Origin of the sequence: Pseudomonas asiatica (assembly GCF_040214835.1) — a bacterium.
In the GTDB taxonomy this organism is placed as follows: domain Bacteria; phylum Pseudomonadota; class Gammaproteobacteria; order Pseudomonadales; family Pseudomonadaceae; genus Aquipseudomonas; species Aquipseudomonas putida_Z.
Map to the genome: position 1 here is coordinate 5,062,365 of NZ_CP157874.1, position 57,671 is coordinate 5,120,035.

Here is a 57,671-nt window from a genome sequence, read left to right on the forward strand (position 1 = left end):
CACGCTGCAGCACATCGCTGCCGGCATCGGCCGTGGCCAACGGGACTTTGCCGCGCTGGTTGCCGAAGGCAAGGCGCAGTTGACCGCCGCTGGTTTCCGGCCGGATTACCTGGAAGTGCGTCATGCCGTGAGCCTGCGCCCCGCAGTGATCGATGATCGAGACCTGGTGGTAATCGCGGCGGCTTACCTGGGTAACACACGGTTGATCGACAACCTGTACCTGCATCTGGAAGAGAAGACCGCGTAACGGCCTGGGGCTGCCTTGCAGCCCATTCGCCGGCAAGCCAGCTCCCACCTCGACCGCATCGGCCTCGAGCCATGCGCTATCCCTGTGGGAGCTGGCTTGCCGGCGATGAGGCCAGTACAGGCAATACAAGACAGTTGCCTCCCCCAAATTCCCCGCCATACCCATTCCCTGCAAGTGGCCTTTGCCTATAATGGTGCCAGCCTGAACCCGGCAATGAGTGCCGTGTCCAAGGTCTCACCACGCACCAAGGGAACCCCGCGCAATGGCGTATTACCGTACACCCCACGATGTCACGGCCCTGCCCGCCTGGCAGGCGCTCCAGCAACACCGCGACGCCATGCAAGGTTTCAGCATGCGCGAAGCCTTCGCCGCCGATGCCAAGCGCTTCGACCAGTTCTCCCTGAGCTCCTGCGGCCTGTTCCTCGACTACTCGAAAAACCTGATCACCGAACAAAGCCGCGACCTGCTGGTGAACCTGGCCAACGAAGTGGGCCTGCAGGACGCCATCAAGTCGATGTTCAGTGGCGAAATCATCAACGCCTCCGAAGGGCGCCCGGTGCTGCACACCGCCCTGCGCCGGCCGGTGGGCGACAAGCTCAGCGTCAACGGCGTGAACGTCATGCCGGAAGTGCACAAGGTGCTCAACCAGATCACCGAACTGGTCGGCCGCATCCACGACGGCCTGTGGCGCGGCTACAGCGAAAAACCGATCACCGACGTGGTCAACATCGGCATCGGTGGCTCGTTCCTCGGCCCCGAGCTGGTCTCCGAGGCGCTGCTGCCCTACGCCCAGCGCGGCGTGCGCTGCCACTACCTGGCGAACATCGACGGCAGTGAGTTCCACGAGCTGTCGGCCAACCTGCGCGCCGAAACCACCCTGTTCATCGTCTCATCGAAGTCGTTCAACACCCTCGAGACCTTGAAGAACGCCATGGCCGCGCGTACCTGGTACCTGGCCCAGGGCGGCTCGGAAGCCGAGCTGTACCGCCACTTCATCGCCGTTTCCAGCAACAAGGCCGCCGCCGTGGCCTTCGGCATCCGCGAAGAAAACATCTTCCCGATGTGGGACTGGGTGGGCGGGCGCTACTCGCTGTGGTCGGCCATCGGCCTGCCGATCGCCCTGGCCATCGGTACCGCCAACTTCAAGGAACTGCTGTCCGGTGCCTACACCATGGACCAGCACTTCCAGACCGCGCCGTTCGAAAAGAACATGCCGGTACTGCTGGCCCTGCTGGGCGTGTGGTACGGCAACTTCTGGGGCGCCCAGAGCCACGCGATCCTGCCGTACGACCACTACCTGCGCAACATCACCAAGCACCTGCAACAGCTGGACATGGAGTCCAACGGCAAGAGCGTGCTGCAGGACGGCACCCCGGTGAAAACCGACACCGGCCCGGTGATCTGGGGCGGCGTCGGCTGCAACGGCCAGCATGCCTACCACCAGTTGCTGCACCAGGGCACCCAGCTGATTCCGGCCGACTTCATCGTGCCAGTGGTGAGCTTCAACCCGGTGGCCGACCATCACCAGTGGCTGTACGCCAACTGCCTGTCGCAGAGCCAGGCGCTGATGCTGGGCAAGACCCGCGAGGAAGCCGAAGCCGAGCTGCGTGGTAAAGGCCTGAACGAAGCGGACATCGAAAAGCTGGCCCCGCACAAGGTCATCCCGGGCAACCGCCCGAGCAATACCCTGGTGGTGGAGCGCATCAGCCCACGCCGCCTGGGCGCGCTGGTGGCGATGTACGAGCACAAGGTCTTCGTACAGAGCGTGATCTGGGGCATCAACGCCTTCGACCAGTGGGGCGTGGAGCTGGGCAAGGAACTGGGCAAGGGCGTTTACCAACGCCTTGTCGGCAGCCTGGAAGACAGCGCTGAAGATGGCTCTACCCAAGGCCTGATCAACTACTTCCGCGGCCGTCACCGCGGTTGATCCCAAAGCCGTCACACGGTCGCTCCGTGTAGGAGCGGCCTTGTGTCGCGATGGGCCGCTCCTACAGGGACCGAGTCTACCCTCAAGGAACATCACCTCTGGCTACACTGTCCTATCGAATAGCCGTTGCAGTCCATCGCCCCTTACAAGAGCAGGACCACCCGCCATGTTCGATATCCGCAACTACCCCCAGGCCCTGGCCGTCAGCCAGTCCGCCGCCCTCACCCCCGACGAGTACCGCCGCCTCTACCGCCAGTCGGTGGATGACCCCGACACCTTCTGGGCCGAACAGGCCAAGCGCCTGGACTGGATAAAACCCTGGTCGAGCGTGCAGCAATGCGACCTGAAGACCGGCAGCGCCCGCTGGTTCGACGGCGCCCAGCTCAACGTCAGCTACAACTGCATCGACCGCCACCTGGCCCGACGCGGCGAACAGACCGCCCTGCTGTGGGAAGGCGATGACCCCAAGGATTCCAAGGCCATTACCTACCGCGAACTGCACCGCCAGGTCTGCCGCCTGGCCAATGCGCTGAAAGCACGCGGGGTGAAGAAAGGCGACCGGGTGTGCATCTACATGCCGATGATCCCCGAGGCCGCCTTCGCCATGCTTGCCTGCACCCGCATCGGTGCCATCCACTCGGTGGTGTTCGGCGGCTTCTCGCCCGATGCCCTGCGCGACCGTATCCTCGATGCCGACTGCCGTACGGTGATCACCGCCGATGAAGGCGTGCGCGGCGGTAAACGCATCCCGCTGAAACAGAACGTCGACAAGGCCCTGGCCAGCTGCCCCGCGGTCAGCAGCGTATTCGTGGTGCGCCGCACCGGCGGCGATGTCGCCTGGGCCGAAGGCCGTGACCTCTGGTACCACGAGGCAACGGAAAAGGCCGGCGACGACTGCGCTCCCGAGCCGATGGAGGCCGAGGACCCGCTGTTCATCCTCTACACCTCCGGCAGCACCGGCAAACCCAAAGGCGTGCTGCACACTACCGGCGGCTACCTGCTGCAGGCCACCCTCACCTTCAAGGTGGTGTTCGACTACCGAGACGGCGAGGTGTTCTGGTGCACCGCCGATGTCGGCTGGGTCACCGGCCACAGCTACATCGTCTATGGTCCACTGGCCAATGGCGCGATCTCGCTGATGTTCGAAGGCGTGCCCAACTACCCGGACACCTCGCGCTTCTGGCAAGTGGTGGACAAGCACCAGGTGAACATCTTCTACACCGCCCCGACTGCCCTGCGCGCGCTGATGCGCGAAGGCTCCGCGCCGCTGCAAAACACTTCACGCCAGAGCCTGCGCCTGCTGGGCAGCGTCGGCGAGCCGATCAACCCCGAAGCCTGGGAGTGGTATTTCGAGGAAGTCGGGCAAAAGCGCTGCCCCATCGTCGATACCTGGTGGCAGACCGAAACCGGCGGCATCATGCTCACCCCGTTGCCCGGCTCGCAGTCGCTCAAGCCCGGCTGTGCCACCCAGCCCATGTTCGGCGTACAACCAGTGCTGCTGGACGAAAAGGGCAAGCTCATCGAAGGCCCCGGTGCCGGCCTGCTGGTGATCAAGGCCAGCTGGCCCGGGCAGATCCGTAGCGTCTATGGCGACCATCAGCGCATGGTCGACACCTACTTCAAGCCGATGCCCGGCTATTACTTCACCGGCGACGGTGCCCGCCGCGATGCCGATGGTGACTACTGGATCACCGGGCGTATCGATGACGTGATCAACGTTTCCGGCCACCGTATCGGTACCGCCGAAGTGGAAAGCGCGCTGGTGCTGCATGACAGCGTCGCCGAAGCGGCGGTGGTCGGTTACCCCCACGACCTCAAGGGCCAGGGCGTTTATGCCTTCGTCACGCCCATGAATGGCGTAACGCCGGACGACGCGCTCAAGGCCGAGTTGCTGGCCCTGGTCAGCAAGGAAATCGGCAGTTTCGCCAAACCCGAGCTGATCCAGTGGGCCCCGGCGCTGCCCAAGACCCGCTCAGGCAAGATCATGCGGCGTATACTGCGCAAGATCGCCTGCAACGAACTCGACAACCTGGGCGATACCTCGACCCTGGCCGACCCAAGCGTGGTGCAGGGCCTGATCGACAAACGCCTCAACCAGTAACCGGCGGCCGCTGTTCATGGCCGCCCTGAACCACAGGTCGCCATGGAAGCCCTTCGCCGCCGCATCGAAACCCAGGTCATGAGCCTTACCGGGCTGGCCCTCGGCCAGCTCGATCTGGAATCGCCCAAGGGCGACCCCGGCCTGTTCGGCCCGCACAGCATCAGCTGGCGGGTACATGGCGACTTCCCGAGCATGCTGGTCGGTGGCATCAGCGCCCTCATGCTGCAATTGCTGCATCCGCTGGCCCTGGCCGGGGTGTGGGACCATTCCAACTTCCGTGAAGACCTGCTCGGCCGCCTGCGCCGCACCAGCCAATTCATTTCCGGCACCACCTTCGGCGCCACCCGCGATGCCGAGTGGCTGATCGACAAGGTGCGCACCATCCACCTGCAGGTGACCGGCACCGCGCCGGATGGCCGCCCATATGCGGCCAGCGACCCGGACCTGCTGACCTGGGTGCATGTGGCGGAAGTCAGCAGCTTCCTCGCCGCCCACCTGCGTTACCGCAACCCGCACCTTGCGCGCGCCGAGCAGGATGCCTACTACGCAGAGATCGCGCTGATTGCCGAGCGCCTTGGCGCCCGCGACGTGCCGCGCTCGTGCCAGCAGGTCGAGGACTACCTGCAGCGCATGCGGCCGCAGTTGCACTGCGACGCCCGCAGCCATGAGGTGGTCGGCATCCTGCTCGATGCCCCCGCCCCCAGCCGCCTGGCACAGCCAGTGGGCAAGCTGATGTTGCACGCCGGCATCGACCTGCTGCCGGGCTGGGCCCAGGCCATGCTCGGCCTGCAGCACGGCCCGTTGCAGCGGCGCATGATCCGCCTGGGGCTGCAACGCACCGCGCCAGTACTGCGCTGGGCGATGCGCGACGGCTCGGCGCATCGGGCCAAACGGCGCATGGGTATCGAATGAGGTCAGATGGTCGCCTCAGCGGAACTGATTTAACGTGCCATACTCCAAGCTCTCCTGCTTAGACAGACGAAGCGACACATGTACAAAGGATTGACTCGCGCCGCTGGCGCACTGCTGGCCCTCGTAGCCCTCTACAGCCTTCTCGGCTTTCTCGTTCTCCCCGGTGTCGCGCTGCGCATCGCCAACCAGCAGTTGGCCCAGTACGCGACCGTGCCTGCCCACCTCGAACGGATCGAGCTCAACCCCTTCAGCCTCGAGCTGACGCTGTGGGGCCTGCAGATCGGCGAGCCGGGCAAGGAGCAGGTCGGCTTCGAGCGGCTGTACGCCAACCTCTCGCTCGACAGCCTGTGGAGCGGTGCCCTGCACCTGGACGCCGTGGAACTGGTCAAACCACGCAACGAAGTACTGTTCGCCAAGGACGGTATCCTCAACCTGACCCGCCTGTTCAAGCTGCCAGCCAGCGAAGCCAAGCCCGACGAGCCGCCCAGCGACCCGTTCCCGCTACGCATCGGCAGCATCAAGCTCAGCGACGGCTACCTGCACTTCGAGGACCTGCGCCCGAGCGAGCCGATCGAGTTCCTCTACGACAACATGAACCTGGAGCTGAAAAACCTCAGCACCCTGCCCAACGACAATGCCGACATGACCCTGGTGGCCATCGGCCCCAACGGCGGGCGTATCGACTGGAAAGGTACCCTGAGTCTGGCGCCGATCGCCTCTGAAGGCACACTGAAGATCACCGAAGGCAAGATGAAGGCATTCTGGCCCTATGTGCGCGATGCCGTGCCACTGGTGCTGGAAGAGGGCGTGGTCAGCCTCGACACCCGCTACAAGCTCAACCTTGCCAAACAGACCGAACTGTTGCTGGACAACGCGTCGGTGCGCATCGCCCCGTTTGCCATCAAGGCCCCGGATGGCCGCCCGCTGGCACGCCTGGCCAGCCTGGAAGTAAGCGAAACCTCGGTCGACCTGGTCAAGCAGCTGGTCACCGTGGGCAAGATCCGCAGCGAAAAACTGGAAACCTGGGCTGCGCTGGAAAAGGACGGCCAGCTTGACTGGCAGAAGCTGTTCGCCAGCCAGCCGGCCAAGGCTACGCCGAAGGAAAAGGCCGAGCCGGCAGCCGCCGAACCCACGCCCGAACAGCAAGCCGCCAAGGAGCCGAGCAAACCCTGGCAGGTGCTGCTCAAGGATGTGCAACTGCGTAACTACCTGGTGCACCTGGCAGACCGTACCCAGAAGGAGCCGGTGGCCCTCGACGTCGGCCCGCTCAACGCCGACCTGCAAGGTTTCGACAGCCTCAACAAGTCGCCCTTCACCCTCAAGCTCGATACCGGCGTGGGCAAGCAAGGCAAACTGCAGGCGGCCGGCCAGGTCAACCTGGCGCCCATCTGGGCCAAGCTGGACGTGAGCACCCGCGACATCGACCTGCGAGTGGCCCAGGCCTATATCAGCCCGTTCATCCTGCTGGAGCTGCGCAGCGGCATGCTCGCCAGCGACCTCAAGGTCGACCTGAAGAACACCGCACCGCTGGCCTTCAGCGTTACCGGCAAGGCACAGGTCAGCCAGCTGCACACCCTTGACACCATCAAGAGCCGTGACTTCGTCAAATGGCAGCAGGTGAACGTCGACGGCCTGTCCTACGTGCACGGCGATGCGCTGTCGATCGACAAGGTGACTCTGCTGCAACCCTATGCGCGCTTCATCATCAACGAGGACCGCACCACCAACATCAACGACCTGCTGATCCCGCAGCCGGCCGGCGCCCCGGCGACCAGCCAGGCCAAGCCGGCCGCTGCCAGCAACGACAAGCCGCTGGGCATCCACATCGGCCAGATCGACATCAACGACGGCTCGGCCAACTTCGCTGACCTGTCCCTCACCCCCAACTTCGCCACGGCCATCCAGCAGCTCAACGGCCGGATCGGCACCATCGACAACCGCAAGCCGGTGCCGGCCAAGGTCGACGTCAAGGGCAAGGTCGACCGCTACGCGCCGGTCACCATCAAAGGCGCCCTCAACCCGTTCAACCCGCTGGCCAGCCTGGACATCGCCACCAGCTTCAAGCGGGTCGAGCTGACCACACTCACCCCCTACTCCGGCAAGTTCGCCGGCTTCCGCATCCGCAAGGGCCGGCTCAACCTCGACCTGCACTACCTGATCACCAATGGCCAGCTGAAGGCTGAAAACAAGGTGGTGGTAGAGCAGCTGCAGTTGGGCGAGAAGGTCGACAGCCCGGACGCCGTGGACCTGCCGATCCGCCTGGCGGTGGCGCTGCTGAAGGACACCGAAGGCAAGATCTCGATCGAGCTGCCGGTGTCCGGCGACCTCAACAACCCGCAGTTCAGCGTGATGCCGATCGTCTGGCAAACCCTGCGCAACCTGGTGTTGCGTGCGGCGCAGGCACCGTTCAAGTTCATTGGCGGGCTGGTTGCCGGCGGTGGCTCGGAAGACCTGGGCAACGTGGCCTTCGCCCCGGGCTCCAGCGAGCTCGGTAGCGACGCCCAGGCATCGCTGGACAAGCTGGCGTCGGCCCTGAAGGAACGCCCGGAACTGCGCCTGGAAATCGAAGGCACCAGCGCCCAGGCCAGCGATGGCCCGCTGATCGCCCAGCAGCGCCTGGAGCGCGAGTACCAGGCCACCTGGTACAAGATCCTGCAGCGTCGCGGTGACAAGGTGCCGGCCAATGCCTCGATGCTGGTGGTCGACGACAGTGACAAACCGGCGATGCTCGAAGGTATCTACCGTAACCGCCTGAAGCAGCAGCCGCCTGCCGAATGGGAGCAACTGGGCCGCGAAGAGCGCACCGCCAAGCTGCGCGAGGCGGTGATCAAGTCCTGGGCCGAGAGTACTGCGCTACTGCGCACGCTGGGCCAGGAGCGGGCCAGCAGCATCAAGGATTACCTGGTGGACAAGGGCCAGCTGGAAGATGACCGGGTGTACTTCATCGATACCAACCTGGGCCAGGCCGAGAGCGATGGGCGGGTGGTGACACCGATGCATCTGGATGCCGAGTAACTTCTACTAGCAGGTCTGGCCTCTTCGCGGGCTTGCCCGCTCCCACAGGGACCGCACACAGTTCAAGGCCTGTGCAGTACCTGTGGGAGCGGGCTCATCGGGGCGCCGAACCGCCGCGAAGAGGCCGGTACAGGCTTCACACCAAACGCTGCCCCGACACCGCCGGATGGTACAACGGCTGCACCTTGTTCCCTGCCGGGTCCAACAGGTGGAAGCTGCGCGCCCCGTCACCATGGTTGAACGGCCGGTCCAGCAAGGTCACGCCGTGCGCCTTGAAGTACTGGTACCAGGCTTCCAGCTCCTCCACGCTATCGACGATGAACCCATAGTGGTCCAGGGTCTGCAACCCATTGGCCGCCCCTGCCCCGCGCCCCAGCGACAGGTTGTCGTTACCACAAGTGAGGTACACCAGGTCTTCGTTGGCGCGGTTCAGCACTTCCATGCCCAGCACATCGACGTAGAAGCGTTCACACTCCTCCAGGTTGGGTACCAACAAGGCAATATGACGCAGGCCGTTCAGGCGGCCAGGGCGTGCAGGCAATTCGGACATTGGCGAGGCTCCATTTTTGTATACAATTCATAATAGAATTTAAAACAAAAGGAGAGCCTTGTGTATAGCCTGTTCATCAAGACCCGAGTGAAGCCCGGTTACGCCGATGAATTTCTGACTGCGATCAAGGTCAATGCCGCGGCTTCCGTTGCCAACGAACCTGGCTGCCTGGTGTTCGATGTGTCGCAGGACCGGGTCGACCCGGAGGTGATCTACCTGTACGAGATCTACCGCGATGATGCGGCGTATGACGCGCATACGCAGACTGCGCACTTTCGCGATAGCCGGCCGTTGGTCGAGCCGCTGATCGTCGAACAGGAATGCTTCGAGAGTGATGTGATTGCGCGTAATCCGGTGTACTAGCCACCAATGAAAAGCCCCGGCAAATAGCCGGGGCTCGGAGCGAAGGTGGCCAAATCCTTTTGGCCGACGGGACATTCCTTATTCGGCTTTCAGGCCGTCCGACATCACACTCTTGACGCCTTTGATGTTCTTGGTAATACGAACAGCTTCTTCTTTCTGGGACTGAGTCACCGCCACGTCAGACGACAGCGAGACGACACCTTGGCTGGTCTCGACTTTGATGTCGCTGCCTGGAATACCTTTTTCAGTCAGCAGGTCCGCTTTCACTTTGGTAGTGATCCAGGTGTCAGAACCTTCCTGCTTGGCGTTGTCCACGGTATTGGCGGCCAACATGACTGGAGCCTGGGTTGGCTCTGCAGCGAATGCGCCGTTAGCCATGGTCAGGGTCAGGGCGGTAGCAGTAGCGGCAGCAATGGCGAACTTCTTCATGTGAGTCACTCCTGTTTTTCGAAAGGTCTGCGCCGTATGTCCTGGCGTCAGGTATGAAGGTAGTTGCACGCGCTGTGCCAGCTTTTCCGCTTCGCTTGTTTCCTTACAAATCAATAAGTTAGCGAAAAACCAGCATTCCCGTCGTCGTGCATTTTGCAATCTGCACGGTAAACCTGCATGCAAGATGCAAGTCCGCAAAAGGTTCCCTTTCGCCCATGAAAAAAGGGCCCCGAAGGGCCCTTTTCCTGTTGCGTGGCAGTCGCTTAGACGCCCGAGGCCTTGGCCGCGGCAACGTCCTTGATCGACAGCTTGATACGGCCGCGGTTGTCCACGTCCAGTACCAGTACTTCGACTTCCTGGCCTTCTTTCAGGATGTCGGTGACTTTCTCGACGCGAGCATCGCTCAGCATGGAGATGTGCACCAGGCCGTCCTTGCCAGGCAGGATGTTGACGAAGGCACCGAAGTCGACGATGCGCTCGACCTTGCCGACGTAGATCTTGCCGATCTCGGCCTCGGCGGTGATGCCCAGGATGCGCTGCTTGGCAGCCTCTGCCGCTTCCTTGGTTTCGCCGAAGATCTTGATCGAGCCATCGTCTTCGATGTCGATCGAAGCCTTGGTCTCTTCGCAGATGGCGCGAATGGTGGCACCACCTTTACCGATGACGTCACGGATCTTGTCGGTGTCGATCTTCATCGCGATCATGGTCGGGGCGTTGGCCGACAGCTCGCTACGCGACTGGGCGATGATCTGGTTCATCTGGCCGAGGATGTTCAGGCGCGCTTCCAGGGCCTGGCCCAGGGCGATTTCCATGATCTCTTCGGTGATGCCGTTGATCTTGATGTCCATCTGCAGCGCAGTAACACCCTTGGCGGTACCGGCTACCTTGAAGTCCATGTCGCCCAGGTGGTCTTCGTCACCCAGGATGTCGGTCAGGACGGCGAACTTGTCACCTTCCTTGACCAGGCCCATGGCGATACCGGCAACCGGTGCCTTCATCGGTACACCGGCGTCCATCAGGGCCAGGGAAGCACCACAGACCGAAGCCATGGAGCTGGAACCGTTGGATTCGGTGATTTCCGATACCACGCGGATGGTGTAAGGGAAGTCGCTGTCGCTCGGCAGCATGGCCTGCACGCCACGACGGGCCAGGCGGCCGTGGCCGATTTCACGACGGCCGGCGCCGCCCATGCGACCGCACTCACCCACCGAGAATGGCGGGAAGTTGTAGTGCAGCATGAACGGGTCTTTCTTCTCGCCTTCCAGGGTGTCCAGCAGCTGGGCGTCACGGGCAGTACCCAGGGTCGCGACGACCAGGGCCTGGGTTTCGCCACGGGTGAACAGCGCCGAACCGTGGGTCTTCGGCAATACGCCGACTTCGATGTTCAGTGGGCGCACGGTGCGGGTGTCACGGCCGTCGATACGCGGTTTGCCGTTGACGATGTTCTCGCGGACGGTGCGGTATTCCAGCTCGCCGAAGATGTCCTTGATGGCGCCGGCGGACGGGCCGGTCTCTTCGTTGCTCAGACGGGCAACAGCCTCGTCGCGCAGCTGGCCCAGGCGGTTGTAACGGTCAGCCTTCTGGGTGATGGTGTAGGCCTGCGAAACGGCTTCGCCGAACTCGCCACGCACCAGGTTCATCAGCTCGACGTTGGCTGGGGCTGGCTGCCAGTCCCAGGTCGGCTTGCCGGCTTCGGCGGCCAGTTCCTTGACGGCCTGGATCACGGCCTGGAATTCGTCGTGGGCGAACAGTACGGCGCCCAGCATCTGGTCTTCGGTCAGCTCTTTGGCTTCCGATTCAACCATCAGTACAGCGTCGGAGGTACCGGCAACGACCATGTCCAGGCTCGAGGCAGCCAGTTGCTCGTAGGTCGGGTTCAGCAGGTAGCCGGTGCTTTCGTGGAAGGCAACGCGAGCGGCGCCGATCGGGCCTTCGAACGGAATGCCGGAAATGGCCAGGGCAGCCGAGGTACCGATCATCGCAGCGATGTCAGGGTCGGTCTTCTTGCTGGTGGAAACCACGGTGCAGACTACCTGCACTTCGTTCATGAAGCCTTCCGGGAACAGCGGACGGATCGGACGGTCGATCAGGCGCGAGGTCAGGGTCTCTTTCTCGGAAGGACGGCCTTCACGCTTGAAGAAGCCACCCGGGATCTTGCCGGCGGCGTAGGTCTTTTCCTGGTAGTGGACCGACAGCGGGAAGAAACCCTTGCCTGGATCGGCCTGTTTGGCGCCTACCACAGTCACCAGCACGGTGACGTCGTTGTCGACGGTCACCAGCACGGCGCCGGTTGCCTGACGGGCAATACGGCCCGTTTCGAGAGTAACGGTCGATTGACCGAACTGGAAAGTCTTGATTACCGGGTTCACGGTTTCCTACCTTTTTCAGTGGCTCTTGGGGGAACTGGTTTCTTGCGAATTCTTGGGCAGAACGGGGAATCGGCCCCATTGACCGTCCAGATACAACACGAGGCTGGGAGCCTGGCACCAAGCGGAAAATCCGCTCAGCATTGCCAGGCTGCCAACCTCGGAGATACGCGTGGCGTGTCCAACGGCAGCACTGCAAAACAGCCCTGCCGAAGCCTGCGACACGCCATGCACACCACTGGCCAGGCCGCTATTAGCGACGCAGACCCAGGCGACCGATCAGGGCGCTGTAACGAGTGGTGTCTTTGCCCTTCAGGTAGTCCAGCAGCTTACGACGCTGGTTGACCATACGAATCAGACCACGACGGGAGTGGTGGTCTTTGTCGTTGGCCTTGAAGTGGCCTTGCAGCTTGTTGATGTTGGCGGTCAGCAGAGCAACCTGCACTTCCGGGCTACCGGTATCGCCGGCGGCTTGCTGGTATTCGGCAACGATCTGAGCTTTTTCTTCAACGCTGAGGGCCATTTGGCTTCTCCTGATAACGGATCCCGCATGCGGGGTCCAATAGGCCAGGGACAAATCCCTGTATTAATAAAAAAGGTGTGACCGTGCCTACTGACAGCCACCCTTGGTGCCGTGGGGCCTGGCAACTGCCTGGCCTCACGGTTTCGGTCATTCCGACCGAATCAGCCGACGCGGCGCAATGCGCCCGTCTTCGCTCACTTCACCGATACCGATGAAGCGTGCATTGTGATCCTGTACCCGGACCATGCCAAATTGTGGCGCGTCCGGCGCGCGTACCGCCTGCCCATGCAGCCAGTAGAACGCACTGTGTTCGGACAGGCACACCAGCGGCCAGTCCTGCAGGCCGCTGTCCGAGGGCATGAGGAAGCGGTCGAGCGCTTCGTTGCCGCCTTCGGCGTGGGCCTGTTCGAGGTCCTCGAGGGTGACCGTCTGTGCCAGCGCGAAAGGCCCGGCCTGGGTCCTGCGCAGCTCGGCGACATAGGCGCCGCAACCAAGGGCCTCGCCGATATCCTCCACCAGGGTGCGGATATAGGTGCCTTTGCTGCATCCTACGCTCAACCGTGCACGGGTGCCTTCGCACTCGAGCAACTCCAAGCGGCCAATAGTAACAGAACGCGCCTCGCGCTCCACTACCTCTCCTGCACGTGCCAGCTTGTACAGCGGCTGGCCGTCACGCTTGAGCGCCGAGTACATCGGCGGTATCTGGCTGATCTGGCCACGAAAACGCGGCAGCAGGGCCTCGATGTCGGCGCGACCAACGGTCACCTCGCGGGTCTGCAGCACCTCACCTTCGGCATCACCGGTGTTGGTAGTCTGCCCCATCTGCATGACCGTTTCGTAGCCCTTGTCGGAATCGAGCAGGTACTGCGAAAACTTGGTCGCTTCGCCGAAGCACAGCGGCAACACGCCGGTTGCCAGCGGGTCGAGGCTGCCGGTGTGGCCGGCCTTTTCCGCGTTGAGCAGCCAGCGCACCTTTTGCAGGGCGGCGTTGGAGGTAAAGCCCAGCGGCTTGTCGAGCAGGATGATGCCGCTGACGTTGCGGCGGATACGTTTGACCTGGGCCACCGCTTACTCCTCGGCGTCCGGCTTGTCGGCATCCTTGTGCAGACGGTCTTCGGCGACCGCGCGCTCGATCAGTGCCGACAGGTGGACACCGCGGCTGACGCTTTCGTCGAAGTGGAAATGCAGTTGCGGCACGCTGCGCAGCTGCATCGAGCGGCCCAGGTGCAGGCGCAGGAAGCTGGCGGCGCTGTTCAGGGCCTTGAGCGACTGCTGCACTGCGTCTGGCGTTTCTTCGCCCATGACGGTGATGAAGACCTTGGCATGGCCTAGGTCGCGGCTGACATCCACAGCGGTGATGGTGACCAGACCGACGCGGGGGTCCTTGACTTCACGGCGGATCAGCTCGGCCAGCTCGCGCTGCATCTGATCACCGATACGTTGGGTACGGCTGTATTCTTTGGCCATTCTTGCTACCTGTAACTTAAAGCGGCAAACGCCCGGTCAGGCTGATGCCTGACCGGGCGCTACCTACTGAGGCACTGCCCACCGCCCTGCGGCGGGGGCTGGCGCCCTGCTCACCCTTAAAGGGTACGAGCAACCTGGACTTTCTCGAAGACTTCGATCTTGTCGCCGACCTTGACGTCGTTGTAGCTCTTCACGCCAATACCGCACTCCATGCCGTTACGCACTTCGGAGGCGTCGTCCTTGAAGCGACGCAGCGACTCCAGTTCGCCTTCGAAGATCACAACGTCTTCGCGCAGTACGCGGATCGGACGGTTGCGGTACACGGTACCCTCGATGACCATACAGCCAGCGATGGCGCCGAACTTCGGCGAACGGAACACGTCACGTACTTCGGCGACACCCAGGATGTTCTCGCGAACATCGCTGCCGAGCATGCCGGTCAGGGCCTTCTTGACGTCTTCGATGATGTCGTAGATCACGTTGTAGTAACGCATATCCAGACCTTCCTGCTCGACGATCTTGCGCGCGCCGGCATCGGCACGCACGTTGAAGCCGAACAGTACTGCATTCGAAGCCAGCGCCAGGTTGGCGTCGCTTTCGGTGATACCACCGACGCCGCCACCGATCACGCGTACCTGAACTTCGTCGTTGCCCAGGCCCGACAGCGAACCCTGCAGTGCTTCCAGGGAACCACGCACGTCGGTCTTGAGGACGATGTTGAGGGTCTTCTTCTCTTCCTGACCCATGGTCTCGAAGATGTTTTCCAGCTTGCCGGCGTGAGCACGGGCCAGCTTGACCTCGCGGTACTTGCCTTGACGGAACAGGGCAACTTCACGGGCCTTCTTCTCGTCGGCAACCACGGACAGCTCGTCACCGGCTTCCGGGGTACCGTCCAGGCCGAGGATTTCGACCGGGATCGACGGGCCGGCTTCCTTCACAGGCTTGCCGTTCTCGTCGAGCATGGCGCGCACGCGGCCATAGTTGGAACCGCACAGGACCATGTCGCCCTGACGCAGGGTACCGTCCTGAACCAGGATGGTAGCCACCGGGCCACGGCCCTTGTCCAGACGCGATTCGACAACCACGCCACGACCTGGAGCGGTCGGGGTAGCGGTCAGCTCGAGGATCTCGGCCTGCAGCAGGACAGCTTCGAGCAGTTCGTCGACGCCGGTACCCATCTTCGCCGAAACCTTGACGAACGGAGTGTCACCACCCCAGTCCTCGGAGGTCACGCCTTCGACGGCCAGCTCGTTGCGGATGCGATCGATATCGGCACCCGGCTTGTCGATCTTGTTCACCGCAACCACCAGCGGAACGCCAGCTGCCTTGGCATGCTGAACGGCTTCGCGGGTTTGCGGCATCACGCCGTCGTCCGCCGCCACCACCAGGATGACGATGTCGGTAGCCTTGGCACCACGGGCACGCATTGCGGTGAACGCAGCGTGGCCTGGGGTATCGAGGAAGGTGACCATGCCGCGGTCGGTTTCCACGTGGTAGGCACCGATGTGCTGGGTAATACCACCGGCTTCGCCAGCGGCAACCTTGGCACGACGGATGTAGTCGAGCAGCGAGGTCTTGCCGTGGTCAACGTGACCCATGACGGTAACGACCGGCGCACGCGATTCGACTTCACCTTCGAATTTCAGCGATTCGGCCAGGGAGTCTTCCAAGGCGGTATCGCTGACCAGGGTCACTTTGTGGCCCAGTTCTTCGGCGACCAGCTGAGCGGTTTCCTGGTCGAGCACCTGGTTGATGGTGACCGGGGTACCCAGCTTGAACATGAACTTGACCACTTCAGCGGCCTTGACCGACATCTGTTGGGCCAGTTCCGAGACGGTGATGGTCTCGCCGATGGTCACGTCACGGATGACTGGACCGGTCGGGTTCTGGAAGCCGTGCTGATTGCGCTTCTTCAGCTTGCTCTTGCCACCGCGGCCACGGCGTACGCCATCGCTCTCTTCATCGGTGGTGCGCGGTGCGGCACGAGGAGTCGGAGCCTTTTCCTTCTCCTTGACCTTGACCTTGATCGACACGCGCGGGGCCTCGCCACGACGCTCGCCACCACGACGGTCTTCGTCACGGGTGCGGCCTTCGTTGCGACGGGCTTCGTCCTTCTTGCGCTCGGCGGCACGGGCTGCGGCGTCTTCGGACGCCGGGGCATCGGCAACTACCGGGGCCGGGGCAGCGGCTGGCGCCGACTCTGGCTTGGCGGCAGGCGCAGGGGCTGCAGCAGCGGTATCGGCGGCCTGACGGCGAGCCTGCTCTTCGTTGCGCTGGCGAACTTCGGCCTCGACCTTCTCGCGAGCGGCATTTTCAGCCGCGCGGCGCTCATCCAGTTCACGCTTCTGCTCAGCCTGGATTTCTTCCGGGCTGCGCTGCACGAATACTTTCTTCTTGCGTACTTCTACGCTGATGCTCTTGCTACCGGCGACACGCAGGGTGCTGGTGGTTTTGCGCTGCAAGGTAATCTTGCGCGGTTCTTCCGCCTTGCTCTTGTGGCTGCTCTTCAAATGAGTCAGCAAGGTCTGCTTCTCATTGTCGGTCACTACCTGACCGGCGTCGGTGTGCGGCAGACCTGCCTCACGCATCTGCTGCAGCAGGCGCTCTACCGGTGCCTCGACCTCTTGGGCCAGTTCTTTCACCGTGACTTGCGTCATGCACTTCTCTCCTCAGGCCGCGCCTAATTACTCGAACCAGTGGGCTCGGGCGGCCATGATCAACTTGCCGGCACGCTCTTCGTCGATGCCGTCGATGTCGAGCAGATCGTCGATCGACTGCTCGGCCAGGTCTTCGCGGTTAACCACGCCGCGCACCGCCAGTTCCGCCGCCAGGTCCTTGTCCATGCCCTCGAGGGAGAGCAGGTCGTCAGCCGGATGGGCGTCTGCCAGTTTTTCTTCGGTAGCGATGGCCTTGGTCAACAAACGGTCCTTGGCTCGAGCGCGGAGCTCGTTGACGATATCTTCGTCAAAGCCATCGATGTTGAGCATTTCTTCCAACGGTACGTAGGCAATTTCTTCGAGGCTGGTGAAGCCTTCGTCGACCAGCACTTGGGCCAGCTCCTCGTCGACTTCCAGTTCATCGATGAAATTGCGCAGGATGTCACCGGTTTCGGCCTGCTGCTTGGCCTGGATGTCCTTCTCGGTCATCACGTTCAGGGTCCAGCCGGTCAGCTGACTGGCCAGGCGAACGTTCTGACCGCCACGACCAATGGCCTGGGCCAGGTTGTCCTCGGCAACGGCGATGTCCATGGCATGGGCATCTTCATCAACGATGATCGCCGCGACTTCAGCCGGCGACATGGCGTTGATGACAAACTGCGCCGGGTTATCGTCCCACAGGACGATATCCACACGCTCACCACCCAGCTCCCCGGATACGGCCTGGACGCGCGAACCACGCATGCCGATGCAGGCGCCTTGCGGGTCGATGCGCTTGTCCTTGGAGCGGACGGCGATCTTGGCTCGCGAACCCGGATCACGGGAGGCAGCCATGACTTCGATGAGGCCTTCGGCAATTTCCGGCACTTCGATGCGGAAAAGCTCGATCAGCATCTGTGGCGCGGTGCGCGACAGGATCAGCTGAGGGCCACGGTTCTCGGTGCGAATTTCCTTGAGCAGCGCACGCAGGCGCACGCCAACACGGAAGGTCTCACGCGGAATGATGTCTTCGCGGGCCAGCAGGGCCTCTGCGTTGTTGCCCAGGTCAACGATGACGTTGTCGCGGGTAACCTTTTTGACGGTACCGGAGATGATCTCGCCAACGCGCTCGCGGTAGGCATCGACCACCTGGGCACGCTCGGCCTCGCGGACCTTCTGCACGATGACCTGCTTGGCGGTCTGGGCGGCAATACGACCGAACTCGATGGACTCGATCTTCTCTTCGATCACGTCACCGACCTTGGCTTCAGGGTGGGTTTCGTGAATCTTGCTCAACCAGGTCTCGATCGCCGGATCATCAAGATCGGCTTCGTCGACCACGGTCCAGCGACGGAAGGTCTCGTAGCTACCGGTGTGGCGGTTGATTTCCACACGCAGGTCGACTTCGTCTTCAAAACGTTTTTTGGTTGCAGTGGCCAGTGCCACTTCCAGCGCTTCGAAAATGACGCCGGGCGGTACACCTTTTTCGTTGGATACCGATTCAACAACCAGCAGTACTTCTTTGCTCATCGTACGCCTCGCCTTGCGCAAGCCATTGGGCCCGGATAGTCCGCCGGGCCCGGCACGTCTCAGTCAAAACTGGGAATAATATTGGCCTTGTCGATCGAGTCGATCGGCAACAGGAACTCTTGATTGTCCACCTGGACCACCACGTCCTGCTCCTCCACACCGCGGAGAAGGCCCTGGAAGTTACGACGACCCTCGAAGGGTGAGCGCAGCTTGATCTTCACTTGTTCGCCGGCATGCGAGGCAAACTGTTCCAGAGTGAACAGTGGGCGATCCATGCCTGGAGAAGACACCTCGAGGGTGTATTCACTGCTGATCGGATCTTCCACATCGAGAATTGCGCTGGCCTGACGGCTGACCGCTTCGCAGTCGTCCACCAGAATGCCGCCTTCCTTGTCGATGTAGATGCGCAGTACCGAATGCTTACCCTGGGAAACGTATTCGATCCCCCAGCATTGATAGCCCAGACCCTCGACAACCGGGGCCAACAAGGCCTGCAACTGTTCTAGCTTGCTCGACACCTGAACCCCCTCGTGCATGCTGTGCAAATAAAAAATGGGCGAAGCGCCCATCCCTGAAAGCGCCGTTGGACAACGACGCCGAAAACTGTTCGGTTAGCAAAAAGCCCCTGAAAAGGGGCTCCGCTGAAGCTGGTTGCGGGGGCTGGATTTGAACCAACGACCTTCGGGTTATGAGCCCGACGAGCTACCAAGCTGCTCCACCCCGCGACAAAGCTGGGGCGAAAGTATAAGACCGAACCCTCCTGAGGGTCAAATCCGAACCTTCACCTGCAAGAAAGCCCGCTAAAGCGGGCTCTCAAGCTTTAATTGGTACCGAGAAGGGGACTCGAACCCCTACACCCTATGGGCACAACCACCTCAAGGTTGCGTGTCTACCAATTCCACCACCTCGGCAATACTACTACTTGAAACCCGTTACTTCTGCTCTTGTGCTGGAGGAGGTACATCACCCGTATTAGGAGTGGTTTCGCTCTTCTGCTGCTGGAGCACCGGTACATCATCATTAACTGCCGGTTTCTGCGGCTCTTTCACTTCTAGCACTGCTGGATCTGGAAGACCTGCTTGGCTAAGCTGGTGAGCTTGTTGCTTCGCGAAGTATCCTAACCCAAGTGCTGTCAAAAAGAAAGTGGCAGCGAGTATAGCAGTTAATTTACTCAGGAACGTTGCAGAGCCCTGGCTCCCGAACACGGTATTTGAAGCACCCGCGCCGAAAGATGCACCTGCTTCCGCACCTTTACCCTGTTGCAACAGAACCAGCACTACAAGCGACAGCGCTGCCAACAGATGAAAAACAACGATGACTGTTTCCAGCATTTGTTCAGTTTCCTGCGGCGCGACAAATTGCACCGAATTCGTCTGCGTTCAGGGAAGCTCCACCAATGAGCCCCCCATCGATATCCGGCATGCCGAACAGTTCGGCCGCATTGGCCGCCTTCACGCTGCCGCCGTAGAGCAACTGCACCTTCGCAGCCACTTCAGCATCTTCTGCCGCCAGCTGGCCGCGGATGGCTGCATGCACATCCTGGGCCTGCTGTGGCGTGGCCGTAAGGCCAGTGCCAATGGCCCATACAGGCTCATAGGCAATTACTGCATTGGCAAAAGCCTTAACACCGAATGCCTCGATGATACTGCTTAGTTGACGCCCGACAACTTCGAGCGTTTTGCCGGCCTCGCGCTCTTCAAGGGTTTCCCCGATGCAAAGCACTGGCTTCAAACCTTTGGCTTGGGCCGCTGCAAACTTGCGATTGAGCACTTCGTCGGTTTCACCAATGATCTGGCGACGCTCCGAATGACCAATCAACACCAACTTGCAGCCTGCTTCAACCAGCTGTTCCGGAGCAACTTCTCCGGTCAGCGCACCCTGTTCGGGTTGTACTGCAGAATTCTGTGCGCCGACAGTAATTTCCTTGCCTGCCAGGCCATCGATCACTTGATTGATGAACAAGGCCGGTGGAAACACCGCGACTTCCACTCCGCTCGGCAAGGCCAGATTTCTCAAGCCTTCGGTCAGCTCAGCGACGCTAGCGCGGGTACCGTGCATCTTCCAGTTACCAGCTACCATAGGGCGACGCATGCTTTACCTCGTCGGTCAAAGTGGGCGCAGATAGTACCCAACCCTATCTGCGCTGGCAAGCGCCTTCAGACACAAACTTCGCCGACCAGTTTGGCCAACGCTTCTGCGTGCGCACGCACCTGGCTTTCGTCCTCGCCCTCGACCATCACCCGCACCAACGGCTCGGTACCGGATTTGCGCAGCAGCACGCGGCCGCGGCCGGCCAAGGCCTCGGTCACCTTGGCACTGGCTTCCTTGACCGCCGGGTGCTCCAGCGGGTCGACCTTGCTGGCGCCATAGCGCACGTTGATCAGCACCTGCGGGCACTTGCGCAGGGCCTGACGAGCCTGGGCGAGGGTTTCGCCACGGCGCTTGAGCGCCATCAGCACCTGCAGCGCAGCGATTATCGCGTCACCAGTGGTGGTGTGATTGCAGCACACGACGTGACCGGAGTTTTCACCACCGACCAGCCACTCACGCTCCAGCAGCTCGGCCATGACATAACGGTCACCGACCTTGGCCCGCACGAACGGGATATCCAGCTCCTTCAGCGCAAGCTCCAGGCCCAGGTTGCTCATCAGCGTGCCCACTACCCCGCCCTGCAGCTTGCCCCGCTCCTGCATGTCGCGGGCGATGATGAACAGCAGTTCGTCACCATCGACGATGGCGCCGGTGTGGTCGACCATCAGCACTCGGTCGCCATCACCGTCGAAGGCGATGCCCAGGTCGGCATGACCGACCAGCACGGCAGCCTGCAGCGATTCGATGTGAGTCGAGCCACAGCCTTCGTTGATGTTCAGGCCGTCGGGCTGGGCATGCAGCACGGTCACGTCGGCACCCAGCTCGCGGAACACGCTTGGCGCGACCTTGTAGGTGGCGCCATGGGCGCAATCGACCACCAGCTTGAGGCCGTCGAAGCTGGTGCTGCTCGGCACGCTGCTCTTGCAGAACTCGATGTAGCGGCCGGCGGCATCGTTGATGCGCGAAACCTTGCCCAGCTTGCCCGACTCGACAACGGTCATCGGCTGGTCGAGCAATTCCTCGATCATCAGCTCGACTTCGTCCGGCAGCTTGGTCCCCTGGCCCGAGAAGAACTTGATGCCGTTGTCATCGTGCGGGTTGTGCGAGGCGCTGATGACGATGCCGGCTTCGGCGTGGAAGGTACGCGTCAGGTAGGCGATGGCCGGCGTAGGCATCGGCCCGAGCAGCATCACGTCGGCACCTGCCGCGGACAGGCCGGCTTCGAGTGCGGACTCGAACATGTAGCCGGAAATACGCGTGTCCTTGCCAACCAGCACCCGGCAGTGGCCTTGCTTGCGGAAGGCCATGCCGGCCGCCCAACCAAGCTTCAGCATGAAGTCAGGCGTGATCGGGTATTCGCCGACGCGGCCACGAATGCCGTCGGTACCAAAGTATTTTCTGCTCATAGGGACTCCAATGTTCTTATTCGGCGTTTTGCACCGCAGCGATCATGCGCACCACATCAACGGTTTCGGCCACGTCATGGACACGAAGGATGCTCGCCCCCTTGGTCATGGCCAACGCCGCCAGCGCGAGGCTGCCGTACAACCGCTCGCCGACCGGACGTTCCAGCGTCAGGCCGATCATGCTCTTGCGTGAAACACCCACCAGCAGCGGGCGCCCAAGGCGATAGAGCGCTTCCATATGCTTGAACAGGCTCAGGTTGTGCGCCAGTGTCTTGGCGAAACCGAAGCCCGGATCAAGGATGATTCTGTTTGCGTCGATGCCCGCCGCAGCGCAGGCGGCCATTCGCTGCTCAAGGTAACGCGTAACGTCGGCAGTCACATCTTCGTAATGTGGGTCGTCCTGCATGTTACCCGGCTCGCCGCGCATGTGCATGAGGCATACCGGCAGGCCGGTATCCGCGGCAGCGTCCAGGGCGCCATCGCGCTCCAGGGCTCGCACGTCGTTGATCAGCCCGGCACCGAGGCGCGCCGATTCACGCATGACCGCCGGGGTGGAGGTATCGACCGAGATGACCACATCGAGGCGGCTGTTGATCGCCTCGACCATGGGAGCTACCCGCTCCAGCTCCTCGGTCACCGATACCGCGCGCGCGCCCGGACGCGTGGACTCGCCGCCGATGTCGATCAGCGTGGCGCCTGCGGCAACCATCGCTTCGGCATGACGCAACGCCTCGTCGCGCTGGTTGAAGCGCCCGCCATCGGAGAAGGAATCAGGGGTGATATTGAGAATACCCATGACATGGGTACGCGACAAATCAAGAACCCGGTTGCCGCAAGGCAACCGGGTCGGGTACTGCGCTGAGCTCATAGATGCCCTTAGTGTTGAGCCGCTGGACCGCCGATCGGCGATTCCGGGCGATCACCTTGGGCTGCAGGCTTGCCCGAAGCCGAGTCATCATCCCAGTCGCGCGGTTCGCGGGGGGTACGGCCGGCCATGATATCGTCAATCTGCTCGGCGTCGATGGTCTCGTACTTCATCAGCGCTTCGGCCATGGCATCGAGCTTGTCACGGTTGTCGGTGAGCAACTGCTTGGCCGTGGCGTAGCACTGGTCGATGATACTGCGCACTTCCGAGTCGATCAGCTTGGCGGTTTCGCCGGAAACGCTGGCGTGCTGGCTGGCAGCACTGCGACCCAGGAACACCTCGCCTTCTTCCTCGGCGTACATCAGCGGGCCGAGTTTTTCGGAAAGGCCCCACTTGGTCACCATGTTTCGGGCGATCTGGCTGGCACGCATGATGTCGTTGGACGCGCCGGTAGTGACACCGTCGAAGCCCAGGGTCATTTCTTCGGCAATACGGCCGCCGTACAGCGAGCAGATCTGGCTGATCAGTGCGCGCTTGGACAGGCTGTAGCGGTCTTCTTCCGGCAGGAACATGGTCACGCCCAGGGCACGACCGCGCGGAATGATCGAAACCTTGTAGACCGGATCGTGCTCAGGCACCAGGCGACCGACAATGGCGTGGCCAGCCTCATGGTAAGCGGTGTTCTGCTTTTCTTTCTCGGACATGACCATGGTCTTGCGCTCGGCGCCCATCATGATCTTGTCCTTGGCCAGCTCGAACTCTTTCATTTCGACTAGGCGCTTGTTGGCGCGCGCGGCAAACAGCGAGGCCTCGTTGACCAGGTTGGCCAGGTCCGCACCGGAGAAGCCAGGGGTACCACGGGCAATGACCGCCGGGTTGACGTTCTCGCCGACCGGCACCTTGCGCATGTGCACCTTGAGGATCTGCTCACGACCACGAATATCCGGCAGGCCAACCACCACCTGGCGGTCGAAGCGGCCGGGGCGCAACAGAGCCGGGTCGAGCACGTCCGGACGGTTGGTAGCGGCGATGACGATGATGCCATCGTTCATTTCGAAGCCGTCCATCTCCACCAGCAACTGGTTGAGGGTTTGCTCACGCTCGTCGTGACCGCCACCCATGCCGGCGCCACGGTGGCGACCAACGGCGTCGATCTCGTCGATGAAGATGATGCACGGGGCGTGCTTCTTGGCCTGCTCGAACATGTCGCGCACACGGCTGGCACCGACACCGACGAACATTTCCACGAAGTCCGAACCGGAAATGGTGAAGAACGGCACCTTCGCCTCGCCGGCGATGGCCTTGGCAAGCAACGTCTTACCGGTACCGGGCGGGCCGACCATCAGCACGCCACGCGGGATACGGCCGCCCAGGCGCTGGAACTTGCCCGGGTCGCGCAGGAACTCGACCAGCTCGCCGACCTCTTCCTTGGCTTCGTCGCAACCTGCAACGTCGGCCAGAGTGGTCTTGACCTGGTCTTCGGACAGCAGGCGCGCCTTGCTCTTGCCGAAGCTCATCGGCCCGCCCTTGCCGCCCGCGCCGCCCTGCATCTGGCGCATGAAGAACATGAACACGGCGATGATCACCAGGATCGGGAAGCTCGCCACCAGCAGCTGGGTCCAGATGCTCTGCTGCTCAGGCTGCTTGCCTTCGACGATGACGTGGTTGTCTACCAGGTCGCCGATCAGGCCGTTGTCGGTAATGGCCGGGCGAACGGTCTTGAAATTGTCGCCGTCGGCGCGCTTGCCGGTAATGATGTAGCCGTCGACGGTCACACGCTCGACCTTGCCATCCTTGACCTGCTGGATGAAGTCGGAATAGTTGAGGGTCTGCGGCTCGTTAGGGCTGGAGAAGTTGTTCATCACTGTCACCAGGACAGCTGCGATGATCAACCACAGGATCAGATTCTTTGCCATGTCGTTCAATTCGCTACCCTCTGAGGTCGGCGCACGACGCAGCCGTTCCTCGCATGATATTCATCGCCCTAACTTACTACATTACCTACGCAGCCGCAGGCACCGTCTGTAACCCTTTGTGAAAGCTAGACTACACGAAGTTCGGACGATCCTGACGCAGCGGCCGATTGGAAATAACTATCGGCCACCACGCTTAACGCCTTTCATGCCCCTTTGAAACCCCTGCCCAGCAGGTACTGCTCGCGGGAACGGTCACGCGACGACGACGGCTTGCGCATCTGTACCTTGTCGAACTTGCTGCGCACGTCTTTGAGGTACACGTCAAAACCTTCGCCCTGGAAAATCTTGATCAGGAAATCGCCGCCGGGCTTCAGCACGCGGGTTGCCAGATCGAGGGCCAGCTCGCAGAGGAACATGGCACGCGGCATGTCCACCGCAGGCGTACCACTCATATTGGGGGCCATGTCGGAAATCACAAGGTCCACGTGCGAATCGCCGACGGCCTCGAGAATGCGCTGCAGCACTTCATCGTGGGTGAAATCGCCCTGGATGAAGGTCACATCAGGGATCGAGTCCATCTCCAGGATGTCGGACGCGATCAGGCGGCCCTGGCCACCAATCAGACGACTGGTCACCTGCGACCAGCCACCAGGAGCCGCGCCGAGGTCGATCACGCTCATGCCTGGGCGGATCAGCCGGTCCTTTTCCTGGATCTCCAGCAATTTGTAGCTCGCACGCGAGCGGTAGCCATCCTTTTGTGCCTGTTTCACAAAAGGATCGTTGAAATGCTCTCGCAGCCAGTTTGCGCTGCTTTTGGAACGTTGTACCACGGGGCACCTCGATGATATGCGTCGTGATTGACTGGGCGGAGCCGGTGGCCCTCGGGTAAAATGCCGGTCAATTTTACAGAATCAGACGGAAAGGGTCAGATTATGCCGCTCAATAACGAGCAGAAGAAGCAATACAAGTCCATTGGTCATGACCTGAAGCCGGTCCTGATCGTTGCTGGCAACGGTTTGAATGAAGGCGTCATCGCCGAACTGGAGCGCGCCCTGGTCGACCATGAGCTGATCAAGGTCGAAATTCGCTCGGAAGACCGCGAAGAGCGGGCCGAGACCATTGCCGAACTGTGCAAGGCCGGCCGTGCCGAGCTGGTGCAGACCATTGGCAAGAAAGCCCTGATCTACCGCAAGAACCCACAGCCGAACAAGCAGCTGTCCAATATCCACCGTTACAAGTAACGGCACGGGGGGCTGCTGCGCAGCCCATCGCGACACAAGGCCGCTCCCACAGGGATTGCACCGACCTGCGGCACAACGCAATCCCTGTGGGAGCGGCCTTGTGTCGCGAAAGGGCCGCAAAGCGGCCCCAGCGATCTCGAGCCGTTTAGCGGCGCACCTTGACCGGAACCGGCTGGGCCACCAGCACGATGCCGGAAAAGCCAAGCACCAGGAAACAGAGCAGCTGCCAGCGCTCGCCAACGGAAATACCGTAGCGCAAGGTGTAATACCCCACGCAGGCACCGAAGCCGAGCAACAGCATCTGGCCACGGAACTGCTGCCACCAGGCCGACAGGCCGTCCACCCTTGCCAGCACCGCCAGCTGGGTCAACAAGCCAAGCAGCGCCACACCGATCAACCAGCGGTCGATCTGCCCGGCGATATCCTGCACCAGCAGCGGCGCCAGGCCACTGACCTTGAGCGCGGGCACCAGGCCCACGTGAAACACCCACAAGCCACCGACCCAGAAAACCTGGGCCAGCTGCCAGAGGATCCCCTCGAGGGATGGCGCCCGCAGGCGCCGGTCAGATGTGCTTGACTTCGACAATCTCGTACTCGACCGTCCCGCTAGGCGTCTTGACGACGACAGTATCACCTTCTTCCTTGCCGATGATGGCACGGGCAATCGGCGCACCGCTCGAGAGCTTGCCCTGCTTCACGTCAGCTTCATCCTCGCCGACGATCTGGTAGGACACCTCTTCATCGGTTTCGGTGTTGGCCAGTACCACGGTGGTACCGAAAATCACCTTGCCGGTGTGAGGGATGGTGGTCACGTCGATCACCACCGAGTTCTGCAGGCGGCCTTCGATATCGCGGATACGCGCCTCGACCATGCCCTGCTCTTCACGGGCGGCATGGTATTCGGCGTTTTCCTTGAGGTCGCCCAGTTCACGTGCTTCGCCGATGGCCTGGCTCAGGCGCGGGCGCTCGGTCTTGCTCAGGAACAGGTGCTCCTCTTCCAGGGCGCGAGCACCCTGGACGGTCATCGGGTACTTGGTAATGCTCATGCTTTCAGTCCTGCATGCAGATCCTGCAGGCGACGAACGGTCTTTTCCGGACCGAATTTCAGCGCCTCGCAGATGGCTTCACCGGCCGCAATGGTAGTGGTGCAGTAAATCTTGTGCTGCAGCGCATTGCGACGAATCGAGTAGGAATCGGCGATCGACTGGCGGCCTTCGGTGGTGTTGATGATCAGCGACACTTCGTCGTTCTTGATCATGTCGACCACGTGCGGACGACCTTCGGTCACCTTGTTCACACGGCGCACTTTCAGGCCAGCCGCTTCGATAACCTTGGCAGTGCCGGCAGTTGCAACCACTTCGAAGCCCAGGGCGATCAGGTCGCGGGCAACGCCAGCCACTTGCGGCTTGTCGTCGTCACGCACGCTGATGAAGGCGGTACCGCCAGTCGGCAGCACTTCGCTGGCCCCCATCTGGGCCTTGGCGAAGGCTTCACCGAAGCTGTCACCGACACCCATGACTTCACCGGTCGATTTCATCTCAGGGCCGAGGATCGGGTCAACCCCCGGGAACTTGGCGAACGGGAAGACGGCTTCCTTGACGCTGTAGAAGTTCGGGATGATTTCCTGGGTGAAGCCCAGCTCTTTGAGGGTTTTGCCGGCCATGACGCGGGCTGCGATCATCGCCAGGGAGGTGCCGATGCACTTGGAGACGAACGGCACGGTACGCGAAGCACGCGGGTTGACTTCGATCACGTAGATCTTGTCGCCCTGCAGGGCCAGCTGCACGTTCATCAGGCCGACCACGCCCAGCTCCAGGGCCATTTTCTTGACCTGTACGCGGACTTCGTCCTGCACTTCCTTGCTCAGCGAGTAAGGTGGCAGCGAGCACGCCGAGTCACCGGAGTGAACGCCGGCCTGCTCGATGTGCTGCATGATCGCGCCGATCACCACGTCGGTGCCGTCGCACACCGCATCCACATCCATCTCGATGGCGCAGTTGAGGAAGTGGTCGAGCAGTACCGGGCTGTCGTTGGACACCTGTACGGCTTCACGCAGGTAGCGCTTGAGCTCGTCCAGTTCGTAGACGATTTCCATGGCACGGCCGCCCAGCACGTAGGACGGGCGCACTACCAGCGGGTAGCCGATGCCGCCAGCGGCGCTGATGGCTTCTTCTTCGCTGCGCACGGTGGCGTTTGGCGGCTGCAGCAGGTTCAGGCGCTGAACCATCTGCTGGAAGCGCTCGCGGTCTTCGGCGCGGTCGATGGCATCCGGGCTGGTACCGATGATCGGTACGCCGGCTTCTTCCAGGGCGCGGGCCAGTTTCAGCGGGGTCTGGCCGCCGTAGTGGACGATCACACCTTTCGGCTTCTCGACGCGGCACACTTCCAGCACGTCCTCCAGGGTCAGCGGCTCGAAGTACAGACGGTCGGAGGTGTCGTAGTCGGTGGAGACGGTTTCCGGGTTGCAGTTGACCATGATGGTCTCGTAACCGTCTTCACGCAGCGCCAGTGCGGCGTGTACGCAGCAGTAGTCGAACTCGATACCCTGGCCGATACGGTTAGGGCCGCCACCCAGGATCATGATCTTGTCGCGGGTCGACGGGTTGGCCTCGCACTCTTCCTCGTAGGTGGAGTACAGGTAGGCGGTGTCGGTGGCGAACTCGGCAGCGCAGGTGTCGACGCGCTTGTACACCGGGAACACTTCCAGCTTGTGGCGGTGACGGCGCAGGTTCTTGTCGGTGATACCCAGCAGCTTGGCCAGGCGCTGGTCGGAGAAGCCCTTGCGCTTGAGGCGCAGCATGTAGTCCTTGTCGATCGACGACAGGGCCAGGGTCTTGACCTTCTCTTCTTCCTTGATCAGGTCTTCCATCTGCACCAGGAACCACATATCGATGCCGGTCAGGTCGAAGATCTGCTCGCAGGTCATGCCGGCACGCATGGCGTCGGCCACGTACCAGATACGCTCGGCGCCCGGTACGGTCAGCTCGCGCTTGAGGATGCTGCTGGCTTCAGGGTTGGCCAGGTCGACTTTCGGGTCGAGGCCGCAGGCGCCGACTTCCAGGCCGCGCAGGGCTTTCTGCAGGGACTCCTGGAAGGTACGGCCGATGGCCATGACTTCACCCACGGACTTCATCTGGGTGGTCAGGCGGGCGTCGGCTTTCGGGAATTTCTCGAAGGCGAAACGCGGCAGCTTGGTGACGACATAGTCGATCGACGGTTCGAAGGACGCCGGGGTGCGGCCGCCGGTGATGTCGTTCTGCAGTTCGTCGAGGGTGTAGCCAACAGCCAGCTTGGCAGCGATCTTGGCGATCGGGAAGCCGGTGGCCTTGGAGGCCAGCGCCGAGGAACGCGAAACGCGCGGGTTCATCTCGATCACGACCATGCGGCCAGTGTTCGGGCAGATACCGAACTGCACGTTGGAACCGCCGGTTTCCACACCGATTTCACGCAGCACCGCCAGCGAGGCGTTGCGCATGATCTGGTATTCCTTGTCGGTCAGGGTCTGTGCCGGGGCAACGGTGATCGAGTCACCGGTGTGCACGCCCATCGGGTCGAAGTTCTCGATCGAGCAGACGATGATGCAGTTGTCCTTCTTGTCGCGGACCACCTCCATCTCGTATTCCTTCCAACCGATCAGCGATTCGTCGATCAGCAGTTCCTTGGTCGGCGACAGGTCCAGGCCACGGGCGCAGATTTCTTCGAATTCTTCACGGTTGTAGGCGATACCACCACCGGTGCCGCCCATGGTGAACGACGGACGGATGATGCACGGGAAGCCCAGGCGCTCGAGGACGGCGTTGGCTTCTTCCATGCTGTGGGCGATACCGGAGCGCGGGCACTCCAGGCCGATGTCCTTCATCGCCTTGTCGAAGCGCGAGCGGTCTTCGGCCTTGTCGATGGTGTCGGCGTTGGCACCGATCATTTCCACGCCGAACTTTTCCAGAACGCCGTGGCGCTCCAGGTCCAGGGCGCAGTTCAGTGCAGTCTGGCCACCCATGGTCGGCAGCAGTGCGTCCGGGCGCTCTTTCTCGATGATCTTGGCCACCGACTGCCACTTGATCGGCTCGATGTAGGTGGCGTCGGCCATGGCCGGGTCGGTCATGATGGTGGCCGGGTTGGAGTTCACCAGGATGACGCGGAAACCTTCCTCGCGCAGGGCCTTACAAGCCTGGGCGCCGGAGTAGTCGAATTCGCAGGCCTGGCCGATCACGATCGGGCCAGCGCCGAGAATCAGGATGCTTTTGATGTCTGTACGTTTTGGCATGGTTGTCACTCAAATCCGGGGTCAGTCGGCAAGCCGCTTTGAACAATCTGGGTCAGGCGCTTCCGGGCGCGGCGCAAGCCGGCCCGGGGCCTTGAAGCAGGATGCTCAGCGGCGCTTGGCCATGGCATCGATGAAACGATCGAACAGTGGCGCGACGTCGGTCGGGCCTGGGCTCGCTTCAGGGTGGCCCTGGAAGCTGAACGCGCTCTTGTCGGTACGCTCGATACCCTGCAGGGTGCCGTCGAACAGCGACTTGTGGATGGCGCGGACGTTGCCCGGCAGGGTGGCCTCGTCAACGGCAAAGCCGTGGTTCTGGCTGGTGATCATGACCACACCGGTGTCCAGGTCCTGGACCGGGTGGTTGGCACCGTGGTGGCCGTGGCCCATTTTCACGGTCTTGGCGCCAGAAGCCAGGGCCAGCAGCTGGTGGCCCAGGCAGATGCCGAATACCGGAATCTCGGTCTCGAGGATGTCCTTGATCGCCTGGATGGCGTAGTCGCACGGCTCGGGGTCGCCAGGGCCGTTGGACAGGAACACGCCGTCCGGGTTGAGTGCCAGCACTTCGCTGGCCGGGGTCTGGGCCGGCACCACGGTCACGCGGCAGCCACGGGCAACCAGCATGCGCAGGATGTTCAACTTGACGCCGTAGTCGAAGGCGACCACGTGGTATGGCAGGTCAGCGGCTTCGATGGTCGGGTGGCTGTCGGTCTTCAGTTCCCACACGCTGGAGCGCCACTCGTAGCGTTCCTTGGTGGAAACGACCTTGGCCAGGTCCATGCCCTTCAGGCCCGGGAAGGCGCGGGCAGCGGCGATGGCGGCTTCTTCGCTGATGTTGTCACCGGCGAGGATGCAACCGTTCTGAGCGCCCTTTTCACGCAGGATTCGGGTCAGGCGACGGGTGTCGATGCCGGCGATGGCGACGACGTTGTTGGCCTTGAGGTACTCAGGCAGCGACTGGGTGTTACGCCAGTTGCTGGCCAGCAGCGGCAGGTCACGAATGACCAGGCCAGCGGACCAGACGCGGTTCGACTCGGCGTCTTCCGGGGTAGTACCGGTGTTGCCGATGTGCGGGTAGGTCAGGGTAACGATTTGCTGCGCGTAGGAAGGGTCTGTAAGGATTTCCTGGTAGCCGGTCATAGCGGTGTTGAATACCACCTCACCAACGGTCTGACCGTCGGCACCGATAGCTTCACCGCGGAAAATACTGCCGTCGGCAAGGGCGAGTATGGCTGGCTTTGTCAAGAAGACCTCCCGTAAATCAAGCATGAAAGGGCGATCGCAGGTTGCAAAAAAGCGGAGTGACGTATGGACACGTCACCCCGCTTTCATGTGCTGAATTCAATTCGCTGCGCGCTTTTAGTGGACACACTAAAGCTGTAGCTTACAGAAAAGTGCCTTTTCGGTCTACCGCGGATGTGTCTCTAAAACACATCAATGCGACAGGCTGACATCGGCGCCGGCTTCTTCGCGGGCAAGCCCGCGAAGAAGCCAACCCCACTCCAACTGCTTAACGCAGCTCGAGCACATCCTGCATGTCATACAGGCCAGGCACACGCCCGTCCAGCCACAGCGCCGCACGCACGGCGCCCTTGGCGAAGGTCATGCGGCTGGAAGCCTTGTGGGTAATCTCGACGCGCTCGCCTTCAGCGGCGAACAGCACGGTATGGTCACCCACCACATCACCGGCACGCACGGTGGCGAAGCCGATGGTCTTACGCTCACGTGCACCGGTCTGCCCTTCACGGCCATACACGGCCACTTCCTGCAGGTTGCGACCCAGCGCCTGGGCAACCACTTCACCCATGCGCAGCGCGGTGCCCGACGGCGCATCGACCTTGTGCCGGTGGTGCGCTTCGAGGATTTCGATATCCACATCGTCACCCAGCACGCGCGCCGCGGTATCCAGCAGCTTCAGGCACAGGTTGACGCCGACACTGAAGTTGGCAGCGAAGACGATAGGGATTTCCTTGCCGGCTTCGGCCAGCTGCTGCTTCTCTTCAGGAGTGAAGCCAGTGGTGCCGATGACCATGGCCTTGCCCGCCTTGCGGCAGAACGCCAGGTTCTTCAGGGTTACCGAAGGGTGGGTGAAGTCGATCAGCACGTCGAACTCATCGACCACCTTGCTCAGGTCGTCGGAAATCGGCACACCAATACGGCCCAGGGCCGCCAGCTCACCAGCATCAGCCCCTACCAGCGAGCTGTCCGGGCGGTCGATCGCCGCCGTCAGGCCCGCCTGGGGAGCCTGCTGCTGCACGGCTTCGACGAGGGTCTTGCCCATCCGCCCTGCCGCGCCCATCACTGCAATACGTCGCATAGCCATTTCCTTGTCAGAGATCGCCGAAGAAGCGCTTCACGCCATCGAACCAGCCACTGGCCTTGGGCGAGTGGGAGCTATCGCCTTCCAGCGAATCACGCAGCTCTTCGAGCAACTCGCGCTGGCGGCGGCTGAGGTTGACCGGGGTTTCCACCGCCACGCGGCACAGCAGGTCACCCGCACCACCACCACGCACCGGGGCAACACCCTTGCCGCGCAGACGGAACTGCTTGCCGGTCTGGGTACCTTCCGGGATCTTCAGCTTCACCCGACCATCGAGGGTCGGCACTTCCAGCTCGCCACCCAGGGCGGCATCGGTGTAGCTGATCGGTACTTCGCAGTACAGGTGCTTGCCATCACGCTGGAAGATCTCGTGCTCACGCACGTTGATCACCACATACAGGTCGCCAGTCGGGCCACCATGGGTACCAGCCTCGCCCTCGCCCGACAGGCGGATGCGGTCGCCGGTATCGACACCTGCCGGCACCTTGACCGACAGCGTCTTGTATTCCTCGACACGGCCTTCGCCGTGGCACGAGGTGCAGGGGTCGGTAATGATCTTGCCCTGGCCATGGCAGCGCGGGCAGGTCTGCTGTACCGAGAAGAAGCCCTGTTGCATGCGCACCTGGCCGATACCGCCACAAGTCGGGCAGGTGGACGGGGTCGAGCCCTTCTTGGCACCGGAGCCGTCGCAAGGCTGGCAGTTGACCAGGGTGGGCACGCGGATGCTGACCGTGGTGCCACGCACCGCCTCTTCCAGGTTCAGTTCCAGGGTGTAGCGCAGGTCGCTGCCGCGCTGGGCGCCGCCACGCGAGCCGCCGCGGCCGCCACCGAAGAAGTCGCTGAACACATCGCCGAAGATGTCGGAGAAGTTGGCACCGCCGAAACCGGCGCCACCGCCACCCATGCTCGGGTCTACACCCGCATGGCCGTATTGGTCGAAGGCCGCACGCTTGCTGGCGTCAGACAGCACTTCGTAGGCCTCGTTGGCCTCCTTGAACTTGTCTTCCGACTCTTTGTCGCCCGGGTTGCGGTCAGGGTGGTACTTCATCGCCAGGCGGCGGTAAGCCTTCTTGAGGTCAGCTTCGCTGGCGCCGCGCTCGACACCCAGTACCTCATAATAATCACGCTTGGACATAGGTCATTTGCACCTTGTTGGGCGTCTGGCATCTGCGCCGCGCCATCAGCACCTGCCTTTTGCCCACCAGGGCCACTGACAGATGCTGTAAAAATTCTCGAATTCCAGATACGCCAACGCGGGAGCAAGCCCCCGCGCGGCGACATCCTACCAGCTCACCGCCAAACGGCGGTGAACCGGCCGACAACATGCAGGGATTACTGCTTGTTGTTGTCTTTCACTTCTTCGAACTCAGCGTCAACCACGTCATCGTGCTTGGCTTCCGGCTCGGCCTGCTGTGCGCCGCCCTGTGGCTGTTCGGCCGACTGCTCGGCGTACATCTTCTGGGCAACCGGTGCCGATACCTTGGACAGCTCTTCGACCTTGGCGTCGATGGCAGCCTTGTCGTCGCCTTTGACAGCGGCTTCCAGGGCAACAACGGCAGCCTCGATGGCGGTTTTCTCTTCAGCGGTAACCTTGTCACCAGCGTCAGCGACCATCTTGCGGGTCGAGTGAACCAGCGCATCACCCTGGTTACGGGCAGCGGCCAGCTCTTCGAACTTGCGGTCTTCCTCGGCGTTGGCCTCGGCGTCACGCACCATGCGCTCGATCTCTTCGTCCGACAGGCCGGAGTTGGCCTTGATCACGATCGACTGCGACTTGCCGGTGGCCTTGTCCTTGGCGCTGACGTGCAGGATGCCGTTGGCGTCGATGTCGAAGGTTACTTCGATCTGCGGCACGCCACGCGGAGCCGGCGGAATGTCAGCCAGGTCGAACTTGCCCAGCGACTTGTTCTGTGCAGCCTGCTTGCGCTCACCCTGCAGCACGTGAATGGTCACGGCACCCTGGTTGTCATCGGCAGTCGAGAACACCTGCGACTTCTTGGTCGGGATGGTGGTGTTCTTCTCGATCAGCGAAGTCATCACGCCACCCATGGTTTCGATACCCAGGGTCAGCGGGCTGACGTCCAGCAGCAGTACGTCTTTCACGTCACCGGCCAGCACGGCGCCCTGGATGGCAGCACCCATGGCCACGGCTTCGTCCGGGTTGACGTCCTTGCGCGCTTCCTTGCCGAAGAAGTCGGCAACGGCTTTCTGCACCAGCGGCATGCGGGTCTGACCGCCGACCAGGATCACGTCGTCGATCTTGCTGGCATCGATGCCAGCGTCTTTCAGAGCGATGCGGCAAGGCTCGATGGTACGGGCAACCAGGTCTTCGACCAGAGATTCCAGCTTGGCGCGGGAAATCTTCACGTTCAGGTGCTTCGGACCGGTAGCGTCTGCAGTGATGTACGGCAGGTTCACGTCGGTCGACTGAGCGGAGGACAGTTCGATCTTGGCCTTTTCAGCGGCTTCTTTCAGACGCTGCAGCGCGAGCGGATCGTTCTTCAGGTCCATGCCGGACTCTTTCTTGAACTCGTCGACGAGGTAGTCGATCAGGCGCATGTCGAAGTCTTCGCCACCCAGGAAGGTGTCGCCGTTGGTAGCCAGTACTTCGAACTGGTGCTCACCATCGACTTCGGCGATTTCGATGACCGAAACGTCGAAGGTACCGCCACCCAGGTCATAAACGATGACGGTGTGGTCGCCCTTGGCCTTGTCCATGCCGTAAGCCAGCGCAGCGGCAGTCGGCTCGTTGATGATGCGTTTTACGTCCAGGCCAGCGATGCGACCGGCATCCTTGGTGGCCTGACGCTGGCTGTCGTTGAAGTAGGCCGGAACGGTGATGACCGCTTCGGTAACTGGCTCGCCAAGGTAGTCTTCGGCGGTTTTCTTCATTTTCTTCAGGACTTCGGCGCTGATCTGCGGCGGAGCCATGTCCTTGCCGCTGGCTTGTACCCAGGCGTCGCCGTTGCTGGCCTTGACGATCTTGTAAGGCACCAGCTTGATGTCTTTCTGCACCACGTCTTCTTCGAAGCGACGGCCAATCAGGCGCTTCACTGCGAACAGAGTGTTGTGCGGATTGGTGACCGCCTGACGCTTGGCCGACTGACCAACCAGGATTTCGCCATCATTGGCGTAGGCCACGATCGAAGGGGTGGTACGCGCACCTTCGGCGTTTTCGATGACCTTGACGTTACCGTTTTCCAGAACAGAGACGCACGAGTTGGTGGTCCCCAGGTCGATACCGATGATTTTACCCATGTTAACTCTCCCGAAACTTGAATTTGGTAGCAGCGACTACTTTGGCCAACTGCAGTAATACTTGAAGGCTTGACACCTAGATGGGGATGCCCGGAAGGATTTCAAGCCTTTTCATCAATCGAGGGCTGCGCCGCGCTCGGCGCCTTGCTGACCACCACCATGGCAGGGCGCAGCAGGCGGCCGTTGAGCAGATAGCCCTTCTGGAAGACGTTCAGCACGCTGTTCGGCTCGACTTCGGCGTTTTCCTGCATGGCCATGGCCTGATGATGCTCTGGATTGAACGGCTGGCCGTGCGGATCGACTGCTTCGAGGTTGTAACGCTTGAGGGTGTCCTGGAACATCTTCAGGGTCAGCTCGACGCCTTCGCGGATCTGCTTGACGTGCTCATCGTCGGCACTGGAGTGCGCCAGGGCCAGCTCCAGGCTGTCGATCACAGGCAGCAGGTCGCCCGAGAACTTCTCGAGGGCAAACTTGTGCGCTTTCTCGACGTCCTGTTCGGCACGACGGCGAGCGTTCTGCACGTCGGCAACGGCGCGCAGCGCCTGGTCCTTGGCGGCGGCCAGCTGCTCCTCGAGTTCCAGGACGCGGGCGTCTGCAGCATTACCTGCACCGGTCTCTTCGACGTTAAGGTCTTTCTCGTTCAGCTGTTCGTCAGCCATGGGGTCTCTCCTGCGCAATTTTGTGGACTGCGAGCCAGGCTCGCCTTGGATGTCGGCTATATGGGGCCGGAAAAACCAGCTTCAAGGGGCAAGGTGGTTTTCCCGGCTGCAACAGAATCTGCCAAGGGGCATTGGCAGGCCTGAAAAAAGTACTGTATAAATAACCAGACCTGACTTTCGGGAGCCGCCCCATGCTGGTGCACCTGTCCATTCACAACTACGCCATCGTCGAGCACCTCGACCTCGAAATCGCCCGCGGCATGTCCGTCATTACCGGCGAGACCGGTGCCGGCAAATCGATCATGCTCGACGCCCTCGGCCTGGCACTGGGCGACCGGGCCGACAGCGGCGTGGTGCGCCCCGGCACGGACAAGGCAGACATCCTCGCCACCTTCGATCTGGTGGACATCCCCGAGGCGCATGCCTGGCTGGCCGAGCGCGACCTGGACAACGACGGCCTGTGCATCCTGCGCCGGGTGATCACCGCCGAAGGCCGCAGCCGCGGCTACATCAATGGCACGCCCTGCCCGCTCGGCGACCTCAAGGCGCTGGGCGAGTTGCTGATCGATATCCACAGCCAGCACGAGCACCAGTCACTGCTCAAGACCGACACCCACCGCCGCCTGCTCGACGAGTACGCCGGCGCCGTCGACCTGGCCCGCCAGGTACAGCTGGCGGCCAAGCGCTGGAACCAGACCCGCCTGGAACTGGAGCGCCTGTCCAACTCCGGCGACGAGCAGCGCGCCCGCCATCAGCTGCTGAGCTATCAGCTGGAGGAACTGGACAACCTCGGCCTGGGCGAACACGAGCTGGAGCAGTTGGAGCAGGAACACAAGAACCTGACCAGCGCCGAAGCCCTGTTCGGCATCTGCCGCCAGGTCATCGACCAGTGCAGCGAGAGCGATTCGGGCAATGTGCTCAGCGCCCTCACCTCCAGCCTCAACCGCCTGGGTGCCGCCACCAACTCGCCAAAGGCACTGGGCGAAGCAGCCAACCTGATCGCCAGTGCGCAGATCCAGGTCGAAGAGGCCGTGGGCGAGCTCAACCGTTTTCTCGACAACTTCGACGCCGACCCCATGCGCCTGCAGGCACTGGAAGAACGCCTCGACACTATCTATACGCTGGCGCGCAAACACCGTGTGCACCCCACCGAACTACCCCACCTGCAACAGCAACTGATGGAAGAGCTGGAGGGCCTGAACGCCAGTGACGAGTCGATCGAGCGGTTGGGTGAAGAGCTGGCCGCCTTCGCCCAGCACTATAAAGAGAAGGCTCGCGAGCTCAGCGCACTACGCCAACAAGCTGCCCAGCAGTTGGCAGTGGCCGTCGAGCAGGAGATCCAACGCCTGGGCATGCCCGGCGGGCGCTTCTGCATCGCACTTACCCCCAATGAGGGAGCAGACCTTTCACCTCATGGTCTGGAGCAGATTGAGCTACTGGTCAGCGCCAACCCCGGCCAACCACTCAAGGGCCTGGCCAAGGTGGCTTCAGGTGGCGAACTGTCCCGCATCAGCCTGGCGATTCAGGTAATTACCGCGCAGACCTCACGCATTCCAACCCTGGTGTTCGACGAAGTCGACGTCGGTATCGGCGGGCCTACTGCCGAAATCGTCGGCCAACTGCTGCGCCGCCTGGGCGAACGCGGCCAGGTGCTGACCGTTACCCACCTGCCGCAGGTGGCGGCACAAGGGCATCACCACCTGTTCGTGCACAAGGTACGCAACAGCGACACCACCCACACCGCCGTGGCCAACCTGGGCAAACGTGAGCGGGTCGAGGAAGTGGCGCGGATGCTGGGCGGCATAGACCTGACCAAGGAATCCCTGGCGCATGCGCGCAAGATGGTGGTAAGCGGCAAGGCCTGAACCCTTCTTTTTCAGGCCCATTCGCGGGTAAACCCGCTCCCACAGGATATTCACCGGACCTGAGCCTGCGCAGTACCTGTGGGAGCGGGTTTACCCGCGAAGAGGCCGGCACAAACGACACAGCTCTCTGCCTCAGAAAGCACAAAGGCGACCCGAAGGTCGCCTTTGCCATTCATAACGATAAAAAATCGTTACTTCTTTTTACGCACATACAGGACCAGATTGTGGTCCACCAGCTCGTAGCCATGCTCGGCCACGATTTCGCGCTGGCGTTTCTCGATCTCGGCATCCATGAACTCGATGACTTCACTGGTCTCCACGTTGACCATATGGTCGTGGTGACCGCCATCGGCCAGTTCGAACACCGCATGACCGCCGTCGAAGTTGTGGCGAACCACCAGACCCGCCGCTTCGAACTGGGTCAGTACGCGGTAGACGGTGGCCAGGCCCACGTCCTCGCCAGCCTCCATCAGCGCCTTGTAGACATCCTCGGCGCTCATGTGACGCTGCTCGGTGGAGTCGAGCATCTGAAGGATCTTGACTCGAGGCAGGGTCACCTTGAGACCGGCTTTGCGCAATTCGCTATTTTCAACCATGGTCAGCTTTCTCGCCGATGCTGCTTCGCAGCTTCTCTTAATACGGGTATGATCGGGGTTTACGTTGTCCAGCCAAGATAGTGGAAGTCGCCCACCGATGCAAAACACCAAGCTCTTGCTAACCAGCCTCACCCTAGTGGGACTGCTCGCACTCGCCGGTTGCTCGTTTCCCGGGGTTTACAAAATCGACATCCAGCAGGGCAATGTCGTTACGCAAGACATGATAGACCAATTGCGCCCCGGAATGACCCGCCGGCAAGTAAGGTTTATCATGGGTAACCCGCTGATCCAGGACACCTTCAACACCAACCGTTGGGATTACCTGTACAGCCTGCAGCCAGGCGGCGGCAAACGCCAGCAAGAACGCATGAGCGTATTCTTCAACGAAAGCGACCAGTTGGTCAGCCTTTCCGGCGACTTCATGCCAGGCGTCAGCCGCGACCAGGAAATCCTCGGTGGCAGCAGCGACACCACGGTCAGCCCGGCCAACCAGCCAGAGCAACCAACCGTGCAGCCTGAAGAGAAACCGGCCAAGCCAGGCTCGGTGGAAGAATCCATCCAGCGCGAGATCGACACCATCGAGACCACCCCGGTCCCGACTCCGGCTCCGTTGGAGACCTCGCCTCAATAAGCGGCGAGCAGATACAAAAAAGCCCGGACCTGGTCCGGGCTTTTTGTTGCCACCTTTTCAGTCAGGCATTCAGCTGCTTGGCACGCTGGCAGAACGCATCCACCAGCGTATTGGCCGCCTGGTTGAACAGCGGGCCCAGGGTCGCGCGCACCAGCGGGCCGGCATAATCGAACGACAGGTCCAGGCTGATCTTGCAGGCCTTGTCACCCAACGGCTTGAACACCCACAGGCCATGCAACTGGGTGAACGGCCCCTCTTCCAGGTTCATCTCGATGGACTGCCCCGGCACCAGTACGTTGCGCGTGACGAAGTGCTGGCTCATGCCGCCCTTGGCAACATCGAGCTTGGCGCGCATGTGCGTGTCGCTGGCTTCGATCACCGTCGAGGCCGAGCACCAAGGCAGGAACTGCGGATAGCTGGCCACATCGTTGACCAGATCGTAAAGCGCCTGGGCGGGGTATGGCAGCAGGGCGGAGCGTTGAATATGGGTAGTCATCCAGGCATCACTTCCAAGGCTGGGTGGCGGCGCTTCGCAGCGTGCCGAAAACAGGTTCTGTCGCAAAGACAGGGGCTGTATTGTCCGGTATTCATTGCAGTGGCTCAAGCACACCGAAATCCCATAGCCGACGACGCGGCGACTGCCTATAATGCCGCCCCTATGGCTAAACAAAAGAAACATCCGACCGGGACCATCGCGCAGAACAAGAAGGCGCGACACGATTACTTCATCGAACACAAGTTCGAGGCCGGGCTGGTCCTGTCCGGCTGGGAAGTAAAAAGCCTGCGAGCCGGCAAGGCGCACCTGACTGACAGCTACGTGCTGCTGAAAGACGGTGAGGCCTGGCTGTTCGGCAGCTACATCACCCCGCTGACCACGGCCAGCACCCACGTCATCGCCGACCCCATCCGCACTCGCAAGCTGCTGCTGAACAAGCGCGAGCTCGAGCGCCTGGAAGCGGCCGTGGCGCAAAAGGGCTACACCTGCGTGGCCCTGGCGCTGTACTGGAGCAAGCACCTGATCAAGTGCGAAATCGCACTGGGCAAGGGCAAGAAGGAATTCGACAAGCGCGACACCATGCGCGAGCGCGATTCCAACCGCGAGCTGCAGCGGGCTGTGCGGAACAAGGGCAAGGAAGAGTAATACCTCTTCTTCAGCCTGCTCCGGCCTCTTCGCGGGTAAACCTGCTCCCACAGGATTAACACTGAGTTCAGATTCGGTGCAGTCTCTGTGGGAGCGGGTTTACCCGCGAAGAGGCCAGCACTACCACTACAAATCTCAACGCCCGCTACGCCGCTCCGCCCGCGCCACTCGCTGCGCTTCTTCGTGCGCCTCTTCCAGCACCTCCTGCACATACAGAATGTGCCGGCTGGACACTTCCCGCGCATCCTCCGCCCTGCCCTCCACTATCGCCAGGTACAGCTCCCGGTGCTGGCTGATCAGCATGTCCCGGGTCTCGGTCCGTTGCTGGTACATGCCGCCGATGTTGGTCACCACGTTGCGCTTGAGCAGGTCGAACAAGCCGCGAATGGTGTGCAGCAGCACGGCATTATGGCTAGCCTCGGCAATCGCCAGGTGGAAGCGCGCATCGGCCGCGCCTTCCTCCGCCCGCGTCACTTCGTCGGCCCTGGCATAGCAGTCCTGCAGCGCATCGAACGCCGCCTTCAGCCGCGCCCGGTCCGGCTGGGTCGCGCGCTGGGCCGCGTAGTAGGCGCAGGAAGCCTCCAGGGTATGGCGGAATTCGAGCAGGTCACGCTGCGCCTCGGCACTGTGCTCGAGCAGCTGCAGCAACGGGTCGCTGAAAGTGGACCCCAGGGACTCGGCGACAAAATTGCCCCCACCCTGGCGGCTGACCAGCAGCCCCTTGGCCACCAGCTTCTGGATCGCCTCACGCAGTGACGGGCGGGACACGCCGAACTGCTCGGCAAGGACGCGCTCGGCCGGCAGCCGCTGCCCCGAGATCAGCGTGCCTTCCAGAATCATCCCTTCCAACCGATCGACAATGTCGTCGGACAGGCGCCGCTGGCGGACCTGATCAAAAACCATCACATGCTCTCCACAAACCCCCGGCAGATTTCAGGGGGCGCCTATTCTCGCCGATCCAGATCGCGCAAACACCCACCAGGCGACGATTTTCCCTGCCCACCAGGCGCCCGCTCATCGGCACGCGACCAAAGTTTTGCACGGGACAAATTGACACACCCACGAAGACGCTTTTAACCTAGCGACCAGCCATTGTAAATTGGTCTTACCAATTATCCAATGCCAGTGCCTGACCAACAACAATTAGGGGCCACCCCATATGCAAACCTGGCAACAAATCTATAGTCCGCTTGGTAGTCTTGGCCTGTCCGCACTGGCGGCGGTCATTCCCATCGTCTTCTTCTTCCTCGCCCTCGCCGTATTCCGCCTCAAAGGCCACGTGGCCGGCAGCATCACCCTCGCATTGTCGATCCTGGTGGCGATCTTCGCCTTCCAGATGCCTGTCGACATGGCATTCGCCGCTGCGGGTTATGGCTTCCTCTACGGCCTCTGGCCGATTGCCTGGATCATCGTTGCCGCGGTGTTCCTGTACAAACTCACGGTCAAGAGCGGCCAGTTCGAAGTGATCCGCAGCTCGGTGCTGTCGATTACCGACGACCAGCGCCTGCAAGTGCTGCTGATCGGCTTCTGCTTCGGTGCCTTCCTGGAAGGTGCGGCAGGCTTTGGCGCACCGGTGGCAATCACTGCCGCGCTGCTGGTGGGCCTGGGCTTCAACCCGCTGTACGCCGCCGGCCTGTGCCTGATCGCCAACACCGCGCCAGTGGCCTTCGGCGCCCTGGGCATCCCGATCATCGTGGCCGGCCAGGTCACCGGCATCGACGCCTTCCACATCGGCGCCATGACCGGTCGCCAGCTGCCGCTGCTGTCGCTGTTCGTGCCGTTCTGGCTGGTATTCATGATGGACGGTCTGCGTGGCGTGAAGGAAACCTGGCCTGCCGCCCTGGTCGCCGGCCTGAGCTTCGCCGTCACCCAGTACTTCACCTCGAACTTCATCGGCCCGGAGCTGCCGGACATCACCTCGGCCCTGGCCAGCCTGATCGCCCTGACCCTGTTCCTGAAAGTCTGGCAGCCCAAGCGTTCGTTCGCCGAAGCCAAAGGCAGCGTCGGCGCCGCCGTGGTTCAGCCAAGCGGCAGCCAGCCAAGCCCCTACAGCTTTGGCGAGATCTTCAAAGCCTGGTCGCCGTTCCTGATCCTCACCGTGCTGGTCACCATCTGGACCCTGAAACCGTTCAAGGCGGCCTTCGCCCCGGGCGGCGCGATGTACAACTTCGTGTTCAACTTCGCCATCCCGCACCTCGACCAACTGGTGATCAAGACCGCACCGATCGTCGCCGCGCCAACCGCCATGCCAGCGGTGTTCAAGCTCGACCCGATCTCTGCCACCGGCACCGCGATCTTCCTCTCGGCGCTGATCTCCATGGCCGTGCTGAAGATCAACTTCAAAACTGGTCTGACCACTTTCAAGGAAACCTTCTGGGAGCTGCGCTGGCCAATCCTGTCGATCGGCATGGTGCTGGCCTTCGCCTTCGTCACCAACTACTCGGGCATGTCCTCGACCATGGCCCTGGTGCTGGCCGGTACCGGTGCCGCGTTCCCGTTCTTCTCGCCGTTCCTTGGCTGGCTGGGTGTGTTCCTGACCGGTTCCGACACCTCGTCCAACGCCCTGTTCAGCTCGCTGCAGGCCACCACTGCGCACCAGATCGGGGTCAACGACACTCTGCTGGTAGCGGCCAACACCAGCGGCGGCGTGACCGGCAAGATGATCTCGCCGCAGTCGATCGCCGTGGCCTGCGCCGCCACCGGCCTGGTTGGCAAGGAGTCCGACCTGTTCCGCTTCACCGTCAAGCACAGCCTGTTCTTCGCCACCATCGTCGGCCTGATCACCCTGATCCAGGCCTACTGGCTGACCGGCATGCTGGTTCATCACTAAAGTGAAAGGGGCCGGGCGCCATCGCGCGCCCGGCAATCCCCACACGCAACGCTGCGAGAATCCATGATCATTTCCGCCTCTACCGACTATCGCGCCGCGGCCCAACGCAAGCTGCCTCCCTTCCTGTTCCACTATGCCGACGGCGGCGCCTACGCCGAGCACACCCTGCGCCACAACGTCTCGGACCTGGCCAGCATTGCCCTGCGCCAACGCGTGCTGAAGAACATGTCCGAGCTCAGCCTTCAGACCAGACTGTTCGACGAAACCCTGAGCATGCCGGTGGCCCTGGCCCCGGTCGGCCTCACCGGCATGTACGCCCGCCGTGGCGAAGTTCAGGCGGCGCGCGCAGCGGCTGCCCACGGTATTCCGTTCACCATGTCCACGGTATCGGTGTGCCCGATCGAAGAAGTGGCCCCGGCCATCGACCGGCCGATGTGGTTCCAGCTGTACGTGCTCAAGGACCGCGGCTTCATGCGCAACGCCCTGGAGCGGGCCAAGGCCGCCGGGGTAAAGACCCTGGTGTTCACCGTCGACATGCCGACACCCGGCGCCCGTTACCGCGACGCCCACTCTGGCATGAGCGGCAAGAACGGTCCGCTGCGCCGTGTGCTGCAGGCCATGACCCACCCCGAGTGGGCATGGGATGTCGGCGTGATGGGACGCCCGCACGACCTGGGCAACATTTCCACCTACCGTGGCAACCCCACCGGCCTTGCCGACTACATCGGCTGGCTGGCCAACAACTTCGACCCTTCGATTTCCTGGAAAGACCTGGAGTGGATCCGCGAGTTCTGGGACGGCCCGATGATCATCAAGGGCATCCTCGATGCCGATGACGCCCGCGATGCGGTCAGGTTCGGTGCCGACGGCATCGTCGTGTCCAACCACGGCGGCCGCCAGCTCGACGGCGTGCTGTCCAGCGCCCGTGCCCTGCCGGCAATTGCCGATGCGGTCAAAGGTGACCTGAAGATCCTCGCCGACTCCGGCATCCGCAGCGGCCTCGACGTGGTGCGCATGATCGCCCTGGGCGCCGATACCGTACTGATCGGCCGCGCCTTCCTCTACGCCCTTGCCGTGCACGGCCAGGCCGGGGTGAAGAACCTGCTGGAACTGTTCGAGAAGGAAATGCGCGTAGCGATGGTGCTGACCGGCGCCAAGTCGATCAGCGAAATCACCCGCGACTCGCTGGTACGCGAACTGGGCGCTTGAACGCCCGCAAGAACGACCGCCTGATTGACCCGGGGCATGTGGCGCACAGACGCCACGGCCCCGCGAGGAGACTGCATGAGCCTGCCCGCCGCGTTCCTGCGTGATGCCGAGCGCCTGATCCCCGCCGAACGCCGCTTCGACGACCCCACCTCCACACTGGCCTTCGGCACCGACGCCAGCTTCTACCGGCTGATCCCCAAGCTGGTGGTGCGCGTCGAGTCCGAAGACGAAGTGGTCGGCCTGATCAAACTGGCCCAGCGCGAGCGGGTGCCGGTCACCTTCCGCGCCGCCGGCACCAGCCTGTCCGGCCAGGCCATCAGCGACTCGGTGCTGATCGTGCTGGGCGATAACTGGAACGGCCGCGAAATCCGCGGCCAAGGCGAGCAGATCCGCTTGCAGCCCGGCGTCATCGGCGCCCAGGCCAATGCCTGGCTGGCCCCCTTCGGGCGCAAGATCGGCCCCGACCCGGCCTCGATCAACGCCTGCAAGATCGGCGGCATCGTTGCCAACAACGCCAGCGGCATGTGCTGCGGCACCGCGCAGAACACCTACCACACCCTGGCCGGCCTGCGCCTGGTGCTGGCCGACGGCACGCGCCTGGACAGCGAAGACCCGGCCAGCGTCGCCGCGTTCGAGGCCAGCCACGCCGACCTGCTGGAAGCACTGGCCCGCCTGGGCCGCGAGACCCGCGCCAACACTGCACTCGCCGAGCGCATCCGGCACAAATACCGGCTGAAGAACACCACCGGCCTGTCGCTGAACGCACTGGTGGACTACGACCAACCGCTGGATATCCTGCAGCACCTGCTGGTCGGTTCCGAAGGCACCTTGGGCTTCATCAGTGCCGTCACCTATGACACCGTGCCCGACCACCCGCACAAGGCCAGCGCCCTGCTGGTGTTCCCCAGCGTGGAAAGCTGCTGCCGCGCGGTAACCGTACTCAAGCGCCAGCCGGTCTCGGCCGTGGAGCTGCTCGACCGCCGCAGCCTGCGCTCGGTGCAGAACATGCCCGGCATGCCGCTGTGGGTAAAAGGCCTGTCGGACAATGCCTGCGCCCTGCTGATCGAGTCCCGCGCCGCCAGCCAGAGCCTACTGCATGAACAGCTGCAACAGGTGATGGCCTCGATCGCCGACTTCCCGCTGGAACAGCAGGTGGACTTCAGCGAAGACCCGGCCGTGTACAACCAGCTGTGGAAAATCCGCAAGGACACCTTCCCCGCCGTCGGCGCCGTGCGCCAGACCGGCACCACTGTCATCATCGAAGACGTCACCTTCCCCATCGAGCAACTGGCCGAAGGCGTCAACCGCCTGATCCAGCTGTTCGACAAGCACCGCTACGACGAAGCGATCATTTTCGGCCACGCCCTGGAAGGCAACCTGCACTTCGTCTTCACCCAGGGCTTCAACAGTGCCGAGGAAGTCGCCCGCTACCAGGCCTTCATGGACGATGTGGCGCAACTGGTGGCGGTGGAGTTCGGCGGCTCGCTCAAGGCCGAGCACGGCACCGGGCGCAACATGGCACCGTTCGTGGAGCTGGAATGGGGCCATGACGCCTACCAACTGATGTGGAAGCTGAAGCGCCTGCTCGACCCCAACGGCATTCTCAACCCCGATGTGGTGCTGAGCGAAGACCCGGACATCCACCTGAAGAACCTCAAGCCGCTGCCCGCTGCCGACGAGATCGTCGACAAGTGCATCGAGTGCGGCTTCTGCGAACCGGTGTGCCCGTCCAAAGGCCTGACCCTCAGCCCGCGCCAGCGCATCGTCATGTGGCGTGACATCCAGGCAAAACAGCGCGCCGGCATCGACACCCGCGAACTGCGCCAGACCTACCAGTACCAGGGCATCGACACCTGTGCCGCCACCGGCCTGTGCGCCCAGCGCTGCCCGGTCGGCATCAACACCGGCGAACTGGTGAAGAAACTGCGCAGCCAGGCCGCCGAGCACGAAAAAACCGCCGACTGGCTGGCCGAACACTTCCACACTGCCCTGGGCGGCGCGCGCCTGACCCTGACCGCCGCCAACACCGCACGCAAGCTGCTCGGCGCCCCACGCCTGGGCCGCCTGAGCGCCTCGCTGAACAAAGCCAGCAAAGGTCGCCTGCCACAGTGGACCCCGGCGATGCCACAACCCCTGCGCCCATTGGACTTCGGCCCGGCCAGCAACGACGCCCGCCCTCGCGTGGTGTACCTGGCCGCCTGCGTCTCGCGGGTGATGGGCCCGGCCTATGCCGACCGCGAGCAGAGTTCGCTGCTGGACAAGACCCGCGCCCTGCTGGAAAAGGCCGGTTACCAGGTGGTGTTCCCCGACAACGCCGACAGCCTGTGCTGCGGCCAGCCGTTCGCCTCCAAGGGCTACCCCGAGCAGGCCGAACACAAGCGCCAGGAACTGATTGCAGCCCTGCTGCACGCAAGCCGCGGCGGCCTCGACCCGATCTACTGCGACACCAGCCCCTGCACCCTGCGCCTGGTGCAGGACCTGAGCGACACCCGGCTGGACCTGTACGACCCGGTGCGCTTCATCCGCACCCACCTGCTCGAGCGCCTGGAGTTCACCCCCCAGGACGAACCAGTGGCCGTGCATGTGACCTGCAGCACTCAACACCTGGGCGAAAGCCAGGCGCTGATCGATCTGGCACGGCGTTGCAGCAAACAGGTGGTGATCCCGGAGGGCATACACTGCTGCGGCTTTGCCGGTGACAAAGGCTTCACCACCCCCGAGCTCAACGCCCACTCGCTGCGCAGCCTGAAGGATGCGGTGCAGTATTGCAGCGAAGGCATTTCCACCAGCCGCACCTGCGAGATCGGCCTGTCCAGCCATAGCGGCATCGACTACCACGGGCTGGTCTACCTGGTGGACCGCGTCACCCGGCCGCGTAGCATCTGACCGTTTAACGCAAAACCTGATAGCTGCCGCAATCCCTGTGGGAGCGGGCAAGCCCGCGAACACCGGCGCAGCCGGTGCCATACACCGCGCAGCCTGCGTTGCGGGCACGCCCGCTCCCACAAGTACTGCACCGGCTTTGGGCCCACGCTGTACCTGTGGGAGCGGCTTCAGCCGCGAACACCGGCAAAGCCGGTGCCATCCCGATTGAACCCCCGCCAATCCCCCGCAGTCCACCCTTACAGGCCCACCTTCCAGAGGCCCAGAAGGAGACTCCCATGAAAGGTACCGCGCTTTCGGCCCTGTTCGCGGCCGCCACCCTGCTGGCTTCGCCGGTGTTCGCCGCCGAAGACCTGTGCACCGCCAACCTGCAAAAGATCGACGACAGCATGGCCACCGCCGGCGCCACCTCCGAAGGCCTGGACAAGGCCATCACCGAGCACGTCGACAAAGCCAAGGCTGCCCAAGCCTCGGGCGACACCAAGGAATGCATCGCCATCACCAGCAAAGTCCTGGAGCGCCTGGAAAAAACCGAGAAAGGCAGCGGCACCAGCGGCGGTAGCGGCGCGTGAGCCCGAAAGCGGGCGACCAGACCGGCTGTCGACGTCGCCCGCGCAATGGCGTATACTCCGCCTCACGTACCGTAAGGTGCGTTAGCTTAGAGCTAGTGTGGGGCCGATCAGGATTCGACGCCGGTAGCGAAACTCTAGGTGCATGCCGAGTTGGTAACAGAACTCGTAAATCCACTGTTGCAACTTTCTATAGTTGCCAATGACGAAAACTACGAGGGTTACGCTCTCGCTGCGTAAGCAGCTGAGCCCGCTCTCCTGGTAGCTTCGGCTCCAGCAATCATCAGGGGATGCCTGTAAACCCGAAATGATTGTCATACAGAACAGGATCGTCGTGTAGCACGTTGGGGGCAAAGCGACTAAAACTTACCCAACTCGTCCAAAGCACCCTGCCCGTCGGGCGGCTGCGGATTAACTCAGTAGACACGGCTAAGCATGTAGTACCGACAGCGGAGTACTGGCGGACGGGGGTTCAAATCCCCCCGGCTCCACCAAATTCCAAGGAAGAAGACGCCCTCGGGCGTCTTTTTTTGTGCTTGGATTTTGGGCTGAGCGAGCCCGTAAAATCAGATTTAACCCCTTTCGCGTAGGACGTTTCCCAAAGATACTCCCAGCGCCTGTTTTCCATTGCGGTCGTTTTTTCAGAGTTTTAGTCTCGTCGGGTCGTTGTACATCAACGACCAGCTTTGACAGGCTGATGACGACCAAGCACACGGTTTTGCCTATGGCGGCTGTGTGTGGGGCACCTCGTGTGCGCCGGTTTGGTCTTCACCGGTCTGTCAACCCATACACGGCTGCCACCACTTGTTTGACAGCAAGCGCTGGTCGCTCCACTGAGGACCAAAATATGCTGAAGATTGTCCCCGACCCACCCCACCAACTCCATTCCCTGGAAGACACCATCATGCTGGCCTCGGACTACGCGCTCTGTGCAGAAGCCGTAGCGCAGCAGGCAATGCTGATGCAGCCGCGATCGCCAGCGTCATTGTTGATCATGGCGTCGATGCACGAGCTTGAAGCCCTGCGCAAATTACTCGAATCAGCGCTGGCGCAAATACACAAGCCAGCGGCCTCGCAACCACTGCACTGATTCACTTCATGCCAAGTGCTGTATCTGTGGGAGTGGGTTCATCGAGGCGTCGAACCGCCGCGAAAAATCCAACGCGGTGCATGGCACCGGCTGCGCCGGTGTTCGCGGGTAAACCCGCTCCCACAGGGCCCCTGCCATGAGAACCGGGCTTGCCGGAGACAGGGGCAGCACAAGCACCTGCAACACGAGGGAGATAGATCAATGGCCAACGAAGACACCCAATGCACAGTCGGTAAAACCATCTTCTACCAAGGTGAAAACCAGACCCATCCACTGTTCCGCATCGAACCCGGCATACCCTGCCAGAACGCCCGTGAACAAGCCTCGGAACTGATGGGCTACGCGCGGGACCTGACCATCGACGGCCTGATGGAAGACAAACCGAAGCTGATCTGGGCCGCGCACTACCTCTGCGCCCTGGGCAAAGCACTGCTGGATGATGCCGAACTCGGCATGATGCGCTGAACACCACACTGCCCTTCCCCGTGCTCGGCCAGCCTCAAAAACGGACTTCGCCCAACAGATACGGGGGTCAAAGGACGAATGGTCGAAATGTGTCAGGCACGGGGAATTGCAGGGAGTTTTTTGCCACTACAGGCGTTTCAGCCAAGCGCGTTCGTCGTGGTGAAATGAACTTCACTTTCTCGGCGTGTCAGATTAGGTCCTTGTCAAGCGAACTTCAGTAGAGGTACAGCCTTATGAGCATGGCCACAATTGTAAGTGCCGTGATTTCCAGTCTCGCACCAAGTGTCTTTGACCATAACAGCCTGCAAGAACCCGGCGCGCATGTCTCTGCCGTCGAATATCACTATGGGATGGAAATCGATGTGAAACGGGTATTGCAGCGCACCGACACATCCGACAAGACCGGTGTGGTACCGGTGACCGTAGTATATGAAGACAGTAAGGGCGAGATTCACAAGATCCGTTTCCTCGAATGGGGTGGAAGCCCCGCCGCCCCTACTGGCACGGCCTGATCCGCTCGCCGTCAAAGTTCCAGGCCTCACCTGCCCCCCAGAAGTGGAAGTTAAACTCATAGGCACTTAGTGCGAATGATGTTTTTCGTTACCTGAAAATGGACATGACCGAATGATTAAAAATTCATTCGAGAAACCACTATTACCTTGACAACCCAACCCTGCAATTTAATAGATAAACATCACTTGAATCTAGTTACAGCCAACAACAGCACGTTCTAATCAAACCGTGCTGGGTGTCATGCTGAGCAGTTGACAAAGTTTTACTTGAGGATACACAAATGAAATCCATGAAAGTTCTGTTCGTAGCCGCCGCTCTGACCGCTTCTTCTCTGGCGATGGCCTCCGGCGGTGGTGATCGGACCTTCGCACGCATGGAGTCAGCCCGCAAAGCCTCGATGCAGGCCTTCCAGCTCGCAGAGAAGCAGAAAGCAGAAGCCGCTGTAGCTGAAAGCAAAGCCAAGCCAGCCAATGACGCCAAGGGCTGATCGATATAGCGCGTCCTCCAGCCTGGTCATATAGCAGGCGTTTTCGATCCATACCGTCACCACCAGCGCATGAACATATGCCGCTAGGGTCGGTACGCAGTGATCGGGGACAGGGGGACGCTCTGCGTGGCTTTGGCCATCTGGGTGATTTCCACCTGCAGTTGGTCTTTGCCGAGCAGGTAGTCGGCCAGTTTCTGCGAGAACGGCCAGTAGTTCAGGGTGGCAGTCAGGGTCAACGGACCGACGGCGTCGGTCGGTACCAGGAAGGAGAACTCGCCGATTTCGTAACCCTTGGGCAGTATGCGGTTGTCCGAGAGTATTTGCGTGGCATTCCACACCTCCACATCCAACGGATTACCGTCCTTGTCGCCTATGTGCACTTTGAAGTTTCGCGTGTTGTCCTCGGTCTTGCCGTCCTTGATCGAGCCCAGCCGATAGAGCTCTCGCCCACTGGCATCCAGCACCTGGAAATCGATCCACATCTCCCGGCCCTCCGGAAAGCCGGTCGGCAATTTGTGCCCGGCGCCGACGTTGGCAACCTTGACGGCTACCGAGGTGTATTGCCCGGGCGTGATGACTGCCGGCGGTTGCTGGAAGGTTATTTCCGCTGCGCGCGCAAGCATGTCGCGCGCGCGTTGCGCGCCCTCTTCCTGGCCAAGATACTTGAGCATCATGGCGTTGGCCCCGCTGAACCAATGCGAGGCTACATCTTCGCGGTCTGGCCCCATGATCGCGGCCTTACCCGCAAAACCCGGCATATGGCAACTTTGGCAAGTGATACCGTCAAGGCTGTACGCGCTCTCCTGCCACTCGTCATACGTGCGCTCGACCGCCACGCTGCTGAAGGGATGTGTGACGTTGTGGCAGGTGCCACAAAAGTCCGAGCGCGTGTGTAGAGCGGAATATACGGTATCGTGATACGGCGACACGGCATCTTTGCGCGGGCCGAACTTGGTCGGTTTACCATGTGCCCTAGGGCTCAGAACATAGGCGCCATTATCGAGGCCTGTGCGGGTACTGATGTTGTGGCAGCTCTCGCAATCGACCCCAGGCATCGGATGATTCTTGGCGCTGTCTTCAATCGAGGAGCGATTGACTTGCGAATTGATCTGCCCGGTCGTGAGACCGATCGGGGTATGGCAGCCGGTGCAGAAGTTGTCGACCTTGCCTTCCGTGGCTGCACTCGCACGCTTGAGCAACGCCCGATAGATAGGTTCATCCCAGGCCTGGGACATCATTGATGAGCGCCACTGCTTGTAGATTTCCGTATGGCAAGCACCGCATACCTGGGCGTTGTCGAAGTCCTGCACATTGAGAACCAGGTTGCCGGGGGTATTGGCCCGATGCGGAAAGAACGGCATCGCGCCAGTCACATGCATGAGCCTGGAGCGCGCCGGCTCCAGCCACTTTTCGTTACCTGGATTGTCATTGCCTTGAAGTTCGTCGGCTACCACCACCAGCGTAACCATCAGCAGGCAGGCCAGAAAACACAACTTCGGCAGCGCCCGCCGCACAAATGTATGCCTGGAGTGGCTCATAAGCATCTCCCTTGGGCGGTTGTAGAGGCGCGCAGCAATGCTTCTATTGAGTAGCCAGGGGTATTTGTGCCGCCAACCGATGGTTACCTGCAATCACTCAATAGGTACTGTCAGCTTCGCTGCTTCCCGACTCTGCACCTTTGATGAACAGGATATGCTCACTCAGCAATTGGCTTGCCAGCCCCGCAAAAACATGTCGGGGCAACAGGAAGACCAGCAGACATTGTTCAGCGCTTGAAGCGCTCAGTTAATGGTGCCCACAAACTGCTGGGGTATCACACCCATTAGTGGGGCAACTCACCCCGAAGTCGGGGGGGTACGAATACGCTGCCTGGTTCCTGCGCCGCGGGAAGTTTCATTCTATTTACGCTTGAGTTGTGTCACAGCCACTATGAAGCCGTAGTTTCCACGGTGCCTGCCGTGCTGGCGACCACAAGCGCCACGATACAAGCCAGCAAAGCGAATGCCGTGAACACCGCCATCACATGCATGCATGGCATGACATGGTTCCAGGCTCGGGCTACCCCCAGAAAAGCGGCGAACAGCCAACCACTCATGGAGAACGCCCCCAAGAGTGCAAGGCGGCCGCGGTCGGAACCCGGTAACAAGACGAAAGGGGCTTTTTGCAACAACGGGAAGCCGATGCGATGTAACAGACCGCCGTTCAATGTCAGCAGCGCGACAACCGCAACCTTGGCCCAGAGCTTCTGGTTGAGCAAATACGCTGCGCCCTCGAGAAGATATCCCTGAAGTATCAACAACAGACCACTGCCCCAAAGAGCCAGTAACGCGAGGGTGGCAATTTTCCTGGTTTCTTCCAGGTACTCATGCTTTGCCTGATCCAGCGCTTCCTTGCGCCAACTCCAAAGCTTGTGATCGGCAAGCAAGACCCTACCGAGGGCAATACAGGTGGCGAGCAGATGAACATACACGAGGAGCATCTTCAGCATTATTTTTATGACCTTCTTTTTATATGGACAATGCTCTCCTTGCGTCCTGAAATTTAATCTTAATGATACCGATTAACAGCTGCAACATAAAGTTTCAAACCCACCGGACCAGCATCTTGACGGATTGGTCTACTTTTTATAGGGATCTCGGCTGCCCAGTTCAGTGGCGATCAAGCGATCAACAGGCTCATCGAGGAATTTCGAGTGGATATCAATATCATCCACTCGACTCCAGAACCGGGGGCGGGCTGTAAAACGAAACGTCCCGGCTCCTCGGCCCCTGTGCAAACTCATGGCCTTCACTGCGTTCAACTACCCGGATAAGCCAGTTCGATCTGCTGATCGAACTCCCCGCCAACCCCACAATACTCCCGCGGAATGCGCTCGATATCTTCGGCTACCTGCGCAATCACCTGGCGCAGTTCCAGGTGCTCGAGCCAGCGGCCAGGAATAGCGGCAGCACCATGTTGCGCACCCAGCAAGTGCCCGGCGACCAACCCGGTACTGCTGCTGTCGCCGCTGTGATTCACCGCCATGGCTACCCCTTCTTCGAGTGACCGAGCTGTCAGCGCACACCACAACCCAACCGCCAGCACCTGGTCAGCGACCCAAGCAGCGCCAAAATCGTCAATGCGTTGCGGGGTGGGTGTATAGCCCTCGTAATAGAAGAACAGCACGCGCTCGATCAGGCTGCGCGTTTCTTCCATGCCAGGCACCTGCCCGTACCTGGCCAGGCTCTGAGTCACAGCGTGCTCCACGCTATCTTGTCGATCGACAATGCGCTGGAGAATGTCGGCGAACAGCCCTGCCGCCAGGTATCCGGTGGGATGTCCGTGCGTCAGTCGACCGGACTGCGCCGCGTAGTCAAATGCATGGGCAAAGAATGCACAGGGTGCAACCCGTACCAGGGCACCGCAGCCCTTGCTGTTGTTTTCGGCAACCGCACCCAGCCGCCCGCTGCTCTTGAGCGCATTCAGGCAAGTTGCGTCGGGGGCGCGGCGCGACCAGAGCTCCACGTGCTTGATCAGCCAGCCATCCGTGGTCACCGGTATCGTCGAGGGGTAATCCTGTGTCATCAGCCAGCGCAGCAACGCGTGATGAATAATGCTGGGGACATGCCGGGGCTGCCGTGAGCTCCCAAGCACATAAGCCCGCAGCAAGCCTTCAGCGGTGAACAGCATCATCTGCGTATCGTCGCTGATCGCACCGGTAATGCCGTAGGCCGGGGCAAGATCAATGATGCCCTGCGCGCCGAACCTGGCCTTGATCACAGGCCACTCGAGAAACTCCACGGGGGCGCCAAGCGCGTCTCCCACTGCGCCACCCAGCAGGCAGCCTTTGATCCGTTCAAGTCTGTTCATGTCTTCCCTTGTCACTTTTCTGCAGAAACCAGGTTCTGCAAAAGCACCAGCTTGCTTTGCAGCTGCGCGATGTGCGCTTTGTCGGCACGCTGTGCCGAGCGTAGCTCCCGGTTTTCCATCTCCCATATCCGCGCCCAACGCGCGTCCTGGCGACAGGCGAAAACCAGGTGCCAGATTTCTCGCAATCGCAGGTACTGCATCAGGAGCACCACCAGGATCACCCCGATCAACACCAACGCTCCTGTTGAAACCGCTTCAGACATGGTCATGTCCACTTCCTTTCGTGACTTCAATTTATTTCGAAGACAGGAACACGATATGTAGTGTTTAGTGACAGGTCTAGAATGTAGACTTATACAGGTAAAGTTATCGCGCACATGGAGAGGGTATGAAACGCAAGCAATCCATCGAGCAGGTACGCTGGGACCTGGCACTTCGCTATCGCTTGATCGAGACCGTTGCCTGGTGGGAAGGCCGGCTGACCACGGGCCACCTGATGCAGAGCTTTGGCATCAGCCGCCAGCAGGCGTCGAAGGACATCAATACCTACATCACCGAACATGCGCCCAAAAACTTGACATATGACAAGCAGCTCAAGGGCTATGTACCAAGCAAGCAGTTCAAGCCGCTGTTCATCGACGACAGCGCCAGCGCCTACCTGCACCTGCTTTATCAGAACAATGAGCGGGCCCCGCACATCGACGGGCTGGCACTGGCCTATGCGCATACCCGGGTGCTGGAAGTGCCGGACCGGCCTATTCGCCCGGAAGTGCTGCGCCCCTTGCTCAAGGCCTGCCGTGAAGGTTTGCGCCTGGAAACCGAATACGTGTCCTTCAACACCCCCAACGTGGAGGTGCGCCTCATCGCCCCGCACACGCTTGTCTACACCGGCATGCGCTGGCACGTGAGGGCTTACTGCGAAAAGAACGGCCAGTATCGCGACTTCGTCCTCAGCCGCCTGCGTGGGCAGCCAGACTTGCTCGACCAATCGCCGAACACGCGCGAGCAGGATGAAGACTGGAATGTCGAGGTGCCGGTCATCTTCGAACCTGACGGGCGATTGAACGCGGCGCAGAAGGCAATCATCGAAACCGACTTCGGCATGACGCAGGGGCAATTGGTGGTGCCCAGCCGCAGGGCGCTGGTGAAGTACGTGCTGCAGCGTTACCAGATCGACCACCGCAACCTGGCAGTACTTCCCGAGGCGCAGCAATTGGTGGTGAGCAACCTCAAGGAACTGAAGCCATGGCTGTTGAATGACTGATTGTCGAATGCCGCGACGAGGGGCTCGATGCCCCCAGTCGCTGTGTCGTGGTGCCCCGCCGTACGCTTCATGATTGCCCCTCGGCCAGCAACACCTCCGGCATGGCCGGCAGCGGCCGGCTCAGCAACACGCCGACCAGCATCGCGAACAGCAGCGCCGCCACACCGGCGATCTGCAACACGGCTTCGAAGCCCCCGATGAACGCCTGGCGGGCCAAGGGGGCCACCGTTTCCCGCAACCCGGGCTCAAGCAATGCCAATGCCGCCTGCAAGTCCCCAGCGGCAACCCGCGTCGCCATCGCGGTAACCTGCCCCGATTGCCCAGGCGCCACGGCAGCCATGGCCTCATACAGCAACTGCCCACTACGTGCAGCCAGCACACCACCCAACCCACCGATGGCCAGCACGATCGCCCCGAACCGCGTGGTTGTGCTCAACCCCGAAGCCATGCCGGTGCGCTCACGTGGCACGCAAGCCATGATGTTCTTCTGCGTATCGCCATTCAGCAGCCCGGCGCCAGCGCCCAGCACCAGGCTGGCCAGGGCGAATGCACCGTAACCGCCCTGCTGCGTGGCCCAGGCACACAACAGGTTACCCGCCCCCACCAGCACCAGCCCAAGCGCGAACACCTGCGCCGGGCTCAAGTGTGCAGCCAGGCGCATGCCCAGGCGTGGCGTCAGCAGCATGGCCACGGCAAACGGCAACATGCCCGCCCCTGCGGCCAGGGCCGACAGCTGCAAGCCATTCTGCAAGTACAGCGGCAGCAGGGTCATCATCACCTGGGCGCAGGCCGCGTAGGCGAACATGCCCAGCAAGGCACCAACGAAACGCCCGCTACGCATCAGCCGCAGGTCGATCATCGGCCGATCCTGGCTGCGTTCGACCATGACGAACAGGCCGAACAGGAAGGCGCTGATCACCAGCCGTCCCAGGGTTTGCGCACTGCCCCAGCCCACCTGGTTGGCATCGATCATTGCCCAGATCAGGTAACCCAGGCTGCCGGCGAAAGTCAGGCTGCCCCATGGGTCGAGCCGGGCCGCAGTGCTGTCACGGGACTCTTCGACACTGCGCAGCACCATCACTGCGAGCACTGCCACCAACGGCAGGTTGATGTAGAAGATCCAGCGCCAGCCAAGGGTGCTGGCGATCAACCCGCCCAGCAGCGGCGCAAAGGTGATGGTGGCGCCCATGCAGGCGCCCCAGTAGGCCCAGGCGCGCATGCGCTCCTGGGGTTGGTGGAAGCGGTTGCCGATCGCGGCCAGTGCCGAGGTCAGCAGCAGCGCCGCGCCAACGCCCTTGGCTGCCCTGGCCAGGTCGAGGAACAGCAGGTTGGGCGCCGCGCCACAGGCCAGCGAGGCGATGCCGAACAGGGCCAGGCCGAGCAGCAGCATGCGGCGGCGGCCAAAGCGGTCGGCCAGGCTGCCAGCGGGCAGCAGGCAGGCGGCAAAGGCCAGCAGGTAGGCGCTGACCACCCATTCGATATCGGCGAACGAGCCGGACAGGTCGCGGGCGATGCTGGGCAGGCTGACCGCGACGATGTTGGTGTCGAGGATGATCAGGGCGCAGACCAGGGAGGCGGTGAGCAGGGTGAAACGCGCAGAGGGCATGGTGAGGCTCCGGATGCAGGGCTGGTTGGTCAAATCGCCGGGGCTGCCTTGCAGCCCATCGCAGGCAAGCCAGCTCCTACAGGGACCGCACCGCCTTCAAGGATTGCGCAATACCTGTAGGAGCTGGCTTGTCTGCGATGGACCGCAAAGCGGTCCCCTGCAATTCCCCGGCAGCCTTTGCCGCCAAGCCACCAGCCTTGTAGTGTTGGCCTCAACATAACGCCGCCAGCCCCCAGGCTTGTTAGCCCCGGCGGCCCGCGTCATTACCCTGCAGGTAACACCCATGGAAATCCGCCATTTCCGCTACTTCCTCTGCGTCGCCCGCCACGGTCACTTCACCCGTGCCGCCGAACAGCTGGGCATCGCCCCGCCCACCCTAAGCCGGCAGATCCAGGACATGGAGCGCGAGCTGGGCGTGCGCCTGTTCGAGCGTAACCAGCGCGAGGTCAACCTCACCGCAGCGGGCCAGGCCCTGTTGGTCGAGGCCGAACATGCCGTGCGCCAATTCGATGCCGCACAACTGGGCGCGCAACGGGCCGCCCGAGGCGAAAGCGGGCGCATAGAACTAGGCTATGTGGCCTCGGCCGCGT

General features: G+C 61.8%; 51 protein-coding genes, 2 tRNA genes and 1 other RNA gene (2 of these 54 cut by a window edge). 21 read left to right on the forward strand and 33 right to left on the reverse strand.

Annotated features, from left to right (window positions below; genetic code table 11):
* The 5 genes from panC to ABNP31_RS22610 form a co-directional block, all read left to right on the forward strand.
* A protein-coding gene (gene panC / locus ABNP31_RS22590) for a pantoate--beta-alanine ligase (RefSeq protein ID WP_085663617.1) crosses the window boundary here: on the forward strand, nt 1-247 show its 3' portion. Its footprint begins 617 nt before the window's first position; 247 of the gene's 864 nt are visible here — the last part of the coding sequence; the start codon falls outside the window, past its left edge; the stop codon is at nt 245-247.
* A 262-nt stretch (nt 248-509) separates the two neighbouring features.
* The gene (gene pgi / locus ABNP31_RS22595) at nt 510-2,174 is read left to right on the forward strand and encodes a glucose-6-phosphate isomerase (protein ID WP_025340692.1); all 1,665 of its coding nucleotides are present in this window, start codon (nt 510-512) and stop codon (nt 2,172-2,174) included.
* Nucleotides 2,175-2,340: 166 nt separating this feature from the next.
* The gene (gene acs / locus ABNP31_RS22600; protein WP_085617912.1) at nt 2,341-4,275 is read left to right on the forward strand and encodes an acetate--CoA ligase; all 1,935 of its coding nucleotides are present in this window, start codon (nt 2,341-2,343) and stop codon (nt 4,273-4,275) included.
* Between the two features lie 42 nt (nt 4,276-4,317).
* Nucleotides 4,318-5,187: an oxygenase MpaB family protein gene (locus tag ABNP31_RS22605; RefSeq protein WP_350012783.1), complete on the forward strand. Its 870-nt coding sequence runs from the start codon at nt 4,318-4,320 to the stop codon at nt 5,185-5,187.
* A gap of 78 nt (nt 5,188-5,265) precedes the next feature.
* A complete protein-coding gene (locus ABNP31_RS22610; protein ID WP_350012784.1) occupies nt 5,266-8,202 on the forward strand; it encodes a DUF748 domain-containing protein in 2,937 nt (978 codons plus the stop codon).
* A 136-nt stretch (nt 8,203-8,338) separates the two neighbouring features.
* On the opposite strand, the gene ABNP31_RS22615 is transcribed toward ABNP31_RS22610, so the two are convergent.
* Nucleotides 8,339-8,752 carry a VOC family protein gene (locus tag ABNP31_RS22615; protein WP_010955354.1) on the reverse strand — a complete coding sequence of 138 codons (414 nt, stop codon included), beginning with the start codon at nt 8,750-8,752 and terminating at the stop codon, nt 8,339-8,341.
* A 60-nt stretch (nt 8,753-8,812) separates the two neighbouring features.
* On the opposite strand from ABNP31_RS22615, the gene ABNP31_RS22620 reads away from it, so the two are divergent.
* Complete coding sequence (locus tag ABNP31_RS22620) at nt 8,813-9,115, forward strand: putative quinol monooxygenase (protein WP_350012785.1); 303 nt, start codon at nt 8,813-8,815, stop codon at nt 9,113-9,115.
* Nucleotides 9,116-9,193: 78 nt separating this feature from the next.
* Here the strand turns inward: ABNP31_RS22620 and ABNP31_RS22625 are convergent, their stop codons facing one another.
* From ABNP31_RS22625 to rlmE, 16 genes are all read right to left on the reverse strand, one after another.
* Nucleotides 9,194-9,544, reverse strand: coding sequence for a BON domain-containing protein (locus ABNP31_RS22625; protein ID WP_025340697.1), 351 nt, complete (start codon nt 9,542-9,544; stop codon nt 9,194-9,196).
* A gap of 263 nt (nt 9,545-9,807) precedes the next feature.
* Nucleotides 9,808-11,913: a polyribonucleotide nucleotidyltransferase gene (gene pnp, locus ABNP31_RS22630; protein WP_025340698.1), complete on the reverse strand. Its 2,106-nt coding sequence runs from the start codon at nt 11,911-11,913 to the stop codon at nt 9,808-9,810.
* Nucleotides 11,914-12,163: 250 nt separating this feature from the next.
* Entirely contained in the window at nt 12,164-12,433 is a 270-nt protein-coding gene (gene rpsO / locus ABNP31_RS22635) for a 30S ribosomal protein S15 (protein WP_003249971.1), read from the reverse strand.
* A gap of 147 nt (nt 12,434-12,580) precedes the next feature.
* Nucleotides 12,581-13,498, reverse strand: coding sequence for a tRNA pseudouridine(55) synthase TruB (gene truB / locus ABNP31_RS22640; RefSeq protein WP_350012786.1), 918 nt, complete (start codon nt 13,496-13,498; stop codon nt 12,581-12,583).
* A gap of 3 nt (nt 13,499-13,501) precedes the next feature.
* On the reverse strand, nt 13,502-13,900 hold the full coding sequence (gene rbfA / locus ABNP31_RS22645; RefSeq protein ID WP_025340699.1) for a 30S ribosome-binding factor RbfA: 399 nt from the start codon (nt 13,898-13,900) through the stop codon (nt 13,502-13,504).
* Between the two features lie 116 nt (nt 13,901-14,016).
* Nucleotides 14,017-16,557 (reverse strand): translation initiation factor IF-2, encoded by a 2,541-nt coding sequence (gene infB / locus ABNP31_RS22650; RefSeq protein ID WP_085663613.1) that lies wholly within the window; start codon nt 16,555-16,557, stop codon nt 14,017-14,019.
* A 27-nt stretch (nt 16,558-16,584) separates the two neighbouring features.
* A complete protein-coding gene (gene nusA, locus ABNP31_RS22655) occupies nt 16,585-18,066 on the reverse strand; it encodes a transcription termination factor NusA (RefSeq protein WP_003258062.1) in 1,482 nt (493 codons plus the stop codon).
* A 59-nt stretch (nt 18,067-18,125) separates the two neighbouring features.
* Nucleotides 18,126-18,584: a ribosome maturation factor RimP gene (gene rimP / locus ABNP31_RS22660; protein ID WP_003249960.1), complete on the reverse strand. Its 459-nt coding sequence runs from the start codon at nt 18,582-18,584 to the stop codon at nt 18,126-18,128.
* 130 nt (nt 18,585-18,714) lie between these two features.
* Nucleotides 18,715-18,791, reverse strand: a tRNA-Met gene (locus ABNP31_RS22665).
* Nucleotides 18,792-18,891: 100 nt separating this feature from the next.
* Nucleotides 18,892-18,977 (reverse strand) — tRNA-Leu (locus ABNP31_RS22670).
* Between the two features lie 21 nt (nt 18,978-18,998).
* Nucleotides 18,999-19,397, reverse strand: a complete 399-nt coding sequence (gene secG / locus ABNP31_RS22675) for a preprotein translocase subunit SecG (RefSeq protein WP_015271857.1) — start codon at nt 19,395-19,397, stop codon at nt 18,999-19,001.
* Nucleotides 19,398-19,401: 4 nt separating this feature from the next.
* Complete coding sequence (gene tpiA, locus ABNP31_RS22680) at nt 19,402-20,157, reverse strand: triose-phosphate isomerase (protein WP_025340701.1); 756 nt, start codon at nt 20,155-20,157, stop codon at nt 19,402-19,404.
* Between the two features lie 65 nt (nt 20,158-20,222).
* Nucleotides 20,223-21,563 (reverse strand): phosphoglucosamine mutase, encoded by a 1,341-nt coding sequence (gene glmM / locus ABNP31_RS22685; RefSeq protein WP_085591700.1) that lies wholly within the window; start codon nt 21,561-21,563, stop codon nt 20,223-20,225.
* 16 nt (nt 21,564-21,579) lie between these two features.
* Nucleotides 21,580-22,431, reverse strand: coding sequence for a dihydropteroate synthase (folP, locus tag ABNP31_RS22690; protein ID WP_075046426.1), 852 nt, complete (start codon nt 22,429-22,431; stop codon nt 21,580-21,582).
* A gap of 8 nt (nt 22,432-22,439) precedes the next feature.
* On the reverse strand, nt 22,440-24,344 hold the full coding sequence (ftsH, locus tag ABNP31_RS22695; RefSeq protein ID WP_025340704.1) for an ATP-dependent zinc metalloprotease FtsH: 1,905 nt from the start codon (nt 24,342-24,344) through the stop codon (nt 22,440-22,442).
* A 203-nt stretch (nt 24,345-24,547) separates the two neighbouring features.
* On the reverse strand, nt 24,548-25,174 hold the full coding sequence (gene rlmE, locus ABNP31_RS22700; RefSeq protein ID WP_025340705.1) for a 23S rRNA (uridine(2552)-2'-O)-methyltransferase RlmE: 627 nt from the start codon (nt 25,172-25,174) through the stop codon (nt 24,548-24,550).
* A gap of 102 nt (nt 25,175-25,276) precedes the next feature.
* On the opposite strand from rlmE, the gene yhbY reads away from it, so the two are divergent.
* Complete coding sequence (yhbY, locus tag ABNP31_RS22705; RefSeq protein WP_003249945.1) at nt 25,277-25,585, forward strand: ribosome assembly RNA-binding protein YhbY; 309 nt, start codon at nt 25,277-25,279, stop codon at nt 25,583-25,585.
* Between the two features lie 145 nt (nt 25,586-25,730).
* Here yhbY and ABNP31_RS22710 read toward each other — a convergent pair whose 3' ends face one another.
* The 8 genes from ABNP31_RS22710 to grpE form a co-directional block, all read right to left on the reverse strand.
* Nucleotides 25,731-26,171, reverse strand: coding sequence for a hypothetical protein (locus tag ABNP31_RS22710; RefSeq protein WP_049798463.1), 441 nt, complete (start codon nt 26,169-26,171; stop codon nt 25,731-25,733).
* Nucleotides 26,149-26,631 (reverse strand): transcription elongation factor GreA, encoded by a 483-nt coding sequence (gene greA / locus ABNP31_RS22715; RefSeq protein WP_013974292.1) that lies wholly within the window; start codon nt 26,629-26,631, stop codon nt 26,149-26,151. The genes ABNP31_RS22710 and greA overlap by 23 nt, the downstream gene beginning before the upstream one ends.
* The gene (carB, locus tag ABNP31_RS22720) at nt 26,628-29,849 is read right to left on the reverse strand and encodes a carbamoyl-phosphate synthase large subunit (RefSeq protein WP_015271865.1); all 3,222 of its coding nucleotides are present in this window, start codon (nt 29,847-29,849) and stop codon (nt 26,628-26,630) included. The genes greA and carB overlap by 4 nt, the downstream gene beginning before the upstream one ends.
* A gap of 105 nt (nt 29,850-29,954) precedes the next feature.
* A complete protein-coding gene (gene carA, locus ABNP31_RS22725) occupies nt 29,955-31,091 on the reverse strand; it encodes a glutamine-hydrolyzing carbamoyl-phosphate synthase small subunit (RefSeq protein ID WP_025340706.1) in 1,137 nt (378 codons plus the stop codon).
* A gap of 265 nt (nt 31,092-31,356) precedes the next feature.
* Entirely contained in the window at nt 31,357-32,163 is an 807-nt protein-coding gene (gene dapB / locus ABNP31_RS22730) for a 4-hydroxy-tetrahydrodipicolinate reductase (protein ID WP_085663612.1), read from the reverse strand.
* 13 nt (nt 32,164-32,176) lie between these two features.
* On the reverse strand, nt 32,177-33,301 hold the full coding sequence (gene dnaJ, locus ABNP31_RS22735; protein ID WP_025340707.1) for a molecular chaperone DnaJ: 1,125 nt from the start codon (nt 33,299-33,301) through the stop codon (nt 32,177-32,179).
* A gap of 197 nt (nt 33,302-33,498) precedes the next feature.
* Nucleotides 33,499-35,424, reverse strand: a complete 1,926-nt coding sequence (gene dnaK, locus ABNP31_RS22740) for a molecular chaperone DnaK (protein ID WP_025340708.1) — start codon at nt 35,422-35,424, stop codon at nt 33,499-33,501.
* 101 nt (nt 35,425-35,525) lie between these two features.
* The gene (grpE, locus tag ABNP31_RS22745) at nt 35,526-36,083 is read right to left on the reverse strand and encodes a nucleotide exchange factor GrpE (protein ID WP_025340709.1); all 558 of its coding nucleotides are present in this window, start codon (nt 36,081-36,083) and stop codon (nt 35,526-35,528) included.
* 191 nt (nt 36,084-36,274) lie between these two features.
* Here grpE and recN point away from each other — a divergent pair, with 191 nt between their 5' ends.
* Entirely contained in the window at nt 36,275-37,948 is a 1,674-nt protein-coding gene (gene recN / locus ABNP31_RS22750; protein ID WP_025340710.1) for a DNA repair protein RecN, read from the forward strand.
* A gap of 191 nt (nt 37,949-38,139) precedes the next feature.
* Here recN and fur read toward each other — a convergent pair whose 3' ends face one another.
* On the reverse strand, nt 38,140-38,544 hold the full coding sequence (gene fur / locus ABNP31_RS22755) for a ferric iron uptake transcriptional regulator (protein ID WP_015271870.1): 405 nt from the start codon (nt 38,542-38,544) through the stop codon (nt 38,140-38,142).
* Between the two features lie 97 nt (nt 38,545-38,641).
* Here fur and ABNP31_RS22760 point away from each other — a divergent pair, with 97 nt between their 5' ends.
* On the forward strand, nt 38,642-39,175 hold the full coding sequence (locus ABNP31_RS22760; RefSeq protein WP_025340711.1) for an outer membrane protein assembly factor BamE: 534 nt from the start codon (nt 38,642-38,644) through the stop codon (nt 39,173-39,175).
* Between the two features lie 61 nt (nt 39,176-39,236).
* On the opposite strand, the gene ABNP31_RS22765 is transcribed toward ABNP31_RS22760, so the two are convergent.
* The gene (locus tag ABNP31_RS22765; protein ID WP_025340712.1) at nt 39,237-39,671 is read right to left on the reverse strand and encodes a type II toxin-antitoxin system RatA family toxin; all 435 of its coding nucleotides are present in this window, start codon (nt 39,669-39,671) and stop codon (nt 39,237-39,239) included.
* A 162-nt stretch (nt 39,672-39,833) separates the two neighbouring features.
* On the opposite strand from ABNP31_RS22765, the gene smpB reads away from it, so the two are divergent.
* A complete protein-coding gene (smpB, locus tag ABNP31_RS22770) occupies nt 39,834-40,316 on the forward strand; it encodes an SsrA-binding protein SmpB (RefSeq protein ID WP_350012787.1) in 483 nt (160 codons plus the stop codon).
* A 135-nt stretch (nt 40,317-40,451) separates the two neighbouring features.
* Here smpB and ABNP31_RS22775 read toward each other — a convergent pair whose 3' ends face one another.
* Nucleotides 40,452-41,219 (reverse strand): FCD domain-containing protein, encoded by a 768-nt coding sequence (locus tag ABNP31_RS22775; protein WP_350012788.1) that lies wholly within the window; start codon nt 41,217-41,219, stop codon nt 40,452-40,454.
* 256 nt (nt 41,220-41,475) lie between these two features.
* On the opposite strand from ABNP31_RS22775, the gene ABNP31_RS22780 reads away from it, so the two are divergent.
* The 9 genes from ABNP31_RS22780 to ABNP31_RS22820 all read left to right on the forward strand — a co-directional run bounded on the left by ABNP31_RS22780 (nt 41,476) and on the right by ABNP31_RS22820 (nt 50,362).
* Nucleotides 41,476-43,146 (forward strand): lactate permease LctP family transporter, encoded by a 1,671-nt coding sequence (locus tag ABNP31_RS22780; protein WP_015271872.1) that lies wholly within the window; start codon nt 41,476-41,478, stop codon nt 43,144-43,146.
* A 63-nt stretch (nt 43,147-43,209) separates the two neighbouring features.
* Entirely contained in the window at nt 43,210-44,355 is a 1,146-nt protein-coding gene (gene lldD, locus ABNP31_RS22785) for an FMN-dependent L-lactate dehydrogenase LldD (protein ID WP_025340713.1), read from the forward strand.
* 75 nt (nt 44,356-44,430) lie between these two features.
* Nucleotides 44,431-47,241, forward strand: coding sequence for an FAD-binding and (Fe-S)-binding domain-containing protein (locus ABNP31_RS22790; protein WP_350012789.1), 2,811 nt, complete (start codon nt 44,431-44,433; stop codon nt 47,239-47,241).
* A 275-nt stretch (nt 47,242-47,516) separates the two neighbouring features.
* Nucleotides 47,517-47,810, forward strand: coding sequence for a hypothetical protein (locus tag ABNP31_RS22795; RefSeq protein WP_085591686.1), 294 nt, complete (start codon nt 47,517-47,519; stop codon nt 47,808-47,810).
* 99 nt (nt 47,811-47,909) lie between these two features.
* Nucleotides 47,910-48,301: a transfer-messenger RNA gene (gene ssrA, locus ABNP31_RS22800) on the forward strand.
* A 353-nt stretch (nt 48,302-48,654) separates the two neighbouring features.
* Nucleotides 48,655-48,897: a hypothetical protein gene (locus ABNP31_RS22805; protein ID WP_350012790.1), complete on the forward strand. Its 243-nt coding sequence runs from the start codon at nt 48,655-48,657 to the stop codon at nt 48,895-48,897.
* A 201-nt stretch (nt 48,898-49,098) separates the two neighbouring features.
* Nucleotides 49,099-49,362, forward strand: a complete 264-nt coding sequence (locus tag ABNP31_RS22810) for a DUF3077 domain-containing protein (protein ID WP_025340716.1) — start codon at nt 49,099-49,101, stop codon at nt 49,360-49,362.
* Between the two features lie 233 nt (nt 49,363-49,595).
* The gene (locus ABNP31_RS22815; protein ID WP_085663609.1) at nt 49,596-49,874 is read left to right on the forward strand and encodes a DUF2790 domain-containing protein; all 279 of its coding nucleotides are present in this window, start codon (nt 49,596-49,598) and stop codon (nt 49,872-49,874) included.
* 281 nt (nt 49,875-50,155) lie between these two features.
* Nucleotides 50,156-50,362: a co-regulatory protein PtrA N-terminal domain-containing protein gene (locus ABNP31_RS22820; protein WP_085663608.1), complete on the forward strand. Its 207-nt coding sequence runs from the start codon at nt 50,156-50,158 to the stop codon at nt 50,360-50,362.
* 83 nt (nt 50,363-50,445) lie between these two features.
* Here ABNP31_RS22820 and ABNP31_RS22825 read toward each other — a convergent pair whose 3' ends face one another.
* From ABNP31_RS22825 to ABNP31_RS22840, 4 genes are all read right to left on the reverse strand, one after another.
* Nucleotides 50,446-51,900 (reverse strand): cytochrome c family protein, encoded by a 1,455-nt coding sequence (locus ABNP31_RS22825; RefSeq protein ID WP_238066954.1) that lies wholly within the window; start codon nt 51,898-51,900, stop codon nt 50,446-50,448.
* A gap of 389 nt (nt 51,901-52,289) precedes the next feature.
* Complete coding sequence (locus tag ABNP31_RS22830; RefSeq protein ID WP_085663606.1) at nt 52,290-52,850, reverse strand: hypothetical protein; 561 nt, start codon at nt 52,848-52,850, stop codon at nt 52,290-52,292.
* A gap of 308 nt (nt 52,851-53,158) precedes the next feature.
* On the reverse strand, nt 53,159-54,211 hold the full coding sequence (locus ABNP31_RS22835) for an ADP-ribosylglycohydrolase family protein (RefSeq protein ID WP_085663605.1): 1,053 nt from the start codon (nt 54,209-54,211) through the stop codon (nt 53,159-53,161).
* An 11-nt stretch (nt 54,212-54,222) separates the two neighbouring features.
* Nucleotides 54,223-54,480, reverse strand: coding sequence for a hypothetical protein (locus ABNP31_RS22840; protein ID WP_085663604.1), 258 nt, complete (start codon nt 54,478-54,480; stop codon nt 54,223-54,225).
* Nucleotides 54,481-54,599: 119 nt separating this feature from the next.
* On the opposite strand from ABNP31_RS22840, the gene ABNP31_RS22845 reads away from it, so the two are divergent.
* On the forward strand, nt 54,600-55,475 hold the full coding sequence (locus ABNP31_RS22845; RefSeq protein WP_025340723.1) for a WYL domain-containing protein: 876 nt from the start codon (nt 54,600-54,602) through the stop codon (nt 55,473-55,475).
* Nucleotides 55,476-55,542: 67 nt separating this feature from the next.
* Here the strand turns inward: ABNP31_RS22845 and ABNP31_RS22850 are convergent, their stop codons facing one another.
* Nucleotides 55,543-57,081: an MFS transporter gene (locus ABNP31_RS22850; RefSeq protein ID WP_085663603.1), complete on the reverse strand. Its 1,539-nt coding sequence runs from the start codon at nt 57,079-57,081 to the stop codon at nt 55,543-55,545.
* Between the two features lie 283 nt (nt 57,082-57,364).
* Here ABNP31_RS22850 and ABNP31_RS22855 point away from each other — a divergent pair, with 283 nt between their 5' ends.
* Nucleotides 57,365-57,671: the beginning of a LysR family transcriptional regulator gene (locus tag ABNP31_RS22855; protein ID WP_085663602.1), read on the forward strand. Its footprint extends 563 nt past the window's final position; only the first 307 of its 870 coding nucleotides appear in the window; it begins with the start codon at nt 57,365-57,367; its stop codon lies beyond the right edge, outside the window.

Bases quoted from the DNA above. Each gene is read 5' to 3' on its own strand.
- ABNP31_RS22845 (WP_025340723.1), top strand. From the start codon at position 54,600: ATGAAACGCAAGCAATCCATCGAGCAGGTACGCTGGGACCTGGCACTT.
- folP (WP_075046426.1), bottom strand. From the start codon at position 22,431: ATGAGCTCAGCGCAGTACCCGACCCGGTTGCCTTGCGGCAACCGGGTT.
- grpE (WP_025340709.1), bottom strand. From the start codon at position 36,083: ATGGCTGACGAACAGCTGAACGAGAAAGACCTTAACGTCGAAGAGACC.
- ABNP31_RS22765 (WP_025340712.1), bottom strand. From the start codon at position 39,671: ATGACTACCCATATTCAACGCTCCGCCCTGCTGCCATACCCCGCCCAG.
- yhbY (WP_003249945.1), top strand. From the start codon at position 25,277: ATGCCGCTCAATAACGAGCAGAAGAAGCAATACAAGTCCATTGGTCAT.
- acs (WP_085617912.1), top strand. From the start codon at position 2,341: ATGTTCGATATCCGCAACTACCCCCAGGCCCTGGCCGTCAGCCAGTCC.
- ABNP31_RS22805 (WP_350012790.1), top strand. From the start codon at position 48,655: ATGCTGAAGATTGTCCCCGACCCACCCCACCAACTCCATTCCCTGGAA.
- fur (WP_015271870.1), bottom strand. From the start codon at position 38,544: ATGGTTGAAAATAGCGAATTGCGCAAAGCCGGTCTCAAGGTGACCCTG.
- dnaK (WP_025340708.1), bottom strand. From the start codon at position 35,424: ATGGGTAAAATCATCGGTATCGACCTGGGGACCACCAACTCGTGCGTC.
- ABNP31_RS22610 (WP_350012784.1), top strand. From the start codon at position 5,266: ATGTACAAAGGATTGACTCGCGCCGCTGGCGCACTGCTGGCCCTCGTA.
- ABNP31_RS22625 (WP_025340697.1), bottom strand. From the start codon at position 9,544: ATGAAGAAGTTCGCCATTGCTGCCGCTACTGCTACCGCCCTGACCCTG.
- glmM (WP_085591700.1), bottom strand. From the start codon at position 21,563: ATGAGCAGAAAATACTTTGGTACCGACGGCATTCGTGGCCGCGTCGGC.
- ABNP31_RS22835 (WP_085663605.1), bottom strand. From the start codon at position 54,211: ATGAACAGACTTGAACGGATCAAAGGCTGCCTGCTGGGTGGCGCAGTG.
- rbfA (WP_025340699.1), bottom strand. From the start codon at position 13,900: ATGGCCAAAGAATACAGCCGTACCCAACGTATCGGTGATCAGATGCAG.
- pgi (WP_025340692.1), top strand. From the start codon at position 510: ATGGCGTATTACCGTACACCCCACGATGTCACGGCCCTGCCCGCCTGG.
- ABNP31_RS22830 (WP_085663606.1), bottom strand. From the start codon at position 52,850: ATGCTGAAGATGCTCCTCGTGTATGTTCATCTGCTCGCCACCTGTATT.
- ABNP31_RS22840 (WP_085663604.1), bottom strand. From the start codon at position 54,480: ATGACCATGTCTGAAGCGGTTTCAACAGGAGCGTTGGTGTTGATCGGG.
- dapB (WP_085663612.1), bottom strand. From the start codon at position 32,163: ATGCGACGTATTGCAGTGATGGGCGCGGCAGGGCGGATGGGCAAGACC.
- tpiA (WP_025340701.1), bottom strand. From the start codon at position 20,157: ATGCGTCGCCCTATGGTAGCTGGTAACTGGAAGATGCACGGTACCCGC.
- greA (WP_013974292.1), bottom strand. From the start codon at position 26,631: ATGAGCATTACCAAGTACCCGATGACCGTCCAGGGTGCTCGCGCCCTG.
- ABNP31_RS22605 (WP_350012783.1), top strand. From the start codon at position 4,318: ATGGAAGCCCTTCGCCGCCGCATCGAAACCCAGGTCATGAGCCTTACC.
- secG (WP_015271857.1), bottom strand. From the start codon at position 19,397: ATGCTGGAAACAGTCATCGTTGTTTTTCATCTGTTGGCAGCGCTGTCG.
- lldD (WP_025340713.1), top strand. From the start codon at position 43,210: ATGATCATTTCCGCCTCTACCGACTATCGCGCCGCGGCCCAACGCAAG.
- smpB (WP_350012787.1), top strand. From the start codon at position 39,834: ATGGCTAAACAAAAGAAACATCCGACCGGGACCATCGCGCAGAACAAG.
- ABNP31_RS22790 (WP_350012789.1), top strand. From the start codon at position 44,431: ATGAGCCTGCCCGCCGCGTTCCTGCGTGATGCCGAGCGCCTGATCCCC.
- nusA (WP_003258062.1), bottom strand. From the start codon at position 18,066: ATGAGCAAAGAAGTACTGCTGGTTGTTGAATCGGTATCCAACGAAAAA.
- ABNP31_RS22815 (WP_085663609.1), top strand. From the start codon at position 49,596: ATGAGCATGGCCACAATTGTAAGTGCCGTGATTTCCAGTCTCGCACCA.
- dnaJ (WP_025340707.1), bottom strand. From the start codon at position 33,301: ATGTCCAAGCGTGATTATTATGAGGTACTGGGTGTCGAGCGCGGCGCC.
- ABNP31_RS22775 (WP_350012788.1), bottom strand. From the start codon at position 41,219: ATGGTTTTTGATCAGGTCCGCCAGCGGCGCCTGTCCGACGACATTGTC.
- recN (WP_025340710.1), top strand. From the start codon at position 36,275: ATGCTGGTGCACCTGTCCATTCACAACTACGCCATCGTCGAGCACCTC.
- rpsO (WP_003249971.1), bottom strand. From the start codon at position 12,433: ATGGCCCTCAGCGTTGAAGAAAAAGCTCAGATCGTTGCCGAATACCAG.
- ABNP31_RS22825 (WP_238066954.1), bottom strand. From the start codon at position 51,900: ATGAGCCACTCCAGGCATACATTTGTGCGGCGGGCGCTGCCGAAGTTG.
- ABNP31_RS22820 (WP_085663608.1), top strand. From the start codon at position 50,156: ATGAAATCCATGAAAGTTCTGTTCGTAGCCGCCGCTCTGACCGCTTCT.
- ABNP31_RS22615 (WP_010955354.1), bottom strand. From the start codon at position 8,752: ATGTCCGAATTGCCTGCACGCCCTGGCCGCCTGAACGGCCTGCGTCAT.
- infB (WP_085663613.1), bottom strand. From the start codon at position 16,557: ATGACGCAAGTCACGGTGAAAGAACTGGCCCAAGAGGTCGAGGCACCG.
- ftsH (WP_025340704.1), bottom strand. From the start codon at position 24,344: ATGGCAAAGAATCTGATCCTGTGGTTGATCATCGCAGCTGTCCTGGTG.
- ABNP31_RS22810 (WP_025340716.1), top strand. From the start codon at position 49,099: ATGGCCAACGAAGACACCCAATGCACAGTCGGTAAAACCATCTTCTAC.
- carB (WP_015271865.1), bottom strand. From the start codon at position 29,849: ATGCCAAAACGTACAGACATCAAAAGCATCCTGATTCTCGGCGCTGGC.
- ABNP31_RS22780 (WP_015271872.1), top strand. From the start codon at position 41,476: ATGCAAACCTGGCAACAAATCTATAGTCCGCTTGGTAGTCTTGGCCTG.
- ABNP31_RS22850 (WP_085663603.1), bottom strand. From the start codon at position 57,081: ATGCCCTCTGCGCGTTTCACCCTGCTCACCGCCTCCCTGGTCTGCGCC.
- ABNP31_RS22795 (WP_085591686.1), top strand. From the start codon at position 47,517: ATGAAAGGTACCGCGCTTTCGGCCCTGTTCGCGGCCGCCACCCTGCTG.
- ABNP31_RS22760 (WP_025340711.1), top strand. From the start codon at position 38,642: ATGCAAAACACCAAGCTCTTGCTAACCAGCCTCACCCTAGTGGGACTG.